The sequence below is a fragment of the Actinokineospora spheciospongiae genome (genome assembly GCF_000564855.1).
Lineage (GTDB): Bacteria > Actinomycetota > Actinomycetes > Mycobacteriales > Pseudonocardiaceae > Actinokineospora > Actinokineospora spheciospongiae.
This window is the reverse complement of record NZ_AYXG01000024.1, coordinates 1-56,453: the sequence shown is the minus strand read 5'-3', so window position 1 is coordinate 56,453 and position 56,453 is coordinate 1. Positions and strand designations below refer to the sequence as shown.

57 protein-coding genes (1 of these 57 running past the window's edge) are annotated in these 56,453 nt (G+C 73.1%); 30 read left to right on the top strand and 27 right to left on the bottom strand.

What is annotated here, in order from left to right:
• From UO65_RS03055 to UO65_RS03040, 4 genes are all read right to left on the bottom strand, one after another.
• A protein-coding gene (locus UO65_RS03055; protein ID WP_084175253.1) for a tetratricopeptide repeat protein crosses the window boundary here: on the bottom strand, positions 1–423 show its 5' end (the start). Its footprint begins 1,734 nt before the window's first position; the window shows 423 of its 2,157 coding nt (coding positions 1–423); its start codon is at positions 421–423; its stop codon lies off the left edge, out of view.
• A 16-nt stretch (positions 424–439) separates the two neighbouring features.
• Positions 440–3,475 (bottom strand): DEAD/DEAH box helicase, encoded by a 3,036-nt coding sequence (locus tag UO65_RS03050; RefSeq protein ID WP_035278488.1) that lies wholly within the window; start codon positions 3,473–3,475, stop codon positions 440–442.
• Entirely contained in the window at positions 3,472–4,641 is a 1,170-nt protein-coding gene (locus tag UO65_RS32960) for an SEFIR domain-containing protein (protein WP_052020579.1), read from the bottom strand. The genes UO65_RS03050 and UO65_RS32960 overlap by 4 nt, the downstream gene beginning before the upstream one ends.
• Before the next feature lie 82 nt (positions 4,642–4,723).
• Positions 4,724–5,449, bottom strand: a complete 726-nt coding sequence (locus tag UO65_RS03040; protein ID WP_035278486.1) for a hypothetical protein — start codon at positions 5,447–5,449, stop codon at positions 4,724–4,726.
• A 1,300-nt stretch (positions 5,450–6,749) separates the two neighbouring features.
• Here UO65_RS03040 and UO65_RS37850 point away from each other — a divergent pair.
• Complete coding sequence (locus UO65_RS37850) at positions 6,750–7,043, top strand: hypothetical protein (RefSeq protein ID WP_233427421.1); 294 nt, start codon at positions 6,750–6,752, stop codon at positions 7,041–7,043.
• A gap of 33 nt (positions 7,044–7,076) precedes the next feature.
• Positions 7,077–7,541 carry a hypothetical protein gene (locus tag UO65_RS37845; protein WP_233427420.1) on the top strand — a complete coding sequence of 155 codons (465 nt, stop codon included), beginning with the start codon at positions 7,077–7,079 and terminating at the stop codon, positions 7,539–7,541.
• A gap of 269 nt (positions 7,542–7,810) precedes the next feature.
• Here the strand turns inward: UO65_RS37845 and UO65_RS03025 are convergent, their stop codons facing one another.
• Positions 7,811–8,266 (bottom strand): GNAT family N-acetyltransferase, encoded by a 456-nt coding sequence (locus UO65_RS03025; protein WP_035278484.1) that lies wholly within the window; start codon positions 8,264–8,266, stop codon positions 7,811–7,813.
• Positions 8,267–8,361: 95 nt separating this feature from the next.
• On the opposite strand from UO65_RS03025, the gene UO65_RS36515 reads away from it, so the two are divergent.
• Genes UO65_RS36515 through UO65_RS03010 form a run of 3 tightly spaced genes read left to right on the top strand, consistent with a single transcriptional unit; the run spans position 8,362 to position 10,128 of the window.
• Positions 8,362–8,739: a hypothetical protein gene (locus UO65_RS36515; RefSeq protein WP_035278483.1), complete on the top strand. Its 378-nt coding sequence runs from the start codon at positions 8,362–8,364 to the stop codon at positions 8,737–8,739.
• A gap of 13 nt (positions 8,740–8,752) precedes the next feature.
• Positions 8,753–9,775: a hypothetical protein gene (locus UO65_RS03015; protein WP_035278482.1), complete on the top strand. Its 1,023-nt coding sequence runs from the start codon at positions 8,753–8,755 to the stop codon at positions 9,773–9,775.
• Positions 9,772–10,128 (top strand): hypothetical protein, encoded by a 357-nt coding sequence (locus UO65_RS03010; RefSeq protein ID WP_035278481.1) that lies wholly within the window; start codon positions 9,772–9,774, stop codon positions 10,126–10,128. The genes UO65_RS03015 and UO65_RS03010 overlap by 4 nt, the downstream gene beginning before the upstream one ends.
• A 3-nt stretch (positions 10,129–10,131) precedes the next feature.
• On the opposite strand, the gene UO65_RS03005 is transcribed toward UO65_RS03010, so the two are convergent.
• The 6 genes from UO65_RS03005 to UO65_RS02980 all read right to left on the bottom strand — a co-directional run bounded on the left by UO65_RS03005 (position 10,132) and on the right by UO65_RS02980 (position 14,321).
• Positions 10,132–10,758 (bottom strand): endonuclease V, encoded by a 627-nt coding sequence (locus UO65_RS03005; protein WP_084175252.1) that lies wholly within the window; start codon positions 10,756–10,758, stop codon positions 10,132–10,134.
• 22 nt (positions 10,759–10,780) lie between these two features.
• Entirely contained in the window at positions 10,781–11,140 is a 360-nt protein-coding gene (locus UO65_RS03000; RefSeq protein WP_052020578.1) for a toxin-antitoxin system YwqK family antitoxin, read from the bottom strand.
• Positions 11,137–13,074, bottom strand: coding sequence for a YwqJ-related putative deaminase (locus tag UO65_RS38525; RefSeq protein ID WP_052020577.1), 1,938 nt, complete (start codon positions 13,072–13,074; stop codon positions 11,137–11,139). The genes UO65_RS03000 and UO65_RS38525 overlap by 4 nt, the downstream gene beginning before the upstream one ends.
• A complete protein-coding gene (locus tag UO65_RS02990; protein ID WP_035278480.1) occupies positions 13,074–13,379 on the bottom strand; it encodes a type VII secretion target in 306 nt (101 codons plus the stop codon). The genes UO65_RS38525 and UO65_RS02990 overlap by 1 nt, the downstream gene beginning before the upstream one ends.
• Before the next feature lie 13 nt (positions 13,380–13,392).
• Complete coding sequence (locus UO65_RS02985; RefSeq protein ID WP_052020576.1) at positions 13,393–13,860, bottom strand: YbaB/EbfC family nucleoid-associated protein; 468 nt, start codon at positions 13,858–13,860, stop codon at positions 13,393–13,395.
• 83 nt (positions 13,861–13,943) lie between these two features.
• Positions 13,944–14,321, bottom strand: a complete 378-nt coding sequence (locus UO65_RS02980; RefSeq protein WP_035278479.1) for a YybH family protein — start codon at positions 14,319–14,321, stop codon at positions 13,944–13,946.
• A gap of 70 nt (positions 14,322–14,391) precedes the next feature.
• Here UO65_RS02980 and UO65_RS02975 point away from each other — a divergent pair, with 70 nt between their 5' ends.
• From UO65_RS02975 to UO65_RS02955, 5 genes are read left to right on the top strand one after another with little or no spacing between them, the layout of a single operon-like run.
• Positions 14,392–15,279: a LysR family transcriptional regulator gene (locus tag UO65_RS02975; RefSeq protein ID WP_035278477.1), complete on the top strand. Its 888-nt coding sequence runs from the start codon at positions 14,392–14,394 to the stop codon at positions 15,277–15,279.
• Positions 15,272–15,781: an NUDIX hydrolase gene (locus UO65_RS02970; RefSeq protein WP_035278475.1), complete on the top strand. Its 510-nt coding sequence runs from the start codon at positions 15,272–15,274 to the stop codon at positions 15,779–15,781. The genes UO65_RS02975 and UO65_RS02970 overlap by 8 nt, the downstream gene beginning before the upstream one ends.
• 15 nt (positions 15,782–15,796) lie before the next feature.
• On the top strand, positions 15,797–17,134 hold the full coding sequence (locus UO65_RS02965) for a hypothetical protein (protein WP_052020575.1): 1,338 nt from the start codon (positions 15,797–15,799) through the stop codon (positions 17,132–17,134).
• 58 nt (positions 17,135–17,192) lie between these two features.
• On the top strand, positions 17,193–17,765 hold the full coding sequence (locus UO65_RS02960) for a TetR/AcrR family transcriptional regulator (protein ID WP_052020573.1): 573 nt from the start codon (positions 17,193–17,195) through the stop codon (positions 17,763–17,765).
• Entirely contained in the window at positions 17,762–18,406 is a 645-nt protein-coding gene (locus tag UO65_RS02955; protein WP_035278473.1) for a biliverdin-producing heme oxygenase, read from the top strand. Before UO65_RS02960 ends, UO65_RS02955 begins: the two co-directional genes overlap by 4 nt.
• 16 nt (positions 18,407–18,422) lie before the next feature.
• On the opposite strand, the gene UO65_RS02950 is transcribed toward UO65_RS02955, so the two are convergent.
• A complete protein-coding gene (locus UO65_RS02950) occupies positions 18,423–19,211 on the bottom strand; it encodes a helix-turn-helix transcriptional regulator (protein WP_233427416.1) in 789 nt (262 codons plus the stop codon).
• 396 nt (positions 19,212–19,607) lie between these two features.
• Between UO65_RS02950 and UO65_RS02945 the strand changes: the two genes are divergently transcribed.
• Positions 19,608–20,855, top strand: a complete 1,248-nt coding sequence (locus tag UO65_RS02945; protein ID WP_052020571.1) for a lipase family protein — start codon at positions 19,608–19,610, stop codon at positions 20,853–20,855.
• 15 nt (positions 20,856–20,870) lie between these two features.
• Here the strand turns inward: UO65_RS02945 and UO65_RS02940 are convergent, their stop codons facing one another.
• From UO65_RS02940 to UO65_RS02920, 5 genes are all read right to left on the bottom strand, one after another.
• Positions 20,871–21,983: a type I restriction endonuclease gene (locus tag UO65_RS02940; RefSeq protein WP_035278471.1), complete on the bottom strand. Its 1,113-nt coding sequence runs from the start codon at positions 21,981–21,983 to the stop codon at positions 20,871–20,873.
• Positions 21,984–22,258: 275 nt separating this feature from the next.
• A complete protein-coding gene (locus UO65_RS32950) occupies positions 22,259–22,675 on the bottom strand; it encodes a hypothetical protein (protein WP_052020569.1) in 417 nt (138 codons plus the stop codon).
• Between the two features lie 98 nt (positions 22,676–22,773).
• Positions 22,774–23,049: a hypothetical protein gene (locus tag UO65_RS02930; protein ID WP_035278469.1), complete on the bottom strand. Its 276-nt coding sequence runs from the start codon at positions 23,047–23,049 to the stop codon at positions 22,774–22,776.
• A gap of 29 nt (positions 23,050–23,078) precedes the next feature.
• Positions 23,079–23,438, bottom strand: coding sequence for a hypothetical protein (locus UO65_RS02925; RefSeq protein WP_035278467.1), 360 nt, complete (start codon positions 23,436–23,438; stop codon positions 23,079–23,081).
• A 156-nt stretch (positions 23,439–23,594) separates the two neighbouring features.
• Positions 23,595–25,313, bottom strand: coding sequence for a DEDD exonuclease domain-containing protein (locus tag UO65_RS02920; protein WP_035278465.1), 1,719 nt, complete (start codon positions 25,311–25,313; stop codon positions 23,595–23,597).
• A 311-nt stretch (positions 25,314–25,624) separates the two neighbouring features.
• On the opposite strand from UO65_RS02920, the gene UO65_RS02915 reads away from it, so the two are divergent.
• The 6 genes from UO65_RS02915 to UO65_RS02890 all read left to right on the top strand — a co-directional run bounded on the left by UO65_RS02915 (position 25,625) and on the right by UO65_RS02890 (position 33,261).
• Positions 25,625–26,980 carry an NYN domain-containing protein gene (locus UO65_RS02915; protein ID WP_035278463.1) on the top strand — a complete coding sequence of 452 codons (1,356 nt, stop codon included), beginning with the start codon at positions 25,625–25,627 and terminating at the stop codon, positions 26,978–26,980.
• A 53-nt stretch (positions 26,981–27,033) separates the two neighbouring features.
• Positions 27,034–28,827, top strand: coding sequence for a D-alanyl-D-alanine carboxypeptidase family protein (locus UO65_RS02910; protein WP_233427415.1), 1,794 nt, complete (start codon positions 27,034–27,036; stop codon positions 28,825–28,827).
• 120 nt (positions 28,828–28,947) lie between these two features.
• Positions 28,948–29,136, top strand: a complete 189-nt coding sequence (locus UO65_RS02905) for a hypothetical protein (RefSeq protein WP_035278461.1) — start codon at positions 28,948–28,950, stop codon at positions 29,134–29,136.
• Positions 29,137–29,619: 483 nt separating this feature from the next.
• A complete protein-coding gene (locus UO65_RS02900; RefSeq protein WP_052020567.1) occupies positions 29,620–30,645 on the top strand; it encodes a C40 family peptidase in 1,026 nt (341 codons plus the stop codon).
• Positions 30,646–30,754: 109 nt separating this feature from the next.
• Positions 30,755–32,095, top strand: a complete 1,341-nt coding sequence (locus UO65_RS02895; protein ID WP_152551949.1) for a gluzincin family metallopeptidase — start codon at positions 30,755–30,757, stop codon at positions 32,093–32,095.
• Positions 32,096–32,112: 17 nt separating this feature from the next.
• Positions 32,113–33,261, top strand: coding sequence for a glycosyltransferase family 4 protein (locus UO65_RS02890; RefSeq protein ID WP_035278457.1), 1,149 nt, complete (start codon positions 32,113–32,115; stop codon positions 33,259–33,261).
• 316 nt (positions 33,262–33,577) lie between these two features.
• Here the strand turns inward: UO65_RS02890 and UO65_RS02885 are convergent, their stop codons facing one another.
• The 5 genes from UO65_RS02885 to UO65_RS02865 all read right to left on the bottom strand — a co-directional run bounded on the left by UO65_RS02885 (position 33,578) and on the right by UO65_RS02865 (position 37,750).
• Positions 33,578–34,012, bottom strand: a complete 435-nt coding sequence (locus UO65_RS02885; RefSeq protein WP_035278455.1) for a hypothetical protein — start codon at positions 34,010–34,012, stop codon at positions 33,578–33,580.
• Positions 34,009–34,296 (bottom strand): hypothetical protein, encoded by a 288-nt coding sequence (locus UO65_RS36510; protein WP_035278453.1) that lies wholly within the window; start codon positions 34,294–34,296, stop codon positions 34,009–34,011. Before UO65_RS36510 ends, UO65_RS02885 begins: the two co-directional genes overlap by 4 nt.
• Positions 34,293–35,357, bottom strand: a complete 1,065-nt coding sequence (locus UO65_RS02875; protein ID WP_035278452.1) for a C40 family peptidase — start codon at positions 35,355–35,357, stop codon at positions 34,293–34,295. The genes UO65_RS36510 and UO65_RS02875 overlap by 4 nt, the downstream gene beginning before the upstream one ends.
• Positions 35,358–35,385: 28 nt before the next feature.
• Positions 35,386–35,808, bottom strand: a complete 423-nt coding sequence (locus UO65_RS02870) for a type VII secretion target (RefSeq protein ID WP_052020565.1) — start codon at positions 35,806–35,808, stop codon at positions 35,386–35,388.
• A 121-nt stretch (positions 35,809–35,929) separates the two neighbouring features.
• Entirely contained in the window at positions 35,930–37,750 is a 1,821-nt protein-coding gene (locus UO65_RS02865; protein ID WP_035278450.1) for an AMP-dependent synthetase/ligase, read from the bottom strand.
• A 96-nt stretch (positions 37,751–37,846) separates the two neighbouring features.
• Between UO65_RS02865 and UO65_RS02860 the strand changes: the two genes are divergently transcribed.
• The 6 genes from UO65_RS02860 to UO65_RS02835 are packed head-to-tail and all read left to right on the top strand — an operon-like array spanning position 37,847 to position 42,025.
• Positions 37,847–38,227: a hypothetical protein gene (locus UO65_RS02860; protein WP_035278449.1), complete on the top strand. Its 381-nt coding sequence runs from the start codon at positions 37,847–37,849 to the stop codon at positions 38,225–38,227.
• Positions 38,228–38,236: 9 nt separating this feature from the next.
• Entirely contained in the window at positions 38,237–39,025 is a 789-nt protein-coding gene (locus UO65_RS02855) for a metallophosphoesterase family protein (RefSeq protein WP_035278448.1), read from the top strand.
• Positions 39,026–39,077: 52 nt separating this feature from the next.
• Complete coding sequence (locus UO65_RS02850; protein WP_035278446.1) at positions 39,078–39,515, top strand: SRPBCC family protein; 438 nt, start codon at positions 39,078–39,080, stop codon at positions 39,513–39,515.
• Between the two features lie 10 nt (positions 39,516–39,525).
• Complete coding sequence (locus UO65_RS02845; protein WP_035278445.1) at positions 39,526–40,710, top strand: ArsA family ATPase; 1,185 nt, start codon at positions 39,526–39,528, stop codon at positions 40,708–40,710.
• Complete coding sequence (locus tag UO65_RS02840) at positions 40,707–41,087, top strand: hypothetical protein (RefSeq protein WP_035278443.1); 381 nt, start codon at positions 40,707–40,709, stop codon at positions 41,085–41,087. The genes UO65_RS02845 and UO65_RS02840 overlap by 4 nt, the downstream gene beginning before the upstream one ends.
• Positions 41,084–42,025, top strand: a complete 942-nt coding sequence (locus tag UO65_RS02835) for an ROK family protein (protein WP_035278441.1) — start codon at positions 41,084–41,086, stop codon at positions 42,023–42,025. The genes UO65_RS02840 and UO65_RS02835 overlap by 4 nt, the downstream gene beginning before the upstream one ends.
• Positions 42,026–42,430: 405 nt before the next feature.
• On the opposite strand, the gene UO65_RS02830 is transcribed toward UO65_RS02835, so the two are convergent.
• Positions 42,431–42,904: a hypothetical protein gene (locus UO65_RS02830; RefSeq protein WP_035278439.1), complete on the bottom strand. Its 474-nt coding sequence runs from the start codon at positions 42,902–42,904 to the stop codon at positions 42,431–42,433.
• Complete coding sequence (locus tag UO65_RS02825) at positions 42,901–43,668, bottom strand: alpha/beta hydrolase (protein ID WP_035278438.1); 768 nt, start codon at positions 43,666–43,668, stop codon at positions 42,901–42,903. The genes UO65_RS02830 and UO65_RS02825 overlap by 4 nt, the downstream gene beginning before the upstream one ends.
• Positions 43,669–43,905: 237 nt before the next feature.
• Between UO65_RS02825 and UO65_RS02820 the strand changes: the two genes are divergently transcribed.
• The gene (locus tag UO65_RS02820; protein WP_035278437.1) at positions 43,906–44,649 is read left to right on the top strand and encodes a lysophospholipid acyltransferase family protein; all 744 of its coding nucleotides are present in this window, start codon (positions 43,906–43,908) and stop codon (positions 44,647–44,649) included.
• 13 nt (positions 44,650–44,662) lie between these two features.
• Entirely contained in the window at positions 44,663–45,163 is a 501-nt protein-coding gene (locus UO65_RS02815; protein WP_035278436.1) for a polyadenylate-specific 3'-exoribonuclease AS, read from the top strand.
• 57 nt (positions 45,164–45,220) lie between these two features.
• On the opposite strand, the gene UO65_RS02810 is transcribed toward UO65_RS02815, so the two are convergent.
• Together UO65_RS02810 and UO65_RS02805 are read right to left on the bottom strand one after the other, a co-directional pair.
• Positions 45,221–46,642 (bottom strand): PepSY-associated TM helix domain-containing protein, encoded by a 1,422-nt coding sequence (locus UO65_RS02810; protein WP_052020561.1) that lies wholly within the window; start codon positions 46,640–46,642, stop codon positions 45,221–45,223.
• A 161-nt stretch (positions 46,643–46,803) separates the two neighbouring features.
• Positions 46,804–47,931 (bottom strand): hypothetical protein, encoded by a 1,128-nt coding sequence (locus tag UO65_RS02805; protein WP_146241337.1) that lies wholly within the window; start codon positions 47,929–47,931, stop codon positions 46,804–46,806.
• Positions 47,932–48,305: 374 nt separating this feature from the next.
• Here UO65_RS02805 and UO65_RS02800 point away from each other — a divergent pair, with 374 nt between their 5' ends.
• The 4 genes from UO65_RS02800 (at position 48,306) to UO65_RS02785 (ending at position 53,545) form a co-directional block, all read left to right on the top strand.
• Positions 48,306–49,331, top strand: a complete 1,026-nt coding sequence (locus tag UO65_RS02800) for a 6-phosphofructokinase (protein WP_035278432.1) — start codon at positions 48,306–48,308, stop codon at positions 49,329–49,331.
• A 93-nt stretch (positions 49,332–49,424) separates the two neighbouring features.
• Positions 49,425–49,919: a TspO/MBR family protein gene (locus UO65_RS02795; RefSeq protein WP_035278431.1), complete on the top strand. Its 495-nt coding sequence runs from the start codon at positions 49,425–49,427 to the stop codon at positions 49,917–49,919.
• 154 nt (positions 49,920–50,073) lie between these two features.
• Positions 50,074–50,895, top strand: a complete 822-nt coding sequence (locus UO65_RS02790) for an aminoglycoside phosphotransferase family protein (RefSeq protein ID WP_052020559.1) — start codon at positions 50,074–50,076, stop codon at positions 50,893–50,895.
• A 34-nt stretch (positions 50,896–50,929) separates the two neighbouring features.
• Positions 50,930–53,545, top strand: a complete 2,616-nt coding sequence (locus UO65_RS02785) for an NACHT domain-containing protein (RefSeq protein ID WP_035278430.1) — start codon at positions 50,930–50,932, stop codon at positions 53,543–53,545.
• Here UO65_RS02785 and UO65_RS02780 read toward each other — a convergent pair whose 3' ends face one another.
• Positions 53,546–54,559 (bottom strand): DUF2891 domain-containing protein, encoded by a 1,014-nt coding sequence (locus UO65_RS02780; protein WP_035278429.1) that lies wholly within the window; start codon positions 54,557–54,559, stop codon positions 53,546–53,548.
• A gap of 142 nt (positions 54,560–54,701) precedes the next feature.
• Here UO65_RS02780 and UO65_RS02775 point away from each other — a divergent pair, with 142 nt between their 5' ends.
• Entirely contained in the window at positions 54,702–56,090 is a 1,389-nt protein-coding gene (locus UO65_RS02775; RefSeq protein ID WP_035278428.1) for a class II 3-deoxy-7-phosphoheptulonate synthase, read from the top strand.
• The last annotated feature ends 363 nt before the right edge of the window (positions 56,091–56,453 follow it).

Here is a 56,453-nt window from a genome sequence, read left to right as displayed (position 1 = left end):
TACCACGGCCCCATGCGGGTAGTCCTTCGCCACGTCGGTCCACACCGTGTTGACGAGCGCGGACTTCCCGATCCCACCAAGGCCACCGACCGAGATCACACCGGGTCTGCCGCTCCGGAGTCGGTTGACCAACCGTGTGCGGATCTCGTCCCGCCCCACGAAGTGCTGAGGACCGGAGAGCAGGCCCTGCGGGACCAGACCGTGCCCGGGCAGGCCCACGGGGCCGAGCAGATTGCGCAAATGGCCGCTTTTCGTCTCGTAGTAGGCCTCGGCACGCCGCACCGCCGCTTCGCTGGGGAGTTTCTTCCCGGTCTCCAGCTTGGACAGCTGACTCGGACTCATGGCCAGCGCTCGGGCAGCGTCCTTCTGTTGGATTTCCCGGTTTCGTCGAAGTGCTCTCAGTTCGTCGCCGAATGCCGTCACCGCGTGCTTCCTCCGATCAGGGATGGTCGTTCGATGGCTCTGCCAGCAGCGCCGCGAGGTCGGGCTGTTCCTGCTTTTCTCGAACCGCTGCGGCCCGCAGTTCCCCGAGTTGCCCCTGATCGCCGCCCGTGCAACTCAGGAGCAGAGCATCCGATGCGGCCACGATCGCCGCAGGCGAGTTCACACCCGCCGCAGTGAGCGCGCAGAACGTGCCGCGTCCCACCTCGGCAGAGGTACGGCTCGCCACAGCGACCAAACCGTCCACCACGCCCAGTCGCAGTTGCCGGGGCAGGAGTGCGCCGAGCGCCGCCAACTTCGGTACCGGGTGCAGCAGTCGGGCGACGCCGACCACAGCAGGCAGTACGTCGGCTGTGCGGTCCGCAGCGCGGCGCACCGGAACGGGATCGTGCCGGACTGATCCCCCGAGCGCCTGTTCGACGGTACTGAGTGGGGCTCCACGCGACCAGGCCAGGCAGGCCACCACCCGTTTGGCTCGCCCCGCGCGTGCTCTACCGCTTCCAAACCGGTCCAGCACGACGGGCGCGAGCCGCTGCCGCTTCAGGGCCTGGGACAACGCGACGTCCTCAGTCGCGTCCGCGACGAACCGCACCTGGTCCAGTTCTGCCGTCAACTGAGCCACACCGATGAGGGTCGCCCCGTTGATGTCGTCGTTGCCCATCTCCGCCAGCACATCTGCGATCATGGCCACAGATTCGGGATCGAGGTGGTGTTCGACCGCGACTTCACCCAGTGGTGTCAGGGTGTGGCCCGATGCGACCGGACGCACCATGTCGTAGGCCGTCAAGTCGGTGAGCGCCTGCTCCACCACTTCTGGTGGGAACGGGTCCGGTTCGTCGGTCATCCGGCATTGGTGCGCCGCAAAGCTCCACCGGAGGAAGCCGGTCACGTCCGCGCCCGTGGGCCTGTGCCCGCTGACCAGCCTGCCTGCGCAGGCGTGCAGCACCCACCGCCGGATGTCGGCCCCCGGCAAGCGGAGCGCGGAGCGCAGCGGCGGTCCGGTGCCTCGTACGTAGGTGGCCCACTTCATCCGCGCGTCCGCCGCACTGCGCGCGAGAATCACGGACCGGCCGCGCTCGGCGAGACCTGTGCGGCCCGCTCGGCCCGCGATGTTCTTGTACTCGATGACCGAGTACGGCGTCCCGTCCGGGTGTTCCAGTCCATCGACCACGACGGTGCCCGCAGGCAGGTTGACCCCCTGGGCCAGGGTCGTCGTGGTGACCAGCACCCGGACATCGCGGTGGTCCCGAAACCCGATCTCCACCGCGCGGCGTTCATCCTGGGACAGTTCGGCTGTGTGGAACGCAACGCCTTGACGCAGGCGGGCGCGAAGCTGCTCGCCCACGTATCCCAGGTCGTCGTCGGGGAGGTCGGCGAGAGTCCGGTTGGCGGGCGGCAGGTCGAGCGCGGCTCCGACCGTTGCCGCGCACGACCGCGTCGCCCGCTTGGTCGAGCAGAAGACCAGGATCTGGCCTGCGTCCGCAATCAGATGTCGAAGCAGTGCGACCATGCGGGTGTCCTGTCCCGCCGCCCCGGGCAGGTGGTCGACGGTCTCGATGCGATCCGGACCAAGGTGGCGGAACTCCCCGTCCGGCGTCAACACGCCCTCCAGCAGCGGAACGGGCCGAAGATCCGACACCACCGGTGTCGCGCGCAGCCAGGTTTCCAGGTCGCCGAAGCCGCCCGGTGCCGCCGACAGCCCGATGACCTGCGGTCCGCCGTGGTCGATCTGGTGCAGCCGGACCAGCATCAGCGCCAACTCGAGCCCCGGTCCGCGGGTTGCGGAGGCGATGTTGTGGATCTCATCCACCACCAGAAGTCGGGTCGCAGTGAGCAGTCGCGGGTGCTTGAGCAGCAGGCCGGTGAACATCTCGTAGGTGAGCACCGCGATGTCGTGTTCGCCGGTCACCAGGTCGGCGAGTTGGTCGGTGTGCTCACCGGTCACCCGGATGATCCGGGTGCCCAGTGGCGTCCGGGTGCGGGTGAGGTGCTCGTACAACTCCGCCACCAGTGCGCGCGTGGGAAGCAGGAACACGGCCCGCCCGCCGTCGGCGACCACTCGGTCCGCGACGATTCTCCCGATGGCGGTCTTGCCCGAGGCTGTTGGTGCCGACACTGCCGCACTTCCGCCCGCCAACACCTGTGCTTCGTTGATCGCTCGTAGTTGCAGCCTGTTGAGGTGTCCGACCTCTCTGGCCCACATCGCTGCCACCGGTTCGGGAACGCCGTGGCGCACCAGGCTCGACGGCGCTGCGGTCGCCGCGATCGGTTGATGCGCTCCGTGTGCGGCGCGGTATCGGGCGCCGGGTCTCAGAACCGGTAAGGTGGGGTTGCCCTCGATGCCGGTCCGCGCGGTGGTGTCCTGCCTGCGGGCGTCGGTTGCCGACCGCGTTCCGCCCACCTGCCGTCGGACGTAGTCCACCAGGCGCGTCAGGCCGATCCGGTCACCATCCAGCACCTCTGGTGCCCCGCTGAGGCCGGCAAGCAGGTGGTAGGTGAGCAGACCGTGGCCGTGCTCGACCGGTGCCCGCGCTTCCTGCTCCGCGGTAGCAGCCGTCAACACGACCCACCCGCGACCGCTCTTGTCCGGCTGGGTTCCGCGTCTTGAGGGGGCAGGCACGCTGAGGTCCCGCGCGGATGGCATGCCGGAGAAGCAGCAGTCGAGCGCGACCAGCAGCACGCGGGCGGGTACTGCTCTGAGCGCTTCCACCACGTCGTCGATCGGCAGCCCGGCGTACGCCTCGCCGGTGTCATGCGTGACCAACCGCCGATCTCGCGTGCCGTGCCCGGAGAAGGTGAACACGACTGTGTCATCGGGGCCACTGATCCTGGTCAACCGTGCCAGGTGCTCGGTGACCGCTTCCGAGGTGGCATCCCGGTCGCACAGCAGAGCCGCCTGGTCACCGATGGTGTCCGCGAACAGTGCGTGCAAAGCGATGGCGTCGGCCGCGGCGTGGCGCGCCGGTGGCGCACCGGGCACGCAAACCTCGCCGGCACCGATGAACAGGCCGTGGACACCGGGGTTCCCCGTCACGCCGCGACACCCTGGACGCGCGGATCGTGCCGCAGGGCCGCGAGCAGGTCAGCCGCACCGGCCTTGGTGAAGGCGTGGACCGGGTAGTGGTCCACCGTCCTGGGCTGCAGGAACAGGGGGATTTCATCCGGAGTCCCGCCCGGGAGGACCACCGGGAGCAATCGCTTTGTCCACTGTGCTCGATCAGTGTGCAGCAGTTCGCGCAGTATGCCCATTTCCGACTGCAGACCGCGGTGCAGCTTGGCGGGCATTTGCCCATCCCCCACGACGCAGCAGGCCGGTGACGCGATGATTAGCGTGAAGTCGGCAGTGGTGATCTGTTCGTGGGCCCACACGTACCAGTCCTGGCGCGTGCTGTCGTAGAGGTGGTCGATGTGCACGTCGAAGCCCTGCCGCTGCAGGAACCGGGCGAGGGCTCGACACTGCTGGATGTGATGGGGGGTGTCGTGGGCATAGCAGATGAAGATGCGGGGTGGCTGCGGCTCAGCGGTTCGGCGGGTGCCTGCGGTCGGGAAAAGCGGCGTCTGCGCCGACGCTGCTCCCGATCCAGCGAGGGCGACCGCGAGGTGCATGGGCAGGTCGACCGGGAGCAGATCCACATCTTCTCCGGCATGGTCGAACCGCACCGACAGTTTGACCGGCAGGGTCGTTGTCCCGGCGGGTGCTGCCAGGACGACCCAGGCCACCTGGCTACCCGAGGTGAAGCCGGTTACCCGCCGATATTGCCAGCGCACTACCGAGGTGCCCACCCCCAAGGTGCTCACGGCCGCGTCCCGTACGGGCAGGTACGCGTCGCCGGGGTGGTCTCCACATGGCACCAGGTTCGCGTAGTGGTTGACCACGTATGAGTGGGCGCCTACGGGGTGGGGTGCGGTGTGTGGGGCAGCGTCCACCACGGTGCTGGTCTCCGGGAATGACAGGGTCACCTCGTACCAGTCGAATGGCGGGGCCGAGCTGTTCACGTCCAGTTCGAGGTTGAACCGGACCAGGTGGTGGTCGTGGCCCGTGGAAGCGTCGTCCGACAGTGCGACCCGCTGCGCCTGGCAGCCTGCCAAGCGCAGCACGCCCAGGTCGAGCGGTCCGGGCGGGCGAGTCAGCAGTCGGGAGCCCTGATCCCGCAGGCGCAGGGGAACAGCCAGGTGCTGTTCGCGGATCTCTGTCTTCATCGGACGGTTCTCCTTCTTTCGGATGTGTGGATGCGGATCACTCCCGGTGGGGGTATTCCGCGGGTCTGGCTGTGGTGGGTGCTCAGGCGGCTGAGCGAAGGACGTCGACGATCGCCCGCTCGCCGCACTTGCGCTGCTGGTGGCACTCTGCGAGGGAGATACCGAGGAGATCGGCCACCAGCCTGGGGTGCATTCCGTCGAACCTGGTGGCGGCGATAATGTCGGCCTCCAGTTGGGTCACCGCGCCATCTCGCACCAATCTCGCCAGCAGCAGATCCGGATGCCCCGCCGGGCTTGTGAAGGGCAGGAGTCGGACCTTGGACCCCGAGTCCGCGGGTGAACCTTCCCAGCCGCCGGTTTCCGGCCTGCCGCCGTACCGGGCTCGCTGGAAGGCAACCTCGGCCAGGTGGCGCACCAGCCTCGGCATGGTGTTATCGCAGCACATCACTGCTTCGATAAAGCCGACCAGCACGGTGCTCTCGACGTCCTCGCGCTCGCCGCCGTGGAGAGTCAACGCGCGCTGGGTGGCCCACTTGAGCTTCGGCAGGCTTCCCGCGACCGCGAACAGCAGCCATGGCTGGGCGTCCGCCTTGGCACGCCGAATGGTCTCGGTCCACAACTGGGAGTGGGCCGATTGCCCTGTTGCCCGGTCGCGCAGCATGGCCACCACCTCACCGGCCGTCAGGTTCCGGTCGGCGATGTCGATCCCCACCTCCCAGCAGTCGATCACGGGCGTTCGGTTGGCCGCGGCCAACTCGGCGAATGCGCGTTCGACGATCGCCAACGGGGATTTCGAGATTGCAGGCATGGGTGCGACCTCACTTGTCCATTCGGTGGGGCGGTGCTCGCGGTCATACCCTGAACGCTGGTCGGCGTTATTTCAAGTCGAATTTTTCTATTTCCTGATTTCTGATCGCATGGAAAACCTTGGAATCTTCCATCGACTGCGGAGTGGCTGCTCGGAGGCGATTCGATCAGCTGCGGTGGAGGTCAAATTCCTGCGAGGAAAGAACGGGAAATTATTGATGTCTGCCCGGGTTGGGCTTCAACCGCGCTGGAGTCGGCGTGTCGACACGGTCTTCGCGCCTGCTCGCGGACGGGGCTGCGGAGCGACGACATCGGTGACGGTTCAGGTGGAGGGGCGATTCGGGCGGGGCGGCTCCGCCGCTCCCGATGTCGTGCTGTCTTGGCTGAGCGGATCAGCCTGTTCGGGTGGTACGCGCTGATCCGACCTCAGGTTGAGGATGTCGTGCTTTTGAATGGTCCCGACGCTGAGAAGGGGGCCGAACGGTTATGACGTCATCACTGGGGAGATCCGGCGTGCTGCCGGGGCCGCAGCGGATGCGGCCGATGTCGCGGGTGGAGTCAGTCCCGACACGGCGATCCGGGGTGTGGGCGCGGCGCTGCCGGGTTCTCGGACCGCACGGGGTGCGGTCGGCGCGGGGGACCCCTGGCGGACGCGGCTGGCCGCGTAGGTGGTGGAGACGCCGGGGTATGCGCGAAAGCTCACGGCATCAGCCGAGTCGTACGAGGCCGAGGCCACCGCCGCGTTCCGCGGTGGGGTGATGGTCGGTTTCGGGGATGTTCGGCAGTGGCGGGCAGCTCCGCTGGACGCAGCTGTTGGGGCGCTCAACAGCGATGGGCGTTGTTCGTCGGGACCGGTGACGAACGGGCAGCCGCGGGGGCGCCCGACGCGTGGCAGGGGAAGCCGCGCGGGCCACGCATGCGGAGCGCGATCGGTTGGAGCGCATCGTCGCCGAGATCGCGGCGGCTCGGCGGGCTGTGGGGATGCGGCGGATTCGGTGGTGGTGATCGAGAAGTTGGTGCGGGAGGTCGATGGGGTCGCCGGCGCCCACGGGTTGGTCGTCAACGACGATGGCCAGGTTGTGCGGGCTGCGGGGTCGGTGCCGGAGGCACCGACGAGGAAGCGGTGGTGGCCGATCTTCGCGAGCGGGTCCGGGTGGTCCTGCGGTTGGCCGATGAGATTGAGGGGTTCCTGTCCGATGTGCTGGACAAGGTGGCTGCGGACGGTGTGACCGACGGGGTGCCACCTCGCTCGCCGACGCCGCCTCGACGGGGAGCGGCAGGGCGGCCTTCACGACAAGTTGTTGAGGAAGTACAACGTCACCGTCGACCCTGGTGGGATGGTCAGGTATCCGGACGGGGTTCTGGGGTGGGCGCTGGAGCAGATGGGGGTCAAACCCCAGAACATGACCGCGGGAGAGGCCGTGATGCTCAATGACATCGGGCTGGCGGGAGCCAAGGACGCCTACGATATCTACAAGACCGCCATCCACGACGCCGAGAACGTGTTTGGGGGTGCGGGGCTCACCGACGGGCGCTCTGGTGCCCTTCGTCACGTCTACTGGAACGCGATGTTGGCGAATCGGTTCGGGCCGTAGTGGGCGGCGCAGTACACCACCGCCCACGAACGCGTGGACACCAACAGCGTCACCGCGGAGGCGATGGACCTGCACAACAAGGAAGTCGGACGGAGGATTGCGGCGGAGCACCCGGACGCGGGGCCCGAGAAGCTAAAGGGGTACATCGACAAGGCGGTCCATGACGGTGAGATGGTCGTTGTCGGCTCGGACGGCAGGTTGGTGCCGAGCAACGAGGTGGCCATCGGTGAGACCGGGCGTGCCCAGGATGATCCGGCGACCGGTGGGAATGAACCCGGGGCGCAGGACGAATACGAGAATGACACATCAGGGGGCTGCAACCCCGGTGGCGGCGCGACAGCTACGGCACCTGTGACAACTAGAAGGCTCGTTGCCCTGCTCGTCGCTTTCGCCGTCCTGCTGACGGGGTGCTCGAATGGAGGTCATCGGTTGACTGAGGACGAACAGCTCTCCGCCGCCTGTGCGAGTTGCGGCAGAACGGTGGGGAGGTGCTGCTGAGTGATCTCGCAGGCGGCGACTGGGACACCGTCTACGTCTCCCCGGAGCCGGTCAGCTAGAAGCAGGTCGGTGTTCCCGTTCCCATGGAGGACGAGTTCACCCAGCGCGGTCACGTGTTGGTCTTCCTGAAGACGGTGCCGTCCAGCGGGCGACGTTCACAACTCCGAACCTGCTGCGCGACGGCACTTATGCCGCGCCGGTTCGGTTGCGGGCAGGCGGTTATCCGGCGCTGATCGACATCGAGTCCTGACCGGGGCGCGAACGCGTCGTCAGAGGGTTTTGGTCAGGAAGACGCTGTGCGGGTCAGGGCGGTAGTCGGCGAAGGGTTCGCAGTAGGTGAAGCCTGCGCGTTCATAGAGGGTTCTTGCCGGGGTGAAGAAGTCGGCTGAGCCGGTTTCCAGGCTCAGGCGGGTGAAGCCCATTCGTCGGGATTCGGTGAGGATGTGGTTGAGCAGTCGGGCGGCGATGCCGCGGCCGCGGTGGGTTGCCGCGGTGCGCATCGACTTGAGTTCGGCGTGGGTGTCGTCCAGGCGTTTGATTGCGCCGCAGGCGACCGGGGTGTTGGCGTCGAGGACTGACCAGAAGGTGATGTCGGGGGTGCGGAGACCGTCTAGGTCCAGGGCGTGCTTGCTCTCCAGTGGGGTGATCGCGCGCATGTCGTCGAGGTGTTCGGTGAGCAGGTGGGCGATTTCCGGGCCGCTCAGGTCGTCGACGATGATGCGCATGGGGGCCTCCTCCGGTTGCGGGAGGAAAATACCGGTGGTGGGGAACCCGGTGGTGGCGGTGGGCGTCGGAGGTGTCGGTGGGGAGAGGAGTCGGGGTGGTTGAGCGGGAGGACGGGCCGTTCTTCGAGGCTGCGTACCGGGCGGCCGGTGAGGTGGACGACTCCGTGGGGGAGGAGCGGCGGCGGGCGTGGTGGCGGGCGGTGCCGCGGTTCGCGGTTGCGCTGGTCGAGGGGGTCCTGCGTGACTGGCTGGTGATCGGCGCCGTGTTGTTCTCGCTGGTCGTTGCCGTTGTGGGGGGTACGTCCGGTGTGGTGGGGTGGGCGGTTGCGGGGGTGGTGGCCGGGGTTGTGGGGGTGGTGCTGGTGGGTGTGGCGGTGCGGCGGAAGTGGTCGTTCGGGGCGCAGTGGGCGGTCATCCTCGGGGTGGTCGTGGCGCAGGCGGCTTACCTGGTGCTCTTCTGGAAAACACGATGACGGGGGAACCGGCGTGACCGATGTGACCGTGGAACTGGCCGACCTGGGCGGGTGGGCCGCCCAGACCGGGCGGGCGTCGGCCGACTGCGGGGCCGCTCAGGCGTACGCGACGGGCAACATCGCCGACGCCGACTTCGGTGCCATCCTGGAGCTGATCACCGGCGACTACGCGGGCCTGCTGACGAAGGTGCACGACATCCTCGGTGAGGACGGCAGCGGTCTCGGCCTGGAGCAGGGTGCGCTCACCTCCTGCGCCGAGGCCTACCGCGACGCCGACGCGCAGGGGCGGGACCGGTTCGTCGAGCTCGGTGGCACGGGGGTCCTGCACTCCTCCGACGACGGCGTGGCGAACGGGTTCGACGACGTCGGTTCGGCGCAGGGGAAGCTGACCGCGCCCAGCGCTTCGGGTGCCACCCTGCCCGAGGTGTCCTTCGGGTGGATTCTGGACAAGGTGTGCGACCTGATCGTCTGGGTCGGCGGGCCGGACCCGCGCGAGTACGTCACCAAGTGGATCGCCGGTGACGTGCGGAAGGCCTCGATGCAGGCCGCCGCCTGGGACTGCGTCGCGGCGTGCGTGGAGGCCGTCGAGGCGAACCTGCGCTCCGGGGCGGCGGCGATCGCCGCCACCTGGACCGGGGCGGCGGCCTCGGCGTCCGCGGGGCAGATGGGCAAGTGGGGCACCGCGCTGGCCGACCAGGCCGCCAAGATGCGGGTGATGTCGGACCACCTCACCGACATGGTCGACCAGGCCGTGAAGATGGCCCAGTGCGTCGTCGACATCATCAAGACCGTGATCTCCGTGGTGTCCGCGGGCCTGAGCAACGCCTCCATCCCCCTCTACGGGCAGTGGAAGCTGATCGAGTCGGTCAAGGAGGCCATCACGATGGTGAACAACGCCCGCAAGGTGATCACCGTGTTCTGGAACTTCCTCACCCTCGTCATCGACTCGATCAAGCTCTGCGCCGCCACCTTCACCGCCGAGTCCCTGCCGCCCGCCCCCGCGGGCGCGCCCGTCCCGGCCGGGGCGGGCCGGTGACCACCCCCGAGGACCGCATCCGCGCCGCCAAGGCCGAGTTGGACAGCGTGATCGACCGCGCCCAGCAGGACCTCTACCGGTTCCAACGCCGCAACGAGCCTTCGCCCGAGGCCCTCCGGGCGCTCCAGGAGGCGGCCGCCCGCGGTGACCTGGGGGAGGACATGCGCGAGTTGGCCCGCCGCATCGAGTCCGGGAGGGACAGTTGGCAGGCGGTCTTCGCGGGTGACTCGCCCAACGCGGCTCTGCTGCGGGGGCACCTGGAGCGGATGGCCGAGGAGAACCGGGAAGCCATCGCCACCGCCGTGGAGGAGGACGAGTCCTTCGACCCGTTCGCCACGAGCAGCGACCTGTGAGCCTCAGCCGCCCTTGAGGGCTTCGCGGCACAGGTGGTCGGCGGCCCTGGTGGTTTCCGGCTGACGGTACTTCCGGCACAGGGTGAGCACCAGGTTCGTCGCCGTGTCCAGGTCGATCCTGTGGCCGACGGAGACGAAGAGGGGCTTCACGCCGTCCTGCGTACGCAGGGTGCGGCCGATGACCTCGCCGTCGTCGGTGAGGGGGGTCCAGGAGCCGCGTTCGGGGGCGGGGGTGGTGAACTCGCCCAGGGCGTTCTTGCCCACGCCGATGGAGGGGATGCCGGTTTCCAGGCCCGCGTGGGAGGCGAGGCCGAAGCGGCGGGGGTGGGCCCGGCCCTGCCCGTCGCAGACGAGGAGGTCCGGTGTGGTGGTGAGCGCTGCCAGGGCCTTGAGGAGCGAGGGCAGTTCCCGGTAGGCGAAAAGGCCTGGGATGTAGGGGAAATCCGTCTGGTCGAGGATGACGGCCTGGTCGACCACCTCGCCGGTGGCGATGTCGACGCAGACCGCGGCGGCGGCGAGGCGGCCGGTGTTGCCCTCGTAGGCGACGTCGAGGCCCGCGGCGGTGGTGGGGGCGAAGCCGGGTGGGGCGTGGCCGATCACGCGGGGGGCCAGCGCGAGCTGCTGGGCCACCGCTTCCTCGGGGGTGAGCCGGTTATCCGTGGTGGGTCCTGTCCTCGAGCACGGCCCCGTTCTCGTCCCAGCGGCGGCGGACGAGGAGTTTGCCCTTGGGGTCGAACTCGTCGTGGGTGGCCAGGGTGCCGTTGCGGTGCCAGGTCTGGTGGACGCCGATCGCGGTCCCGTAGCTGACCGCGCCCTCCGCCTTGCGCTCGCCGGTGGGGTACCACTCCGCGGCCGGGCCGTCCTCCATGCCCTCGAAGTACGTGGTGAGGGCGACGACCTGGCCGCCGGGGGCGCGTTCGACGACCTCGCCGGTGAAGGGCTTGCCCTGGTGGGTGACCCGGAGGTCGTCCTCGGTCTCGACGTCGTCGTACTCGACTCGCATGGTGGTCACTCCGGGAGGAACTCGCTGTTGGGGTGGCCGCGGTCGAAGGTGAGGCGGCCCGCGTTGCTGGGTGTGCCTGCCAGCATCCTATTGCAGTTGGCGCAGCACGGGGCGGTGCCCGGGCCCTCCTTGCCGAACGGGAAGCGGTTGTCCACCCGGAACTCCGACATGACGCTCGCGTCGACGTCCTCGCCGCGCTTCCACAGCATGTCGTTGACCGCCTTGACCTCGGCGTGCCGCAGCGGGTTGTCACCGTGCGGAAACTCGGTCATCACCGGTTGGCCGTCGCGCATCAGCGGCTGACCGGTGTCGCGGTCGTACTGCTGGTAGGGGCCGTTCTGGCGCATCTCCTCCAGCCGTTCGCGCAGCACCGGGTGCAGGTCCGCCTCGGGGATGACGTCGCGCGGGCGGCCGTTGACGCCCTCGAAGACCTCGCCGGTGCGGGTGTCGACGGCGACGGAGTTGACCGGGCCCGCCTCCTTGGCGGAGATCTCGCCGTTGTCGCGCATCCGGCGGATCTCGTCGGTGCGCTGGGTCGCCAGGTCGCGCAGGTGCTCGTCGAGGGGCTTGCCGTTGACGTGGGTGATCAGGCCGTCGGAGTTGCGGGTGAGGTCGCCCTGGAGGTGGCCGAGGCTCTGCGAGCCGGTGCGGTTCGGCGGGATGGGCCTGGGTGGGGGCGGTGGGTCGGTGGGCGCGCCGGGCGGGGGTTGGCCGCCACCGCTGTTGCCGCCGGAGCCGCCACCGGTCTGGGTGGTGGGGGCGCTCGACGGGGTGGTGCCGCCGGGGGCGTGGGTGCCCGGAGCGCTGGGAGGCGCGGTCGGGGTGGCGGCTGACGGGGTGGTGACGCCGGAGGGGACCGTGCTGCCCGAGGGGGTGTGCGAGGTCGGTGGGGCGCTGCCGGTGGGGGTGTCGACGTGGGACGGGGTGGTGGTGCCCGACGGGGTCGGGGAGGGGGTCCTGGGGGTGCCGCCGGTGGGGTCCGTGGTGCTCGACGGGGTGCTCGCGCCGGAGGGGGTCGTGGTCGTGGGGGCGCTCGAACCCGGGGCGTCGGTGGTGGTCGACGGGGCGTCCGGGGTGGCGGGGGTGGAGCGGGTGGCGTCGGGGGCGCCGTCGAGGACGTCGGAGACCGAGGTGGGGGTGCGGACCGCGTCGGGGGTGTTCGGGGTGGTGTCGGGGGTGCCGGGGGTCTTGCGCAGGGCGTCGCGCAGGGAGTCCCAGAGTTCGCCGAGCCTGCCCATGAGGGGGCGCAGCTTGTCCAGGGAGCGGGTCAGCTTGGTGATGAAGTCCTTGATCCGGTTGACCCACTTGCTGATCAGCGCCACCGCCGAGGCCACCACGTGCGGGGTGGCGACGCCCAGCGTGCCGCCGATCTCGGCCATCCACTGCGGGATGCGGGCGATCAGCGTGGCCACGCACTCGGCGACCAGGTCGCGCACGATCTCGCGGACCGCGCCGACCAGCATCCCGACGACCTCGACGACGGTGCCGATGGTGCCTGCGCCGGTGCCCGCTGCGGCGATCTTGTCCTGCTTGTCCTTGGCGAACGCCCGGTAGGCGTCGGCGGCCGGGCCCTCCCAGCCCGCGGTGCCGTTGACCACCTCGGTGGCGAAGTCGGCGGCGATGGCGGCGGTCTCGGTGCCGACGTTCTTCCAGGTGGCCGCGTACGCCGCGATCTGGTCGCCGTCACCGGCCAGCCAGTCCAACGCGTCCGAGAGCGGTTTGACGTGCTCCATCAGCCAGGACACCGCGTACTGCAGCAGCGTGCCGACCGGGTCCAGCGCCAGCGACAGCATCTCCAGGCCGGTGCCGACGACCCCGAGGCCGCCCTCGACCCAGGAGCCGCCCTCCACGCCGTGGTAGATGTCCATCGCGGATTCGGCGAGGCCGATGCCGCTGTAGGCGGTGGTGGAGTCCTGGCGCTCGGCGATCAGCGGGTTCGTCATCACCGGCCCCCGGTGAACGGCTGCGTGTTGGCCTGCTCGGTGGTGTCGTAGGAGGCCGCGTTGGCGCGGACGCCGTTCGCGGTGCTGTCCATCGACCCCGCGGCCTCGGCGAGCGCGTCGACCCCGGGTTGGCTGACCGCCTGCACGACGGGCACGAAGAACTGGCAGATCACCCCGTAGGCCTGGGTGCCCAGGGTGACCTGGTTCGCCGCGTCCACCGCGGTGCCGAGCCGTTCGCCGAGGGCGGCGAGCTTGCCCGCGTGGTTGCGCAGTTCGTCCGGCAGGACGTCGTAGCCGTCTGGCATGTCGAGGGTCCTCTCAGCGCCGGAACGGGTTGTCGCCGAAGTCGTCGTCGTCGTTTAGATCCTCGCGAGACCGCCGTCGCGGGTCGCGCTGGTCCGGCTCAGGTTCGGGGAAGCGCTGGCGGTAGTTGGAGACCACCGCCTCCACCGTCGCCGGGTCGTCGCCGACGGTGGTGCGCATGATCTCCGCGACCTGGTCGGTGATGCGGGACTGGGCGGTGCGCATGGTCTCCGACACCAGGCGCGACAGCGCGTCGCCGGTGTGGTTGCGGATGCCGTCGGTGAAGCGGATGTCGGTCACCGCGCCCCCGGAGTCGACCACGACGGTGACCACGCCGTCGCGCGAGACCGCCGTCCCGGTGACGCCGGTGACCTGGCGCTGCATCTCCTGGTAGCGCTCGGCCTTGGCGGTCACGCCCGCCGCCCAGCGCTCCAGCTCCTGCTCGGTCCGCGCCCCGTCGAACCCGAAGGTCGGTTCTGCCACGACTGCTCCTGCCTCGTCCGGTCTCCCCCCCGTCCGACGCATCGTCCGCGGCGGTGGTTCCGTGTCGGGGCGCGTCCCGGCGGTCAGATGTCGTGCGGCGCCTCGGGGCGGTCGAGGACGCGCAGCCAGCGGCCGTCGGGCTGGCGGCGGACGAGCTGGACGCGGCCGGGGGTGTCGTCGGCGGAGCGGGTGGAGGTGAGCGCGAGGTCGCCGTTGCGGACCGCGGGCAGGCCGTCGAGCAGGGTCAGCTCCGGGATGTGGGCCATCATCTCGGCGCAGACGGCCCGGATCGCGGCGCGGCCCTCGGTGCGGGCGCCGGGCGGGTAGGCCATCACCGCGTCGGGCTCGTAAAGCTCGGCCAGGCCCTCGGCGTCACCGGCGTTGAACCGCTCGACGAAGAGGCGGGCCACCTGCTCCGGCTCGGTGGCGATGACGCGGGTCTCGGCGTTGTTCTGTGTCATGCCTCCACCCTGCGGCGAATCTGCCCAGAAGTCCAAGAGATGATTATTCTGGGTTCTATAATCAGTGCTTATGGAGCTTCGGCAGCTTGAGTACTTCGTCGCGGTGGTGGAGGCGGGTGGTTTCACCCGGGCCGCCGAGCGCGTGCGCGTGGCGCAGCCGGGGATCAGCGCGCAGATCCGCAAGCTGGAGCGGGAGTTCGGCCAACCGCTGCTGGACCGGTCGGCCCGCGTGGTGCGGCTGACCGAGGCGGGGGAGGCGGTGCTGCCGCACGCGCGGGCCGCCCTGGGCGCGGTCGAGGACGCGCGGCTGGCGGTCGACGAGCTGGTCGGGCTGGTGCGCGGGCACGTGGCGGTGGGCGCGGTGACCTCGCACGCGGTGGACCTGCCGTCGCTGCTCGCCGCCTTCCACGACGCGCACCCCGGCGTGGAGATGACCCTGGTGGAGGGTTCCTCGGACGTGCTGGTCGAGCGGCTGCGGGCGGGCACCCTGGACGCGGCGATCGTCTCGCTCGGCCCGAACCCGCCCGCCGACCTGGACACCCTCGTCGTCGCCGACGAGGCGATCGCCGCCGCGGTGGGCCACGGGCACCCGCTGGCGGCGCGGTCGTCGGTGCGGCTGGCCGAGTTGGGCGGGCTGCCGCTGATCAGCCTCCCGCCGGGCACGGGCATCCGCTCGCACCTCGACGCGGCGTGCGCGGCGGCGGGGTTCACCCCCGCGGTGGCCTTCGAGGCGGGCGACCCGGTGCTGCTGGCGCAACTGGCCGCGCGGGGGCTGGGCGTGGCGATCCTGCCGGACTCGCTGGCCCGGTCGCGGCCGGACCTGCACCCGCTGGCGATCACCTCGCCCGCGCTGGGCGGGCGGCTGGCGTTCGCGTGGCGGGCGACCGGGCCGGGCAGCCCGGCGGGTCGGGCGCTGCTGGCGCTGGCGCGGCGGGCGCTGGAGGTCGTCGGTGGATGAGCTGGTCGACCTGTACGCGCGGGGGGACCTGGGCGGGCGGGTGGTCGGGACGGCGCCGCGCAGCCGCGTCCGGGCGGAGAACCTGCCGCACGCGGCGACGCAGGTGCTGCTGCGGGACCGGGCGGGGCGGGTGTACGTGCACCGGCGGACGCTGACGAAGGACGTGTACCCGGGGATGCACGACGTGTGGGCCGGTGGGGTGGTGACCGCGGGGGAGGCGCCCGACGTGGCCGCCGCGCGGGAGCTGGCGGAGGAACTGGGCGTGCGAACCGTTGTCCGCCCGTGCTTCCGGTACTGGTACGCCGACGACTCCGCGAACTACCTGGCGTGCGTCTACGAGGCGGACCACCCCGGCGGGGAGATCCGGCACCAGGCGTCGGAGGTGGCCGCGGGCTGGTGGGTGCCGTGGGCGGAGCTGCTGGCGCGGTTGGCGGACCCGGCGTGGCCGTTCACCCCCGACGGGCGCGAGTCCGTGGCGCGCTATGCCCGGTACGCCGCGTGATCGACAATTGTCGGTGTGACCCACGGTGAGAACGACCTCGTGCAGGCCATGTCCGACGGTGAGTGGTTCGAGGGTTCGGCCGACGACCCGGTGGTGGTGCGCGCGGGCCTGATCCGGGAGCTGCTGCTCGGCAGGCACGGCGAACTCGACCCGCGCGGGGTGCGGGTGCGCGGCGCGCGGGTCGTCGGGGTGCTCGACCTCGACCAGGTCCGGGCGGTCGTCGGCCTGCACCTGGCGGACTGCGTGGTCGAGGAACCCATCCGCGCCACCCGCGCGGTGCTGCCGTACCTGACCCTCGACGGCAGCCGGATCGCCGGGCTGGTCGCCGACGGCGCCAGGGTCGAGGGTGGGCTGTTCCTGCGCCGCGTCCGCGCCGAGGGGGAGGTGCGGCTGCTCGACGCGCACGTCGGGGGGCAGTTCGACGCCGACGACGCGGAGTTCACCAGCACCTCCGGCACCGCGCTGTACGCCACCCGGATGCGGCTGGACGGCGGCTTCTTCCTGCGGCGGGCCCGCATCCGCGGCGTGGGGGAGCGCGGGGCGGCGCGGTTCGTGGGGTCGCGGTTCGGCGGGCAGGTGGTGTTCGCGGGCGCCCGCCTGGAGAACCCGACGGGACCGGTGCTCGACCTGCACGAGAGCACGGTGGACGGGACGGTCTTCCTGCCCGCGGAGGTGGTCTGCCCGGACGGTTCGCGCGAGGACCACTGCGACCACCCGGCCCGGGTCGAGCTGGACGACTTCGGCTTCAGCTCGATCGGCTACCTCGACTGGCGGCAGTGGCTGCACCTGATCCGCTGCCACACCACGGCCTACCACGCTTCGCCGTACCAGCGGCTGGCGGCGGTGGAGCGGGCGGCGGGGCACGACGGCAACGCCCGGCGCATCCTCATCGCCCAGCAGGGCGACCTGCTGCGGCGCTCGCCCGCGGCCGTGGGCGGTCCGGTGACCCGGTTCTCCCACCGGCTCTGGGGCGCCCTCGCCGGGTACGGGTACCGGACCCGGCGCACGGCGGCGGCGCTGCTGCTGGCGGTGACCGCGGCCGGGCTGCTCGGCTACGCCGCCGGACAGGTCGACACCCGGCCGGGGCACCACGCCGCCGAGCGGACCGTGCAGCCCGGGTCGCCCTCGCCCGCGGTGGGGGTGGCGTGCTCGTCGGTGGAGCTGGTCGGGTTGGGGCTCGACCGGGGGCTGCCGCTGGGGCCGACCGGGCTGCGCAGCCGGTGCGACCTGGACACCGGGACCCGGTGGGGGCAGGCGTTCACAGTGGCGATCTGGGTCATCCAGGCTGCGCTGTGGGGGCTGGCCACCTTGGCGCTCGCCGGGTACACGAACCTGGTGCGCAAGTCCGCTTAGGACAGCCGGTCGACGGTGGCCGGGGCAAGCGGACCGGGCGGTCCGCTAGGGTGGGGGCATGGCTCGCACCCCCGCGCCGGACACCCGGGACCGCATCCTCGGTGCCGCCGCCAGGCTCTTCTACGAGCACGGTGTGCGCGCGGTCGGGATGAACCGGATCATCCAGGAGGCGGGCACCGGGAAGAACCTGCTGTACCAGCACTTCCCGGAGAAGGCGGACCTGGTCGCCGCCTACCTGGCCGTGGCCCGCGACGTGCGCGACAGCGCCGCCCGGCTGGCCCTGGTGGACGCGCGCACCCCCGCGGACACGCTGGTGGCGCTGGTGGCCGAGGTCGCCGCGAAGGTGGCCGAGCCGGGGTTCCGCGGCTGCGCCTTCCGCAACTACCTCGCCGAGTTCCCCGACGACGCCGACGCCGCACCCACCCGGGTCGCCCGGGACTACCTGGGGGCGAGCCGGGCCGCGATCGATGCCGCGGCGGGGGAGGTGGACCCGTCCGGCGAACTGGCCGAGCGGGTGTGGCTGCTCGTCGACGGCCTCTACTCCCAGGCGGCCTACCGGAACCGGCTCGACGGCGACGTCGCGCGGGCCGGTGCGGCGGCGGTCCGGCTGGTCGAGGCACTCGTCCGGTGACGGTGGTGGGCGGCGGCTTCGCGGCGCGGCTGCGGGCGGCGACCCGGGACGCGCACGAGCGGGCCGAGCGGTCGCCGTTCGTCGAGGCGCTGCTCGGCGGCGACCTGGGGCGCGAGGCGTACGCGGCACTGCTCGCGCAGAGCCACCTGTTCCACTCCGCGCTGGAGGAGGCGGGCGAGGTCTGGCGCGGCGACCCGGTGGTCGGCCGGTTCGTGCTGGACCCGCTGCGGCGCAGCCCGGCGCTGGAGGCCGACCTGGCCTGGCTGCTCGGCCCGGGCTGGCGCGGGCACCTGCGCCCGCTGGACGCCACATCGTCCTATGTGGAGCGGTTGCGCGCGGTCTGCCCCACCGACCGAGCCGCTTTCGTGGCGCACCACTACACCCGCTACCTCGGTGACCTCTTCGGCGGGCAGATCATCCGGCACAGGCTGCGCGACACCTACGGCCTGGAGGTCGACGGCGTCCGCCACTGCCTCTTCGACGGCATCGGCAAGCCCAAGCCGTTCCGCGACCGCTACCGCGCCCTGCTCGACGAGACGCCGTGGCGGCCGGGGGAGCGCGACGCCCTGATCGCCGAGGCGGACCTGGCTTTCCGGCTCAACCGCGCCGTTTTCGACGACCTGGCCGCCGTCCACTGCTGAACCCGGCACCGGGGGATCAGTCCCCGGGCAGCCAGCCCCGCTCGGCGGCCTTGGCGCCCGCCTGGAACCGGCTGCGCGCGCCCAGCCGCCGCATGAGGTCCGAGACCATCCGGCGCACCGTCCGCACCGACACGCCCAGCCGGACCGCGGCCACCTCGTCGGTGCACCCGTCGGTCAGCATGGTCAGCAGTTCGCGCTCCCGCGCACCCGGCTTCGCCGGGCCGGACAGCGGCGGACCCGGCAGCGGCGCCGCCCCGGCCCACACCCGCTCGAACAACGCGGTCAGCGCCGTGACCACACCCGGCAGCCGGACCACGGCCGCACCCGCGCCGCCCTCGGCGGGCACGACCACCACCGACCCGTCGACGACCAGCGCCACCGCGGGCACCTCGGCCACCGTGCGGGTGTCGGCGCCCGCCGCGACCAGCGCGCCCAGCCGGGGGTCCAGGCCCGGCGCGGTGCGCGCGCTGTCCGGGGCCACGACCCGGTAGCGCACGCCGCGCCGCAGGTTCCAGTGGTCGATCCGGCGCACCGGCCCGAACGGGCCCGCCGCGGTGGCCTGGTCGCTGAGCACCAGCACCTCGTGGGCGGCGCAGGCGAGGAGCCCGTCCACCCCGGTGCTCACGGCGGTCAACCGGGGCGCCGGGTCCACCGGCGCCTCGGGGAAGACGGCGGTCATCGGGGCGGCCCCTCCGAGCGGGGCGGTGGCGGCCCGCGCCAGGTCGGGCCGCGTGGCCGGTTCCGGCCGAATCCACGCCGAGCGCCCGCCCACCGCCCGTGCGGCGGTAGCGTCGGTCTGCGACATCGGTGCCGGTGACATCGTGTCCCTCCCGTCCCGGTGCGGCCGGGTGCCGCTCCACGTCCACCTTGGCGCGGGATGTATGAGGAATTGATGACACGGGTGCGCGGCGCTTCGGGACAAGATGACGCAAACACAACATGTGGTGGCGACGAGTCGCTGAAACTCCAGGTGTTGTGCTGAGCCGGTGGGACTTGCCCGCCATCGGAAGGGGTTGCGGCAAGGGGTGTCGGCACGTGGTGGGGTCGACTGCCCGAGCGGGGTGATCCGCTCGCCGTGGTGACGCTGCGCTGCGAGTGGTACGACCATTGGTGTTCCGCTGTCACCCGAAGACCTCCATGCGCCCGGCTGCCCGCGTCGCTAATGTCGACGCCCGGAACCGGTGGGGGGAACAGGGTGGCGATGACGGGTGCCCGGGTCGACGTGGAACTCGTCGCCCCGGCCGAGCCCGGCGCGGGCGACATCGCGGTGGTCGGCCGGGCGGTCGCACCCGGTGCCTGGTTCGACGTCGGAGCGGCCCGCCCGCGCCCGCGCACCCCGGACGCGGTGTGGGAACTGGTCGACGGGCGCGGCTACAACGGCGTCCACGCCCGCGGGCGCGCCCTGGTGCACCTCGGCCGGGGCAACCGGACCCCGCGCAAACCCGTCATCCTGGCCGACGCGCACGGCCACGGCCCCAGCGCGGACCCGGTGACCCGCCTGACCGGCGACGCGCTCGTCGACGACCTGCTGGCCTCCGGGTACGACGTGGTCCTGGTGGGCTTCGCCGAGCGGCAGACCTACCTGCAGGCCAACGCGGGCGCCCTCGCCGAGTGCGTGCGCCGGGCCGCCGCCGAGCGCACCGGGACCGCCCCGCTCACCGTCGGCGGCATCGGCTCCGGCGGCCTGATCGCCCGCTACGCCCTCGCCCTCCTCGAAACCGACGGCCACGACCACGAAACCGACGTCTACCTGTCCTGCGACACCCCGCACGACGGCGCCTGGATTCCCCTGATCCTCCAGCAACTGGCCCACTTCTTCGGCCGGTTCCCCGGCGCGGGGGACAGGGCGGAACTCCTCCGCGCCCCGGCCGCGCAACAACTGCTCGGGGCCTGGGTCCGGGACGCGAAGTACTCGGGGCCGGTGCAATCCCCGCTGCGCAAGCAGTTCCTCGACGACCTGCGCCGCATCGGGGACTTCCCCCGGCGGGTGCGCATGGTCGGGCTGTCCTGCGGCACCGGCACCGGGGTGGGCCCACCCCTGCCCGCGGGCGCCACCGCCTTCGACTGGAACCTCGGCGCCCTGGCCGCCGCGACCGCCCGCTTCCAACCCGACCGGGGAACCGACGCGGCGATCGGGACGATGAGCGCCCTGCTGGAAGTCCGCCACCCGACCACGACCGACGTCCCGGCCCTGGACGGCGCACCGGGCGGAACGGCCGAGTTCTTCGGCCAGGTCGCGGACGCCCTGGGCGCGACGATCCCCCGGGAACACCGCTCCGGCTGCTTCGTCCCCACGACCAGCGCGGCCGCCCTCTCCCTGGACAACCCCCAAACCCCGGTCGACGGGCTCCCCGGGCCGTTCCACGAGTTCCGGTGCGCGGAGGAGAACCTGCCGCACGGCCTGCTGACCGAACCGCTGGTCCGGTGGGTGCTCGACCGGCTGCCCTGAGGCGCCGCGACCCGCCTACGCCACCGGTGCGATTGGCTCGCGCACACCGGCGTAGCGGGCAGCGGTGGCGCGCAGGTGCGCGGCGTGCCCGTAGATGTCCTCCACCGTGGTGATGGGCACGCGGGTCTCGTTCTTGTTCTCGTCGAAGACGCCCAGGTACTTCTGACTGCGGTTGAACCACAAGCGGGCGATGGGCTTGCGGTTGTTGTCGTCGAACAGCACCCCGAAGTAGGTCTTGGTGTCCCGCGCGACCACCCGGTCGCTCGGCACCTCGCTGCACACGATGGCCCGCACCACCCGGAAGCCCTCCAGTTCCTCCTCGGTGGTGACGACGTCCCCGCCCACCTCGTTCGCCTGCCCGTCCTCGACCACCGGCGCGACCGGGGTCGTGGGAACGGGGAGGATGATGTCCGGGCTTCCCAGCGCGTTCTTGAGCCGGTCGTTGACCTGCTCGTTGAGGAACTGCCGGGTGGCCTTCTCCACCAGCGGCAGGAACTGCTCGCGCACCCGCTGGGTGAACGCGCCCTCGTAGACGCGGGTGGTCAGGAAGCGCACCCACTCGTCCTCCGGCTCCTTGAACTGGGTGGCCAGGATGCGCTTGATCTGCCCGATGTACTTGAGCTCGCCCGCGGCGCTGAGCACCGAGTCGAGGTCGAAGGTCTCCTTGGTGAGCTTCGCCAGCTCCGGCAGCAGGGTGGCGTCGATGTCGGCGAAGTCGAGCACGAGGAACGGTTTCGCGTCCATGCGGTTCGGCGCGTCCAGGTCGGTGTAGACGTGGTAGACCTCGCCGTTGGTCAGGATCGCGATGCGGGCGTTGGTGGCGGCGAAGTACCGGTAGAGCTGGGAGGCGTGCTCGATGCGCAGCGGGTCGTTGACCTTCTTCGCCTCGATGAGGATTTGCACCTGGCCGCCGTGGGCGATGGCGTAGTCGATCTTCTCGCCCTTCTTCGTCCCGACGTCGGCGGTGAACTCGGGGATGACCTCGGCCGGGTCGAACACGTCGTAGCCGAGCACCGTGCTGATGAACGGCATCACGAAGGCGTTCTTGGTCGCCTCCTCGGTCTCGATGCCCGCCTTGTGCTGCTTGATCCGCTGCGCCAGTGCCTGCGCGCGCTCCGCGATGTCCATCCCATGCGCCCTTTCCGTCCGGCGGGAGCCCTGTGTGGACCCTGGCTCGCCCGCGCCGGGTAGATCGACGGGGAAGGCGAGGGTGTTACCGCGTTACCTGATCGTGTCCGGTGTGGCCCGGGGCTTGTCCGGTGCCGCGCAGGCCGTTCGTCGGTTGCGTTTCCCCGTTCGAGACCCAGGGGTTCCGAGTGTCCCTTATGGACTAGGTGGTGTTGGGATCTCCACCCGCCTCGCGGTGGGTGTCGTGTCGGGGCCGGGTGGTGGTCACCGGGGGTTCACAGTGGACGGTCGTCGGGTGGGGGTGGGTTCTGGGGGTGGAGGAGGGCTCGGTCGCGGACCATGCCCCACTGGCTGACCGGCACGTCGGCGGCGACCAGGAGTTCGTCCAGGTCTCGGGAGGTGGCGCGGGTGGTGACGATGCGGTCGGCCTCGGTGCGGGTGAGGCCGCAGATGCGGGCGATGGTGGCGGCGGGGGCTCCGCCGAGTTCGACCAGGCCGCCGTCGTCGTAGTCGAGGCCCAGGTCGGGGCGGCCGATGCCGAGGCGCCGGGCGAGGTGGGGGTCGCGGGTGGCGAGGGCCCTGGCGTGGTGGCGGCGGCACCGGGCGGCGGACGCGGCGGGCGGTGGGGGCTTGATGGGGCAGGTGTGGGCGGGCGGCCCGGGTGACCCGATCGTGGCGGTTGGGGGTGCCAAGATGAGAACTCGGTGTAGCGACTTCACCAGCGTCCTCTCCCCGATAGACCCGAATGATCCCTCAGGTCTATCGGGGAAGGTGACGGTGTGTTACCGATTTAGCAGAACCAGCCGCCCTGGACCCAGCCGCGCTGGTTGACGTGGCCCATGGCGTAGCCCTCGGCCCAGCCCTTCTCGGAGTAGCGGGACAGCTCGAAGTGCTCGCCGCGGAACAGGGTGCCGATGATGACCCCGGCGGGCTGGGTGCGGACGTAGAGGGAGTCGGCGCAGATCTCGTGGACCGTGCCCGCGGAGGCGGTGGGGGCGGTGGTGATCGCGGCGGCGACGCTCAGCGCGCCCGCGACGAGTGCGGTGGTGGTGCGGCGGAAGGACACGGGAACTCCTCGACGTGGGGTGGGTGGGGTCAGTTGAGGGAGAAGCAACTGCGCAGCAGGAAGCCCCACTGGCTGGTGCCGTGCCAGAAGACGTCGGCGGAGTAGTTGTTCGAGGTGATGTAGCGGACGCCGATGTAGTTGCCCTGCGACAGCGTCGCGATGGGGTCGCGGTGGCCCGCGCTCGGGGAGTAGTTCGCGAAGAGGGTCGCCGAGTTGCACGTGATGTGCGCGGCGTGCGTGGGGTTCCACGGGTCGCTGATCGTGCCGCTGCCGCTGAGCGCGCCCACGGTGTCGGCCTGGGCGGTGGTGGCCGCGAGGCCGCCGAGCGCGGTGGCTGCGGCCAAGGCGACCGCGGCGGTCCGCAGGGTGCGGCGGGACGGGAGTGCCATCGATGTTTCCTTCCGACTTGAAACAGATCAGGTCGGTTGAGAATTACCGGAGACCGGTGGTGGCCGGAAGGCGCGGGTGTGACCGCGCGTGCAGACTCTGTGGCCGTCCGTGCAGCCGGGCGGTGTGTCGCCCGGGACTCGCGGGCGGGCGGCCGGTCAGTCGCGGTCGAACTCGCTGTCGCGGGCGGCGTCGGCGCGGTCCAGCCAGCCGCGCCAGGTGGCGGCCGAGTGCGCGGGTTCGGACCACGGGCTGCTGCACCGGACCATCCTGGTGCCCGGTTTGTCCAGCCAGCGCAGCACGATCGCCACCTCCTCGGCCATCGCGCCGCGCAGCGGGCCCGCGCCGGGCAGCACCGTCTCCGCCGAGACCACCAGCGCCTCCACCACCGGCATCGGCCGCACCCCGCGCCGGGCCACCCCGGCCGAGGCGAGCCTGCCGTGCCGGACCACCGCGAACTCCCAGCCGCCCAGGGAGTCCGGGCGGGCGGCGACCAGCTCGGCGATCCCGGCCAGCGCGGCCATCCGCTGGCCCCGGTCCAGGCCGCGGACCAGGGTGCGCATCCGGTCGCGGTCGGCGCGGGCCTGCTCGAACCGGCGGGCCTCGGCCAGCTCCGACAGCCGCAGGGCCAGGCGGTGCAGCGGGTGGGTGTCGTGGCCCGCCACCAGCGAGTCGACGGCCCGGAGCGCGGGGGCGTACTCCTCGGCGGTCTGGTTGCCCGCGCACGGCGCCGCGCACCGCTCCAGCTCGGCCAGGGCGCACGGGCTGGCGTTCGGCGACTTCGCCGGGATGCGGACCGTGCACGGGCGCACCCCCGTGGCCTGCTGCAGCGCCAGCATCGCCTCCTCGGCCCGCGCCCGGCCGCGGAACGGCCCCAGGGCGCCGTCGCGGGCGGTGCGGACCAGCGACAGCCGGGGGAACGGCTCGTCGGTGAGCACGACCCACCAGGAGTCGCGCGGGTTCTTGGAGCGGCGGTTGTAGGCGGGCTTGTGCGCGGAGATCAGCCGCAGCTCGCGCACCTCCGCCTCCATCGGGTGCGAGCAGGTCACCGAGTCGACCCGGATGGCCAGGGCGACCATCTCGCGCAGCCTGCTGCGGGTCTCCGAGGCGGTGAAGTACTGCCGGACGCGCCTGCGCAGGTCCGAGGCCGTGCCGACGTAGAGGACCTCCTCGGACGGGCCGCGGAACAGGTAGACCCCGGGCTCGTGCGGCAGGTCCTCGGCGAGCGTGCGCTTGCGGCGCTGCTCGGCGGTGACCTCGGGGATGTAGTCGAGCAGTTCCTCCAGCGACTGCACGCCCAGCGAGCCGACCCGCTCCAGCAGCCCGTGCAGCACGTCGACCGTGGCCTTCGCGTCGTCGAGCGCGCGGTGGACCGGGGTGGTCTCGGCCCGGAAGAACGCGGCCAGGGCGGAGAGCTTGCAGCTCGGCGCCTCCTCCCGGCTCAGCACCCGTCGCCCGAGGCGGACCGTGCAGACCACGGCGGGCTTGGGCCAGGCGTAGCCGAGTTCGCGGCAGGCGGCCTTGAGGAAACCCACGTCGAAGCCCGAGTTGTGCGCGACCAGCACCGCCCCGGCGGCGAACTCCAGGAACGCGGGCAGCACCACCTCGATGCCCGGGGCGGAGCTGACCATGAAGTCGGTGATGCCGGTCAGCGTCACGATCTCCGGCGGGATGCCCCGGCCGGGGTCGACCAGGGTGGCGAACTCGCCGAGCACCTCACCGCCGCGCACCTTGACCGCGCCGAACTCGGTGATCGCGTCCTGCTCGTGGCTGCCGCCGGTGGTCTCCAGGTCGAACACCACGAACGTCGTGTCGCGCAGCGGGGTGCCCAGCTCGTCGAAGGCGAGCTGGGGGCGGGGGTCGGCTGACTTGCTCATCGCCGCTGACGCTAGAACAGCCCCCCGACAGTTCCCGCGCCCGCCCGCGCGGTCCGCCCCGGCGGGGCGGGTGCCGAGGCGTCGCGGCGGTCGCGGATCGGCCGCCACCGCGCCGGGGCGGGGTGGGCCCCGCGCCTGCCCGGTGCCCCGCGGGCCTCCCGGAGGGGCTTCGGCGCGTCGCCCAGGGGGCCCGCGACTAATCTTAGGGAGTGCAACCTTCGTCGGAGCCGGTCGGACCGGTCGGACCGGGATCGTCCACACCGGACGTCCCGGACCCCGTCGCGCCCGGAGCCGCCGAGGGGGGTTCCACTGTGGAACTCGTGGAGCCGGTGCCGGGCGCGGAGATCGGGTCCGGCGCGGAGTGCGCGGTGGCCGAGCCGCCGGTGTGGCCGGAGGCCCTGCCCGACCCGGTCCGGCTGCGCCTGGCCGAGCTGGGCGCGGACGCGGTGGGCGCCCTGCCGCCGGTGGACGTCCCGGCGTCGCTGCGGCAGGTGGCCCGGTTCGCCCCGGCCAAGCGGGCCCGGTTGGGCGGCCCCACGATCGTCGCCGCGCTGCGCGCCCACGTGGGCTTCCGGACCGCGGTGGTGCAGTGGGCCCGCGAGCACCGGGTCGAGGCGGTCGAACCCCCGCCGGACGACCCGGTGGCGGTGGCGACCGCCGCGCTGCTCCTCGGGGAGCCAGCCGCGCCTGCGCACCTGGAACTGGTGGCCAAGCGGGCCGACGACAGCGCGCTGCGCGCGGAGCGGGACGCCGCCCTGGCCAGGGTGGGCAGGTTGGAGGCCGAACTGGCCGCGGCCAGGGCCAGGGTCGCCGAGTCCGAGGGCGCCGCCGACCGGGCCCGCGCCGAGGGCGAGGCCGAGCTGGAACGGTTGCGCAAGCGCTTGCGCGAGCAGGGTGTGCGGCTGCGCGAAGCCAAGGACGCCGCCGCCGCCGCCCAGGTCAGCGCCGAGCGGGCGGGGGCGGACGTGGCCGCGGAGGTCGCCGCGCTCACCGAGCGGGTGCAGCGCGAGCAGGAGCGCGCCGAGTCCGAGCGCGCCCGCGCCGCCCGCGCCGAGGCGGGCGCCGCGCTGGCCCGCCAGGCCGCCCGCGAGGCCCGCCAGGCCGACGAGGTGCGGCTGGCGCTGCTGGTCGACACCGTCGACGACGCGGTCGCCGGGCTGCGCCGCGAGCTGATGCTCGGCGACGGCCGCGGCCCCCGGCCCGCCGACCTGGTGGCGGGGGCGACCACCGCCTCGGGCGGGGCCCGCCGGGTCGACGACCCGGTGCACCTGGAGCGGCTGCTGGCGCTGCGCGCGGTCCACCTGATCGTCGACGGCTACAACGTCACCAAGACCGGCTACTCCGACCTCTCCCTCGCCGACCAGCGCGAACGGCTCATCCGGCAGCTCTCGGCGCTCGCCGCGCGCACCTCAGCGGAGGTCACGCTCGTTTTCGACGGGGCGGGGGTCGTCGTCGTCCCGGTGGCGAAGCCGCGCGGGGTCCGGGTCATGTTCAGCGACCCGGGGGTCCTCGCCGACGACGTCATCCGGTCGCTGGTGGCCGACGAGCCGCGGGGCAGACCGCTGGTCGTGGCCACCTCGGACAAGGCCGTCGCGGACGCGGTGCGCGACCGGGGCGCCTACACGGTGCCCTCGGCCGTGCTGCTGATGCGGCTCGGCCGGGTCTGACAGCGCCGCCGGGCGCGCGGGAGCCGGGCGGCTGGACAGGGAGGGTCGGGGGAGTGCGCAGCAGGGTGTTCGGCCGGGGTCCCGGAGCGGTCGGGCTCGGGGTGCTGTTGGCGGCGGCGGTGCTGGTGCGCCCGGTCGCGGCCGAGCAGCCGCCGGTGCCGTCGGACCCGCCGCAGGTGGAGGCCGGGGTCGGCCCCGGCGCGCCGGTGCCCGACCCCAGGCCCGGCGAGGCGTTCGCCGACCCCCGGGTCGCGGAGTTGCAGCGCACCGCCACCGACGTGCAGCGCGAGCTGGCCGACCTGTCCGACCGGCTGCACGGCGCCGAGCGGGACCTGGCCGCCGCCACCGAGCGGGTGACCGCGGCCCGCGCCGAGCGCGCCGAGGCCGACCGGGTCGTCGCCGCCCAGCAGGGCGAGGTCGACGAGTACTCCAGGGCGCTCTACGCCGCGCTGGCGCAGCCCAGCGCGGTGCAACTGCTGCTCACCGCCGCCACCCCGGAGGACTACCTGCGCGGCAACGACCTGATCGGCCGCGTCCGGGCCGACCAGGACTCCCGGTTGGCGGCCTCGGTCCGCAGGCAGCAGGCGGCGCGGCGCGCGGAGGAGTCCGCCGTGGGCGCCGAGCGCTCGGCGGCCGACCGCAAGGCCGACCTGGACCGCAGCAGCGACGACGCGTCGAACCGGGCCGCCGCGGTGTCCTCGGAGCTGCGCGGGCAGGTCGACGACACCAACGCCGCCGTGGTCGCCCAGCAGAAGGCGCAGAAGGAGCGCAACGACAAGACCGCGGCCAACTGGAAGGCCTACACCGACCGGCTCGCCGCCGCCGGGATCACGCTCCCCGGGGCCGCGGCCCTGCGCGACCCGGCGCGGCTGCCCGCGGGCCTGACCCCGTTGGTCGGGTCGACCGGCGCGCCGCAGGCCGGGGTCGCCCAGGCGGTGCTGCCGTCGGGGGAGCGGCTGCTCGTGCTGCCCGCCGAGGCCGTCGGCGCGGTGGACGCCGCGGTGGCCGCACTGGGCAAGCCGTACGTGCCCGGCAAGGGCGGGGAGGGGCCCACGGCGTACTCCTGCGACGGGCTGGTGCGCTCGGCGTTCGCCGCGGGCGGGATCACCCTGCCCGGGTCGGCGGGGGAGCAGATGGGCGTGCTCGCGCCGGTCGCCCCCGCCGACGCCCAGCCCGGCGACGTGGTGTTCCTCGGACCCGCCCGGCTCGGGGTGCAGGGCGTGGGGATCGTGCTCGACAACCGGACCGTGCTCACCGCCGACGCCCGGCTCGCCGGGGTGGTGGTGGAAGACCTGCCCGGCGGCGACACCGTGCTCGGCGTCGGCAGGCCGACCCTGCTCCAGCGGCCCGCGCAGCCGGTGCCGCAGGCCATCGACGGCGGCCTGACCTGGCGCTGCGGTGGCGTGCAGGTCCCGGCGCGGGGCGCGGGCGAGGCTGCGGGCGCCTGGGGCGGCTACCCCAACGGACTGATCCCGCCCGCCGCGCTGTGCCTGATCGGGTCCGCGTCGCACCTGCTGCGCTGCGACGCCGCGCAGGCCTACCAGGCGCTGTCCTCGGCCTACGCGGCGAGGTTCGGCGGCCCGGTGTGCATCACCGACTCCTACCGCTCCTTCGCCGCCCAGGTGCGCCTCTACCAGGTGAAACCCGCCCTGGCGGCGGTCCCGGGCACCAGCAACCACGGTTGGGGGCTGGCGGTCGACCTGTGCGGCGGCATCCAGTCCTTCGGGTCGGCGCAGTACGCGTGGATGGTGGCCAACGCACCGCTGTTCGGGTGGTCGAACCCGCAGTGGGCGCAACCGGGCCGGGGCCGTGAGGAACCCTGGCACTGGGAATTCACCGGGGCCTGAAAGCCGCCGTCACCCCCTGTTCGCCCGCAGGTCGGAAGAGTTTTTCGAACGGGTGAGCGAAAAGTGTCGTACCCCTTCCCTACTGTCGTCGACAGGAGATCAAAAGCACCGGAAGGGGCGATGATGCTCATCGACTGCGACAGCTGCGAGGTCCGCGGCGACGCGTGCAAGGAATGTGTGGTCAGCGTGCTGCTGGGGCCGCCGCCCGGGCTGGAGTTGGACGCCGCGGAACAGCTCGCGATCGACGCCCTGGCGGAGGCGGGCCTGGTGCCGAGGCTGCGCCTGATCCCGATCGAGAAATCGGCCTGAACCGGTCGCGTACACCTCGGACCGGGGCCCGGACGCCGCGCGGGAAACGCGCACGCGCCGAGTGGTCGGTTCTGTCGCCGAACGGTCCACGCTTACGGGTGGTGCAGGTGTAGGCGTCGTCACAGCGTGCAGTCCTCACTGCTCCGTTGGTGTTTTCGGGCCACCCACACCTGTTTTTCCGGCGAGCTGGTGGACGGCCGGTCCTACTTTTCGTAACCTGTCCGAGATCTCGTGGCGGCAAGCCACCCACCCCGAGGGTGGCACGCGAGATCGCCGCCGATCCGACCCGCTCGTGGGCCGGACCGGATTCCCCCACGGTGGGGTCGTCGAGTGATTCGGAAGTGAGCGGCAATCCCGCTCGCCCCCGACAGGACTGGGTGCGATCTCCAGGCCCGGCACCGGCGGCCCGTCGGCGGTAAAACGGACGAAGGAGTACGCGCGACCGTGTCGTCGCATCGACTCAAACGTGCAGTGCGTGGCGCCATGAGCGTCGCGGCGGTCGTAGCCGTCGTGACCTTCTCCCCGACCCCCGCTCTGGCCCAACCCGCGCAGCCCCCCGCCCCGCCGACCACGGCCTCGGAGGCGCTGCAGCAGTACAACGACGTCGCCAAGCGCGCGGAGCAGGTTAACGAGGACCTGCTCAAGGCCCAGACGGACCTGCAGGCCCGCAACGCCGACTTCGACAAGGCCAACGCCGACGTGGCCATGGCCGCGGAGACGGAGAAGCAGGCCAAGGCGCTCGAGGAGCAGTTCCGCGGCCAGGTCGACGCGCTGGCCAGCGCCTCCTTCCAGGGCGCCCGGTTCAACAAGATCTCCGCGCTGCTCACCGGCTCCTCGGCCGACGACTTCCTGGAGCGGGCCTCCGCGCTCAACGTGCTGGCCAGCGACAACCAGGACGCCCTGGACAAGTACACCAGGGCCGTCGCCACCGCCACCGACGCGCGCAAGCTCGCCGAGGACGGCCAGCGCCGCGCCGCGGAGGCCAAGGCCGCCGCGGAGAAGCTCACCGCGGACATCACCAAGACCCAGCAGGACCTCAAGGCCCAGCTCACCACGCTGGACCAGGCCCGCAGCAGGCTCTCGGCCAAGGACAAGTCCGACCTGGTCGGCCCGGTCGACGACGGCGTGTACCTGGCGCCCTCCGGCTCGGCGGGCAAGGCCATGGACGTGGCGCTCGCGCAGCGCGGCAAGCCGTACGTGTGGGGTGCCGAGGGCCCGGGCAGCTTCGACTGCTCCGGCCTGGTCCTCTACGCCTACCGGGCGGCGGGCGTGAGCCTGCCGCACTCCAGCCGCGCGCAGTACGGCTACGGCAAGTCGGTCTCGCGCAGCGAGCTGCAGCCCGGTGACCTGCTGTTCTACGGCGGCAGCGTCGGCTCGATCCACCACGTCGCGATGTACATCGGCGGCGGCAAGATCGTGCACGCGTCCACCTCCGGGGTGCCGGTGAAGACCGACAGCATCGACGGTGGCGGCCGCGACTACCTCGGTGCCAAGCGCATCGTGGGGTGACCCCACCGCTGATCGACCCCCGGCTGTTTCACCCGGCCGGATGAGCACCGACCGGGACCGGAGCCTGTTGGCTCCGGTCCCGGTTCCGTTCTCCCCTACGATCGGCCCCGTGCGCAGGGAGCGGGTGCGGGGCTGGCTGGCCGCGGCGGTGGCCGCGACCGCCCTGTTCGGCGTCGCCGTCGTCGCACTGCCCGAACACCCCGCCGACCAGCGCGGACAGGCGGGCCAGGGCAGGCCCATGGGGGCCGTGCAGCCCGCCGCGGGCGCCGCCGACGCCCGCCGCGCCGACGCCGTCGCCGAACTGCTGGGCAGGCGGGCCGACGCGCTGCTGCGCCGCGACCAGGCCGCCTTCACCGCCACCCTCGACCCCGCCGCCGAACCCGCGTTCCTGGCCGCGCAGCAGGAGTACTTCACCAACCTGGCCACCGTGCCGCTGGACGCCTGGTCGTACACGGTGCGCGCCGAGGACTCGCTGGACCTGGGCAGCCTGACCGCGCCCGCCGCCGACCCCGCCGCGACCGAGCAGTGGGCGCCCGCCGTGGAACTGCACTACGCGCTGCGCGGCATCGACCCCACCCCGACCGACCGGTCCCTGGGCTACCTGTTCGTCCGCCGCGGCGAGCAGTGGTTCCTGCGCTCGGACACCGCGCTCGGCGAGCTGGGCAGGCGCACCTGGCGCGGCCCGTGGGACTTCGGCCCGGTCGTGGTCGCCCCGGCGGCCAACGGGCTGGTCCTGGCCCACCCCGGCAACCAGGCGATGGTCGACCGGCTCGTCCGCGAGCTGGACCCGGCGGTCGAGGCGGTCGGCCGGGTCTGGGGCGACCGGTGGCCGCGCCGGGTGGCGCTGCTGCTGCCGGACAGCCCCGCGGAGATGCGCGCCCTGGTCGGCCCGGACTTCCCGGTGGAATCGGTGGTGGCGGTGGCCGTCGCCGACCGGGTCGACACCGCGCGCCGCACCGCCACCGGGCAGCGGGTCGTGCTGAGCCCCACCGGGTCGCGGGCGCTGTCGATCGCCTCGCTGCGGGTGGTGCTGCGGCACGAGATCACCCACGTCGCGGCCCGGGTGGACACCGTCGACGGGTCGCCGATGTGGCTGCTGGAGGGCTTCGCGGACTACGTCGGCTACCGGGAGAGCGGCCTCGGCCTCGCCCAGGGCGCCCCCGACCTGGCCCGCTCGGTGCGCGCGGGCGGGCCGCCGCGCGCGCTGCCGCAGGACCGCGACTTCCGCGAGCGGGACCTGGACCTGGCCTACCAGCGGTCCTGGTCGATCGCCCGGTTCGTCGCCGATCGCTTCGGCGAGCGCGAGCTGGTGCAGCTCTACCGCAGCCTCGCGGGCGCGGGCCCGGTGTCGGCGGGTGAGACCGACGAACTGCTGCGCGGGGCGATCGGGCTGGACCGGGGCGGGCTGCTGCGCGCCTGGCAGGACTACCTGCGCGAGGCGTTGCGCTGAACCCCTAGATTGGGTCGGTGCGCAGGACCCTGCTGGTGACCAATGACTTCCCGCCCAGGCCGGGCGGCATCCAGACCTACCTCCACTCGTTCGCCTCCCGGCTGCCCGGCCGCGAACTGGTGGTCTACGCCCCGGCGTGGCGCGGGCACGAGGAGTTCGACGCCGCCCAGCCGTTCACCGTGGTCCGCCACCCCGGCGGCCTGGTGCTGCCCACCCCCGCCGTCGCCCGCCGGGCCCGGCAGGTGCTGCGCGCGGAGGGCTGCGACACGGTGTGGTTCGGCGCCGCCGCCCCGCTGGCGCTGCTCGCCCCGGCGCTGCGCGCGGCCGGGGCGCGCCGGGTGGTGGCCAGCACCCACGGCCACGAGGTGGGCTGGTCGATGCTGCCCGCCGCGCGGCAGGCGCTGCGCCGCATCGGGTCCACCACCGACGTGGTCACCTACGTCAGCCGCTACACCCGCGACCGGTTCGCCGCCGCGTTCGGCCGCGCCGCGGCCCTGGAGCTGCTGCCCTCCGGGGTCGACACCGACCTGTACCGCCCCGATCCCGCCGCCCGCGCCGAGATCCGCGCCCGGCACGGCCTCGGCGACCGGCCCACCGTGGTGTGCGTGTCCCGGCTGATGCCGCGCAAGGGCCAGGACTCGCTGATCCGCGCCCTGCCCGCCATCCGCCGCCGGGTGCCCGACGCGGTGCTGCTGCTGGTCGGCGGCGGCCCGTACCGCGCCCGGCTGGCGGCGCTGGCCGAGCAGGTGGGCGTGTCCGGGCACGTCGTGTTCACCGGGTCGGTGTCCTGGGCGGAGCTGCCCGCGCACTACACCGCGGGCGACGTGTTCGCGATGCCCTGCCGCACCCACGGCCGCGGCCTGGACGTGGAGGCGCTGGGCATCGTGTTCCTGGAGGCCGCCGCCACCGGGCTCCCCGTCGTCGCGGGCGACTCCGGCGGCGCCCCCGAGGCGGTCCTGGAGGGCGAGACCGGCCACGTCGTCGACGGCCGCGCGGTCGAGCGGCTCGCCGACCGGGTCGCCGCACTGCTCGCCGACCCGGACCGCGCCGCCGCCATGGGCGCGGCGGGTCGGGCGTGGATGGAGAAGGAGTGGAGCTGGGACACCAGGACCCGCCGCCTCACCCGCCTGCTGGACGGCGAGACGACCTACCGATTCGGCGCCTGAGCACTGTTTTCAAGCCCGGGTTCTGCGCCGTGTCTTCAAGCCCGTGAGTTTGGTGGGTGTGCCCGGCTGGGTGGATGTGCTTGGCCGGGGCCCCTACGGCGATCATGTGCTCCAGCGTGTCAGGTGGGGCTGAAGGGATGCCCCACCGCCCAGAGAGGCTGTCACATGATCGCCACCCCCGGCCAAGCACATCCACCCACCCGGGCATTCACGTAGCCGGCCGCCGGTTTCGGGGTTGGCTGGCTGGGTGTTGCTGCGCCGGTGGGGTTCGAGGTGGCCGGGACGGTTGTTCTCGGGGTGTGTGACTTGAGGCAGGCTAGTCGCGCAGGGCGAAGGTCTGTGCGGAGAAGTCTTCCTCCGGTTCCGCCGCTCGACTGTCCACAACGTTCTCTTGGGGATCGTCTGCTGTGGACGGTTCTCGGTGGGGTGGTGCGGTCAGCCGCTGGAGTTCCGTGGTCAGCTCCGGGCCTGCGATGGGGGAGACGATGTCCACGCCTGCTGCCAGGGCGGTGTCGGTCGCCTGGTGTATCAGGGATTCCAGCTCGCGGGTCAGTTCGGGTGCGGTCAGGTGGCGGCAGGCTTCGCCGAGGTCCAGGGCGGTGAGCATGCCGGACATGGTCACCGTCACCTCGATGCCGTGCCTGCCGGTGGCCCGACCGGTGACGGCGGCGAGGCGGGCCGGGAGGTCGCGGGTGCGGGCGTCGAGGTCTTCGGCCAGGGCGAGCAGGTCGTCGGTCGACAGGTCGTTCACCGCAGCCTCCACGAGTCGGGGGTGGTGGCCTCGGCGGTCTCGGTCAGGTCGGTGTCGCCGGTGAGGCCGAGGGCGTTCGCGGCGGTGGGGTCCAAGGCGAACGCGTGCCGGGCCCGTTGGTCGGCCTCGGCGGTGGCGCGGCGGACGAGGCCGAGGAGGGTTTCGGCGAGGGCGGGGCCGCCCTGGCGCAGGGCGGGGGCGTCGATCCTCAATGCGGCCAGCGCGCCGCCGGGGAAGACCGTGACCTCGACGTCGCGCGTGTGCGCGGAACCGGTGGTGGTCACCTCGGGTGCACCCCGCCGTAGAAGGTGGACGAGGACAGGGTGTGGGTGCGGCGGGCGACCTGGTCGCCGGAGTTGCCCTCGATCGTGGTGACGGTGTTGCCCTCGACCTTCTCCACGATGCCGATGTGGGTGCTGGTCGACGGGCTCTGCGGGCCGGTGCCGAACAGCAGCACGTCGCCCGGCCGCGCCTGGTCCAGCGAGTCCTTGCCGTAGGCGGTGCCGTGTTGCTGACCCCACCTGTAGACGTCGCCGGTGAAGGGCAGCAGGGGGATGTCGACCCCGGCCTTGCGCCAGGCCCAGGTGGCGAAGGAGGAGCACCAGGCCGCGCTGGGGCCGTACTTGTTCGCGTTGCCCGCGCCCTCGCGGTAGCCCAACTGCGACCTGGCGATGCCGGTGATCTCCTGGCCCTTGCCGCCGGCCTTGGTGGAGCCGCGGTCGGGCTTCCTGTCCGCCGCGGGCTTCCCGGTCGCGGCGGGGGTGGTCCTGTGCTTGGCCTTCGGGTCCGCGTAGCCGTCGTGCTCGACGGACTTCTCCAGGGCCTTGAGCTTCTTGGCCGCGTCGGTCATCTGCGTCTTCACGGCGGCGAGTTGCTTGGCCGACTCGCCGGTGTAGGCGCGGACCAGGTCGGCGACCTCGCCGACGGCCTTGATGATCGCCGCGCGCTGCCCGGCGCCGGTGACCGCGAGCCCGGCGTCGAGGGTGCGCGCGGCCCTGGTCGTGTACTCGTCGAGCAGCCGCACCACCGCGCCGTGCCCGCCGTCGAGGGCCTGTGCGGTGGAGGCGACGATCGTGGCGCCCGCCGCGGCGGCGGAGCCGGTGGCGCCGAGGGACCTGGTGACCCGGTGGGCGCGCTTGTCGAAGCCGTCGGCGGTCTTGCCCGACCACTGCGCGGACGCGGTCCCGGCGGCGGTCTTGTGCCCGCCGTGGTGCTCGACCAGCAGCTTGTGCGTGGCGTCGAGGGCGGCGTGGGCGCGCTGGGCGTCCTCGGCCTTGCCCGCGAGCCGGTTGCGGTGCTCGACCATCTGCTCGGCGAACTGCCGGGCGATCCTGGTGGTGTCCATCGTGTTCTCCTGGCGCCTGGTGGTGGGGTCAGCCCAGCAGCCTGGTGAAGTCGGCCGCGATCCCGTCGTCCTCGTGCTGGTAGGCGTCCGCGGTCCTGCCGGTCGCCCGGCCCAGTTCCGCCGCGTTGTCGGCCACGCCGTCGACCTGGGCGCGCAGCGCGGCGGCGAAGCCGGTGAGCGCGGTGGCGAACCCGGAGTCCCTGCCGATCCGGCCGAAGCTGTCGTCGGCGATGCCCCGGATGGAGCCCACCTCCGCGCGGGCGGCCTTGCGCAGCTCCCCGGCCAGGGCGGCGGTGTCGCGGGCGTACTTGTCGAGCGCGACCGCGTCGACCTCGAAGCCCCCGGTCGGGCGGGAGCCGCCGGGCTTGCCGTCGCGGCCCTCGTCCCGGGGCTTCTTGTCACCCTTGTCCAGCTCCCGGCTGATCAGCTCGGCCAGTTCGCGCTCGTCCATCCCCGCCTCCGCTCCGGCCCCTCCGGGCCCGGGCACACCATCGCGCCCGCGCCGGGGTGGCGACCAGGGGCGTTGCACGCCCGGTCACACGCACTGCACGGATGGACGGGGGCCCGCGGCCTCAGTGCCGGTGCAGCGCCGCCAGGTCGTCGGCGCGGGTCTTGGCGATCACGTCCCGGCGCGGGGTGCCCGTCGGGGTCAGCTCGCCCGCCGCCTCGGTGAAGTCCCCGGCCAGCACGGCGAACGCGGTGATGGACGCCGCCCGGGACACGGTCCGGTTGGCCGCCTCCACGGTGCGCCGCAGCGCCGCCCGCAGGTCCGGGTCGGTCGCCACGTCGACCTCCGCCCGGCCCGCGCGCGCCGCCCAGTCGGCCAGCCCGGCCTCGGCGACGGTGATCAACGCGACCACGTGCGGCAGCCGGTCGCCGAGCACCACGCAGTGCGAGACCAGCGGGTCGCGCCGCACCCGGTCCTCCAGGGCGCTCGGGGCCAGCGCGCGGCCGTCTGCGGTGGTGATCGTGTCCCGGCGCCTGCCGCTGATCCGCAGGTAGCCGTCCGCGTCCAACGAGCCCAGGTCACCGGTGTGCAACCAGCCGTCGACCAGAGCCTCCGCGGTGGCGGCCGCGTCGCGCCAGTAGCCGCGGAACAGGGCGTCGCCGCGCAGCAGCACCTCGCCCACCCCGTCCACCGGGTCCCCGATGCGGACGTCGACCCCGGGCAGCGGCGTGCCCACCGTGCCCGCGCGGAACCGGGACTCCGTGTTCACGCACACCAGGCCCGCCGACTCGGTCAGCCCGTAGCCGGAGTGCACCGGGATGCCCGCGCCGCGGAAGAAGTGGGCCAGCCGGGCGTCCAGCGCGCCGCCGTGGCACAGCGCCGCCACGCACCGCCCGCCCAGCTCCGCGTGCAGCTCCCGGCCCAGCACCCGCGCCGCCAGCAGCCGCCGCACCCGCAGCGCCGTGGACGCCCCGCCCGTGGACAGCGCCACCGAGTACCGCACGGCGACGCCCTCGGCCAGGTCGAACAGGCCCGCCCGGTCGTGCGCCGCCGCCCGCCGCCTGGCCGTGGCGCGCACCCGCTCGAACACCCTGGGCGTGGCCGCGACGAACGTCGGCCGGAAGGTGGCCAGGTCCGAGGCGTGGTCGCCGCTGTCGGGCAGGTGCCCGAGCGTGGTCCGGGTGTAGACGCAGGCCAGCGTCACCACCCGGGCGGGCACCGCGGCCTGCGACAGCGACTGGAGCATCGAGTTGCCCGGGCGCAGCAGCGCGGGGAAGGCGCCGACCAGGGCGCGCACCTGCGTCAGCAGCGCCCGGTGGGTCAGCTCCACACCCTTGGGGCGACCGGTGGTGCCCGCCGTGTAGGCCACGGTCGCCAGGTCCGCCGAGCCCACCGCGAGCCTGCGCCGGTGCACCTCCGCGTCCGGCACCCCGGCCCCGAGCGCGACCAGCTCGTCCAGCGCGGGCGCCGACTCCGCGGGCACCTCGTCCGGGTCGGGGTCGACCCGCCACACCCGGGTCAGCTCGGGGAGCCGGTCGACGACGCCCTCCACGACCCGCCGGTGCGCGTCGTCCTCGACCACCACGGCCCTGGCGCCGCTGTCGCGCAGCAGCCAGGCCACCTGCTCGGCCGAGGAGGTCTCCGGCACCGGCACGGCCACGCAGCCCGCCGCCCACACCGCCAGGTCGACCAGCGTCCACTCGTAGCGCACCCGCGACAGCAGCGCGACCCGGTCGCCGGGGGCCAGCCCGGCCCCGACCAGGCCCTTGGCCAGCGCGAGCACCTGCGCGGCGAAGTCCCTGGTGGTGACGTCGACCCAGGAACCGTCGACGCGGCGCCGGAACCCGATCACGTCGGCGAAGCGCTCGGCGTTGGCCCACACCATGTCGGTGAGGCTCTCCTGCTCGGCGACCACCTCGGTCGCGGGAACACCCGACTCCCGCACGCGGACCTCCCCTGAGCCCTGGCCTGGGAAACTGCGCACCCAAACCTAGACCCGCCCCGGGTGGGGGCACACCCGGGGCCGTGCGAAGCTGGCCGGGTGCCCCAAGTCGACGTCGTGGACGAGACCTTCATCGTGGCGCCGCCGCGGACCGTGGCCGCCGCCTTCGCCGACCCGGCCGCCTGGCGCCGGTTCTGGCCCGACCTGGTGCTGGCCGCCTACGCCGACCGCGGCGCCGAGGGCCTGCGCTGGACCGTGCGCGGGGCGCTGACCGGCACCATGGAGGTCTGGCTGGAGCCGGTCCTCGACGGCACCGTCGTGCACTACTTCCTGCGCGCCGACCTGCCCGAGCCCGCCACCCCCCGCGCCGAGCAGAAGGAGCGGCACGCCCGCCAGTTGGCCGCCAAGTCGGTCGCCCTCGGGCTCAAGGCCGCCCTGGAGGACGGTCGCGCGCCGGGGACCGCCCCGGTCCCCGCGTAGGGTTGGCCTGTGCGTGTTCATGTGGTGTCCGACGTGCACGGCAACGCCGAGGCGCTGGCCCGCGCCTGCGACGGCGCCGACGCGCTGGTCGTGCTCGGTGACCTGATCGACTTCGTCGACTACCACGACCACGGCGGCGGGATCATGGGCCGCGTCTTCGGCGCGGAGAAGGTCGGCGTCTACGCGGACCTGCGCCGCGAGCGCTCGCACCTCGCCGCCTCCGCCTACGCCAGGGAGCTGTGGGCGGGGCTGGCCGACCCGGGTTCCCGCGTCGACGAGGCGATCCGCGAGCAGTACGCGGAGCTGTTCGCGGCGATGACCGCGCCCACCTACGCCACCCCCGGCAACGTCGACACCCCGGACCTGTGGCCGGAGTTCGCCCGCGACGGCCTGCGGATGCTCGACGGCGAGGTGGCCGAGCTGGGCGGGCTGCGGTTCGGCTTCGTCGGCGGGACCGTGCTGCCCGAGGGCGTCGAGCCCCGCCGCGGCAGCGCGTTCCGGGCGTACCTGCGCAGCCAGGAGGACTTCGGCGCCTCGGTGGCCAAGCTCGACGAGGTCGACGTGCTGTGCACGCACGTGCCGCCGGACCTGCCCGAGCTGACCTACGACGTGGTGGCCCGGCGCGCGGAGCTGGGGTCGGCGGCGCTGGTGGGGCTGATCCGCGAGCAGCGGCCGCGGCTGGCGCTGTTCGGGCACGTGCACCAGCCGCTGGCGCCGCGGCTGCGGTTCGGGCGCACGGAATGTGTGAACGTGGGCCACTTCCAGCGGACCGGTCGCCCGTACGTGTTGCGCTGGTGAGTGTTGTGGACAGCCCCCGGCCGGGGCCGGGCTGACCGGGTAGCCTCCCAGCATGGCCGATGAGTCCACCCAGTCCATCACCGTCGACGCGCCCGCGGAGGCGATCATGGCGGTGATCGCGGACTTCGCGGCTTACCCGCGGTGGGCCAACGCGGTCAAGAGCGCCGAGGTCCGGTCCACCGACGCCCGGGGCCGGGGCGCGGAGGTGGCGTTCACCCTCGACGCGGGCCCGTTCAAGGACGAGTACACCCTGGGCTACGAGTGGGCCGACGACGGCCTGAGCGTGAGCTGGTCGCTGGTCGAGGGGCAGATGCAGCGCGCGCAGAAGGGCAGCTACGTGCTCCGCCCGCACGGCGGGTCCACCGAGGTGGTCTACACCCTGTCGGTGCAGCTCGCGGTGCCGATGATCGGCCTGTTCCGGCGCAAGGCGGAAAAAATGATCATGGACACCGCGCTCAAGGAGCTCAAGCGCCGCGTCGAGCGGGGCTGAGCGGCGGCCAGTGCGGATACTCCTGTTCACCGGCAAGGGCGGCGTCGGCAAGACGACCCTCGCCGCCGCCACCGCGGCCAGGCTCGCCGCCCGCGGCACCAAGACCCTGGTCGTGTCCACCGACCCGGCGCACTCGCTGGCGGACGCCTACGCCACCCCGCTGGGCCCGGAACCCTCCGAAGTGGACGCGGCGCTGTTCGCCGCGCACGTCGACGCCAGGGTGCTCGCCGACCGCTCCTGGCCCGAACTGCGCGTCGCCCTGCGCACCCTGCTCGACCGCACCGGCCTCGACGCCCTCGACGCCGAGGAGCTGACGGTCCTGCCCGGGGTCGACGAACTGCTCGCCCTGACCGAGGTCGCCCGCCTCGCCCGGGCGGGCCCGTGGGAGGTCGTGGTCGTCGACTGCGGCCCCACCGCCGAGACGCTGCGCCTGCTGTCGCTGCCCGAGGCGGTCGCCGGGTACCTCGACCGCGCCTTCGGCGGCGCCAAGGGCCTGCTCGCGGGCGGCCTGCTCGGCGGCGAGGCCCGCGCGGCCACCGACTCCATCCGCGCCCTGGCCCGGCACCTGTCCGGCCTGCGCGCCCTGCTGACCGACCCGACGACGACGTCCGTGCGCCTGGTGCTGACCCCGGAGCGCCTGGTCGTGGCCGAGACCAGGCGCACCCTCGGCGCCCTGGCCCTGCGCGGCGTGCACGTCGACGCCCTGGTCGCCAACCGCCTGGTGCCCCGGGCCAGCCGCTGGCGCGGCCCGGCGGCGTCCTGGCTGCGGGTGCGCCGCGGCGAGCAGGACGGCGTGCTCGCCGAACTGGAGGCGTCCTGCACCCTGACCGTGCACCGGGTCGAGCACCGCGCGGCCGAACCCGTCGGCCCCGCCGCCCTCCTGGCCCTGGCCGACGACCTCTACGGGGAAGGTGACCCGCTCGCGATCGGTGCCCCACCCGGCACCCCGCTGCTCGACATCACCGCGGACGGCGACGACCTGGTGCTGACGATCGCCCTGCCGCTCACCGACCACGCCGCCCTCGACCTGGCCCGGGTCGGCGACGACCTCGCCGTCACCGTGGACGGCACCCGCAGGCTCGTCGCCCTCCCGCCGCTGCTGCGCCGCCGCTCGGTCGTCGACGCCGAGGCGGGTGCCACCGGCCTGGTCCTGAGGTTCGCCCAGACCACCGAGTCCGGGGAGGAACACCCGTGACCACCGCCCAGGACCCCGGCAGCAGACTGGCCGACGAGGTCACCCTGCTGCTCGCCGCCGTCGCCGACCGCGCGGGCCCGTGGCTCGACCGGGTGTCCACCAGCACCCACGACGAGCACGAGCCGCCGACCGGGGCGTGCGCGTCGTGCCCGGTCTGCGCCTTCCTGGCCCTGGTCCGCGGCGAACCGAACGCCCTGGCCGCCGCCACCCTGGACCGCCTGGCCGACGTGGTCGCCCTGCTCCGGGCGGTCCTCGCCGACCGCTGGGAACCCGGCGCCCCGCACATGCCCGGCTTCCGCCCGGACCCGCCACCGCGCCCGACCTCGACCAGGGTCCAGCACATCCCGGTCCGCCGGAAGGCCCCCGCCCCGAGGTGAGGACCATCGGCGTCGACGTCGGCGGCACCAGCGTCCGCGCCGGGGTGGTCGACGAGCACGGGACGGTCCTGGACACCGCCCGCGGCACCACCCCACCCGGTGAGGCGGCGCTGGAGGACGCCATCTGCGCGGTCGTGTCGGAACTGCTGGGCAGGCACCGGGTGGGTGCCGTGGGCCTGGCGGTGGCGGGTTTCATCGCCAACGACCGCCGCACCGTGCTGTTCGCCCCTCACCTGGCCTGGCGCTCGGCCCCCGTCGCCGACCGCATCGCCGCCCGCCTGGGCCTGCCGGTCGTCCTCGAACACGACGCCAACGCGGCGGGCCTGGCCGAGCACCGCTTCGGCGCCCTGCGCGGCGTCGGGGTCGGCCTCCTGCTGGCCCTCGGCACCGGCATCGGCGCGGCCCTGCTGGTGGACGGCGAGCTGTACCGGGGCGCCCACGGCGTGGCCCCCGAACTGGGCCACCTGTGCCTGGTCCCCGGCGGCCGCCCCTGCGAGTGCGGCAAGTCGGGCTGCTGGGAGCGCTACTGCAGCGGGACCGCCCTCGCCGCCACCGCGACGGACCTGCTGGCCAGGGCGGGCACCCACTCGCCCATCCTGTCGCGGGAAGCCGCCCGCGACCCCGGCGCCATCACCGGCCGCGCGGTCGCCGCCGCCGCCCGCGAGGGCGACCCGGTCGCCACCGCCGCCATGTCCGACCTGGCTGGCTGGCTGGCCACCGGCCTCTCCCTGATCGCCGACGTCTACGACCCGGAACTGGTCGTCCTGGGCGGCGGCCTCTCCGAATCGGCCCCCCTCTTCCTGGACGAGGCGCGGGACCGCTACCACCACCTGATCACCGGAACGGGCCACCGCCCCCCACTGCGCCTGCGCACCGCCCACCACGCCGACGACGCGGGCCTGATCGGCGCGGCGACCCTGGCTGCCACCCATTCGTGAACCCCTGAGCCATCCACAGCCCGCCGGGTTGTCCACAGGCAAGATCCACATCTCTCCGCCGGACACCCTCCGCCGGTAGAATGGACCTGGGCACGGCCCCCTGGGTGCGGTGGGGTTTGGGTGCGGTGGGGTTTGGGTGCGGTGGGGTTTGGGTGCGGTGGGGTTTGGGTGCGGTGGGGTTTGGGTGCGGTGGGGTTTGGGTGCGGTGGGGTTTGGGTGCGGTGGGGCCGAAGAGCGAGGAACGCCGGGCCCACCTGAAAGCGGCAGCCTCCCCAGCAGGTCCGGCGCCCACGGCCGCACTGGGCCTGGGGCACCGCCACCACGCCACGAACCGCGGCCCGCCCGAGCCCGAGCACCCCGCAGCGGGCCGATGCCCGAACCCGGCCACGAACGGGCAACAGCCCCTCAGACCTGCGCGCCGCTGTCCTCGTCGTCCCGGGGCGTCTTCCGCGCCCGCATCAGCAGCGTCCCCACGCCCAGCGCCACGCACGCCAACCCCACCGGCGTCCACGCCGTCGACAGCACGGTGGCCGCCAGCACCAGCAGCGCCACCCCGGCCGCGATCGCCACGAACGCCGCGATGGTCAGCCCGTGCGGCCGGGGCAGCGGCGGTGGTTCGGGGGGTTCGTAGTGCTCGTCGGCGTTGTCGTCCGCCCAGTCGATGTCCGTCTCGTGGTTGCGCCACGTCGAGGCCACCGGTGGTGACGACGGTGCGGGCGGCGGGGCGGCGGCGGGTTCGTCGCCCGCGTCGGACCGGTCGCGCTTGACCTCGGCCTCGGAGGGCAGGGACAGGCCCACGCCCTCGCGCCGCAGGTCGGCGACGATCTCCGCGAAGGCGGCGTCCACGTCCTCGGGACCGTCGCCGGGCCGTCCCTTCACACCCGATCCCCCGCCCGCTCGGCACGCACCCGCCGGATGAACTCGACGCTCCGGGCGAAGATGACCGGCGCGTCGTGGTCCAGCGTGGCCACGTGGTGGCTGTTGTCCAGCACGACCTCGGTGACGTCGGTGCTGGAGACCTCGGCGAGCACGATGGCCGAGTTCTCCGGCTCGACCACGTGGTCGACCGCCGAGTGCAGCACCAGCACCGGTTGGGTGACCTTCGGCAGGTCCCGGCGCACCGTCCCCCATAGCTTGGCGAGGCTGGCGAGCGCGCGCAATGGGGTCCGCCCGTAGGCGTGCTCACTCACGCCCGGCTTGGCGATGTCGTCGCTGATGGGCGCCACGGACCGCACGACCCGCGACAGCAGCGGGACGAACCTCACCTCCTTGCGCAGCGTCATCACCGACGGGTTCACCAGGGCCAGGCCTGCGACGTCGGGGTGCTCCTGGGCCAGCCGCAGGGCCAGCGCGCCGCCCATGGACAGGCCGAACACGAACACGGTGTCGCACCGCGCGCGCAGGTCCGCCAGCGCGGACTCCAGCTCCCCGTACCACTGCGGCCACCCGGTGCGGTTCATCTCGCGCCAGTCGGTGCCGTGGCCGGGCAGCAGCGGCAACCGCACGCTGTACCCCTCGGCGACCAGGTGGTCGGCCCAGGGGCGCATGCTGAACGGTGATCCGGTGAAGCCGTGGCTGAGCAGCACGCCGACGTCCGTGGAACCATCGTGGGTGAAGCTCTCCGCACCTGCGATCGCGGGCACCCCGCCTCCTAAGATCAGCCTGGCGAGCATGGGCTGTGGCCATCGTCGCACGAACACGGGCGGGTGTGCTCACGGCCACGTCGGGTACCCCGCTGTCGTGTGCTCCGATGACCTGGGCATCTCGTCGGCGGTGTTCGGCGTTACGTGGTGCACGTGTCGTTGTGCGCGTCAGGGCGCGTTCGTACGCTCGTGATGGGGGATCGATCGGTCGGGGATTGACGGAGAACGGGAGAACTGGTGCTGTACTGGTGGATGAAGCACGTCTTTCTGGGACCGGTGCTGCACCTGTTCTTCCGGCCCAGGATCGAGGGGGCGGAGAACATCCCCGCCCGGGGTGGGGCGTTGCTGGCCAGCAACCACCTCGCCGTGTCCGATTCGTTCTTCCTGCCGCTGATGGTGGACCGGCGGGTGACGTTCCCGGCGAAGATGGAGTACTTCACCGAGGGCGGGCTCAAGGGCCGGTTCAAGCGCTGGTTCTTCACCGGCATGGGCCAGATCCCCATCGACCGCTCCGGCGGTTCCGCCGCGCAGGCCGCCCTGGACACGGGGGTGCGGCTGCTGCGCGAGGGGCACCTGATGGGGATCTACCCCGAGGGCACCCGGTCGCCGGACGGGCGCCTGTACAAGGGCAAGACCGGCATCGCCCGGATCGCGTTGCAGGCGGGCGTGCCGGTGATCCCGGTCATCATGATCGGCACCGACAAGGCCAACCCGATCGGGTCGAAGATGTGGAAGCCCACCCCCATCCGGATCAAGGTCGGCAAGCCGCTGGACTTCTCCCGCTACGAGGGCCTGGAGGGCGACCGGTTCGTCGAGCGCTCGATCACCGACGAGGTCATGTACGCCCTGATGGAGCTGTCCGGGCAGGAGTACGTGGACGTCTACGCCGCCAAGGCCAAGGAGCGCCCCGCGGCGGTGGAGATCCCCGAGCAGGGGTCCGCGCGGACGGTCGACCGCGTGCCGGAGACCGAGGCGGGCTGACTAGGCTGGGCGGATGCGTTTCTTCTACGACACCGAGTTCATCGAGGACGGGCTGACCATCGACCTGGTGTCGATCGGTGTCGTGGACGAGGACGGCCGCGAGTACTACGCGGTGTCCACCGAGTTCGACCCGGCCAAGGCCGGGCCGTGGGTGCGGGCGAACGTGCTGGACAAGCTGCCCTCGCCCGCGGACAAGGCGTGGCGGGGCCGGGAGGAGATCCGGCGGACGCTGCTGGAGTTCCTCACCCCGCCGCACGCGCGGGACAAGGTCGAGCTGTGGGCCTGGTTCGCCGCCTACGACCACGTGGCGCTGGGGCAACTGTGGGGCGCGATGCCCGCGCTGCCCAGGGTGCTGCCGCGGTTCACCCGCGACCTCCGGCAGCGGTGGGAGGACGTGGGCAAGCCCCCGCTGCCCACCGCCCCGGCCGACGCGCACGACGCGCTGGCCGACGCCCGGCACAACCTGGCGCGGTGGCGCGTGATCGACGAGGTCTGGCGCAAGAAGCTGGCGTGATCTCCCGCCGGGCGTTCCCGGGAGCGCTCTTCCCGTGCCGAAGCCCCCGGCGTCCTCTCACGCGGGTGTGCTCACCCGGCGGTCCTGCTTCTTGTCCTGGCGTTCCGGGTGCGGCGTTGCCGGGGTACGGCGGCGGGTTCCGGTGACCACGGGCAGGGAGGGGCTGCTCCGCTGCCCCTTCGGCAGCGCGTGGGCCGCTCTCCTGCGCTTGGGCTTGTGGGTGCGGCTCTTGCGCCCCGCTTCCCGCAGCGCGTCCCACAGGAGGAACGCGACCAGGGTGACGCCGAAGACCGGCAGCAGCCACCCCAGCAGGGCGCACACCAGCACCAGCGGCACCAGGACGTGCCTGGGCAGCTTCGCCAGCGCCCGCGGTGGCGCGGGGGCGGGCTTGCGCTGGCGCCACATCCGGTAGCCCATGGCCAGCACGGCCAGGATCGCCAGCGCCAGGAAGATCAGCAGCAGCTGGTTGGCCACCCCGAACAGCAGACCGTGGTGGGCGGCCACCGCCAGGAGCCGAAGCTGACCGGCGAGTGAGTAGTCCGCGAAGTGCTGGACCCCCACCGCCACGCCCCGGTACTGGTCGATGAGGACGACGCCCTTGCGCATGGGGAGCCCTGGCGAGGATTCGGCCACTTTGAACGGTTCGTCGTAGGCGCGCGGCGGGGTGAGGGTCAGGTCGCCGGTGAGACCGGAGTCGTGGGCGACGCGCACGATGGTGTCGAGGTCCACGGGGCCCGGGGAGCCGGGGACGACGTCCTGGTGGACCACCGCTCCCGGCTTGGTGCCCAGGGCGGTCTGGACGCGCTCGCCCGCGGTCATGGTCCGGGTCAGGCCGGAGAAGTTGATGACCAGCAGGCCGACCACGACCACCACGCCCAGCAGCCCGTGCCAGGCGCGGATGCGGATCTTGGGGTTGGTGGCCTTCAACCGCTGCCTGCGCTTCTTGGGGCCCAGCGCCCACAGCAGGACGCCGAACAGCATCACCGCGGGCAGCCAGCTCACGGCGAACTCGGCGTACAGCCTGCCGGGTTCGCCCAGGTGCAGGTTGGTGTGCAACTGCCCCAGCCACGCCTGGACCGGGGCGCGGCCGTCGACGGTGGGGTAGTCGCCGGTGACGACCGCCGTGTACGGGTCCACGTGCACCGCCAGCGCCCGGGGCTCCGGGATGCCGGGGTCGGCCAGGACCACCTGCGTGGTGCGCTCGGGGTCCTCGAAGACGGTCACCTGCCGGACCGAGTCCTGCGGGTGCGCGGCCAGCGCCGCGCGCACCTGGGTGCTCACCGGGACGGGTTCGCGGGAGGCGTCGTGGACGAACAGTTGGTTCGCGTACAGGGTGTCGCTGAGCTGGGGGGCGCAGGCGTAGCAGAGGCCGGTGAGCGCCAGGAGGAACAGGAAGGGGGCGATGGCCAGACCCGCGAGGTAGTGCACTCTGCGGGAGAGCAGGAGGACCGCGGTCCGCGTGGAGCGCGCACGGGTCATCGCCGGACCCTTTCTCGTGGAGAGTTGAGCCGAAGGGCCCTGATGAGCCGAAAGGACGGCCCGGCGGCGGGTGTGGCGGGCCGCCGGGCCGTGGGACGGTGACCGTCAGGGACGGTCAGGTGGTGCTCGGTGCGTGGTGCTCAGTGTTCGCGGACCGGGGATCAGGCCTTCTCGTCGACGAACGCGACCATGATCGACATGGCGTGGTCGTCGGCCATGTGGGTGTGGTAGATGCTGTCGAGGTGCAGCGTCTCGCCCTTTTCGACCCGACCCAGGTTCTCCCCCAGGCACTTGCTCATCGTGTCGATGTGGCCGAGGTAGGAGGGGTCGTTGTCGTAGCCCGCGGTCGAGGTGCAGATCTGCTGGTTGGTGGTGGCGTTGCTCAGGGTGATGCTTTCACCGCCGTCGTGCTGGTGGCCGCCCGCGCCGACGAAGGTGCCCTTGATCGTCGACTTCCAGTCCCAGGTGGTGGTGGAGGGACCCTCGGGGACCGCGTGCTCGGACAGGCCGCAGTTGTCCGCGTCCAGCCAGACCGGGGTGGCCTCCTTCATGCCCGGGGTGTTGTCCGGGACGGTCTCGAGGTCGACCGTGATGATGACGTCCTTCTGCTGGTGCGACATGCTCATCAGCTCGATCATCATGTAGGTCAGCGGCAGGAAGCCGAGCTTCACGCCGTAGCCCTCGGGCAGGGTGCCGCCGGTGCGCTCGTTGCCGGAGGCGAAGATGCGCCGACCGGCCATGCCCGGCCAGCCGCCGGGGCAGGTGACGTCCGACCGGGAGCGGTCGAAGAACACCGTGTGGTGCAGCATGACGTCGGAGTCGTAGTTGGCGTTGCTGCCGTCCGGGAACTTCATGTCCGGCTTGATGCCCCGGATGTAGCAGTTGTTGCACGGCGGCAGCATGATCGCCAGGCTGCGGGTCATCGCCCCGTGGTGGCCCATCGGGTCGTCCGGGCCGTGCATGGTGCCCACGTCACCGGCGGTGCCGGGGTGCTCGTGGTCGTCGCCGTCCTCGGGCATCGGTGCCAGGCTGATCGGACCGATCTTGACGGTGGTGGTCTTCGTGCCGTCCGCCGCGGTCTTCACGCCCAGGACCTTCGTGGGCGAGTTGACCTCCTTGGCCAGCGGCTGGCCGTTGGAGCCCAGCGCGGTGAACGCCTTGGGCGCGGCGGCGGGGGCGGCCTGGCCCGCGCCTGCGCTGCCCGAGGCGACGATGAGTGACGCGCCGACCGCGACGGCGGCCAGCACCGCCAGCGCGCCCTTCCGTCGCCCGAATTTTCTCTGGCGCACCAGAGTCTCCTTTCCCCGGAATAACCCTTACTTTTTCGAAAATTACAGAGTAATCCCCGTGTCACACAAGGAGGGCGGTGGAAACTCGTCAAAGATCTGGTCAGGCTGATAAAACGGCCGTGCGAGGTTGTTGTGGGGTACGAACGAGTACCGCGAGTACCGGCATGTACCAATGTGCGTCCGAAAACTATTTCACGCACTTGCGGATGTATTTGCCCGAGCCGTTCCATAACGCTGCGAGCACGGACACGTTCGGCTCAGCGGCCGCCGGGCGGGTGGCCCAGCGGTTGCTACACCGATTCAGTCCCTGGCAGGGTGACCGGGAGGGGCGGTGACGCCGATCACTGCCACGACGGCGGAAGGATGGGCTGCCCATGCGAGTCGGCGTACTCACCGGCGGTGGCGACTGCCCCGGGCTCAACGCGGTGATCCGGGCCGTGGTCCGCAAGGGTGTGGAGACCCTGGGCTGGGAGGTGGTGGGCTTCCGCGACGGGTGGCAGGGTCCGCTGGAGGGCCGGTCCCGCCCGATCACCCTCGACGACGTCGAGGACATCCTGACCAGGGGCGGCACCATCCTCGGCTCCTCGCGCACCAACCCCTACCAGGTCGAGGGCGGGGTCGACCGGATTCGCGCCGTGCTCGCCGAGCAGGGGGTGGACGCGCTCATCGCCATCGGCGGCGAGGACACCCTCGGGGTGGCCAAGCGGCTCACCGACGACGGAATCGGCGTGGTCGGCGTGCCGAAGACCATCGACAACGACCTCAACGCCACCGACTACACCTTCGGCTTCGACACCGCCGTGCACATCGCCACCGAGGCCATCGACCGGCTGCGCACCACCGCCGAGTCGCACCACCGGGCGTTGGTGGTGGAGGTGATGGGCAGGCACGCGGGCTGGATCGCGCTGCACTCCGGGCTGGCGGGCGGCGCGAACGTCATCCTGGTCCCGGAGCGGCACTTCAGCGTGGACAAGGTGATCGAGTGGGTGCGGCGCCGGTTCGAGCGCGAGTACGCCCCGATCATCGTGGTGGCCGAGGGCGCGTTGCCCGAGGGCGGCGACGAGGTGCTGCTGACCGGGGAGAAGGACGCCTTCGGGCACGTCCGGCTCGGCGGGATCGGCACCTGGCTGGCCGAGGAGATCGCCGAGCGGACCGGCGAGGAGTCGCGCGCGGTGGTCCTCGGGCACACCCAGCGCGGCGGCGTGCCCACCGCCTACGACCGGGTGTTGGCCACCCGGTTCGGCCTGCACGCGGTCGACGCGGTGGCCGACCGCGACTTCGGGGTGATGGTGGCGCTGCGCGGCACCGACATCGTCCGGGTCAGGCTGGCCGAGGCCACCGCCGAGCTGAAGACGGTCCCGGTGGAGCGCTACGCCGAGGCGGAGGTGTTCTTCGGCTGAGCCCGGTGGGCCGCCCGGGTGCCGGGCCGCCGAATTGTTCAGCGTGCTGAGTTTCGAGGTGCGGGTCGGCCCCCGGTGCTGTGCACTGGGGGCATGACCACGTTCTCCTCCGGTTCCCCGCGCACCACCACCGGCCGCGACTGGCTGGTGCTCCTCGGGTTCCTCGTGCTCTGCTACGCCGTCGCGGGCCTGGGGTCGCTGGCGACCCTGGGCAACGTCGACGGCTGGTACGCCACCGCCGAGAAGCCGCCGTTCAACCCGCCCAACTGGCTGTTCGGTCCGGTGTGGACGGTGCTGTACGGCATGATCGCCGTCTCCGGCTGGCTGCTCTGGCTGCGCCGCGCAAAGCCCGCCCTGCTCGCCTGGTCGGTGCAGCTCGTGCTCAACCTGCTCTGGACACCCGCGTTCTTCGGGCTGGAACTGCTCTGGCCCGCGTTCGCGACCATCCTCGCGCTCGACGCCGCCGTCGTCTGGACGATCGTCCGGGCCAGGGCCGTGCGCCCGGTCGCGGCGTGGCTGCTGGTCCCCTACCTCGGCTGGATTCTGTTCGCCTCGGTCCTCAACGCCTCGCTGGCCGTCCTGAACTAGGCAGCCACCAGCCACCCAAGAACCGCAGCCCCGGCCGGGCACCCACAACGAAATGACCGGGGCCTCGAGCAGGACACCCAATAGCGCGCGCGCCGAGCGGAGCGGTGTGGTGGACTGCCCCGGTCAGCATCGGTGGACGGACGGGGGAGGCCCGGTGGACGTCGCGGAACGGATGCGCAAGCGCTTCGGCGAGGGAGTCCTGTCCTGGACGGCCGCGCTGCCCGCGCGGCTGGCCCGGCTCGCCGCGGCCTGGGACCTCACCCTCGGCGACGTCTTCCCCGACGGCGCGTCCGCGGTCACCCTGCGCGTCACCCGGGCCGGTGAACCCGCGGTGCTGAAGGTGTCGCCGGACCTGGTCTTCGCCGCCGAGCAGGTCGAGGTGCTGCGGGCGTTCGCCCCCAGCGGCCGGGTGCCCGCGGTGCTGGCCGCCGACCCGGACGAGGGCGCGGTGCTGCTGGAGCACGTCCGCGGCACCAACACCTGGCCGGAGCCCGCCGCGTTCGGCGCCCTGCTGCGCGACCTGCACGCCGCCGTCGCCGACCCGGCCGCGATCGCCCGCCGCGACCTGGGCGGGTGGACCGGCGAGTTCCTGCCCCGGTTCACCCCCACCGGCCCGGTCACCGCCGCGCACCTGGTCACCGCGCGGGACCGCTGCGCCGAGCTGGTCACCACCCAGGGTGCGCCCGTCCTGCTGCACGGCGACCTGCACGTGGACAACCTGCTCGACGCCGGTCCGCGCGGCCCGGTCGTGCTCGACCCCAAGGCCTGCCTCGGCGAACCCGAGTTCGACGCGGTCGACTTCGTGCTGGCAGGCCCGGACCACCCGGCCAGGGTGGCCGCCCTCGCCGCGGCGAGCAGCCTCGACGCCGGGCGCCTCGACGCCTGGGCGCGGGCGCTGGCCCCGGTAGTCGCGGTCGGGCAACTGCGCCGCGGGCTGCCGGTCGGCGCTCTGCTGGAGTACGCCACAGGGGCATAGCGGCGCGGGCCCCGGCGCGCTTGACTGGGGCACGATGAACCCCGAGACCCTGGGCCGCCTCGGCGCCTGGACGCACCTGCTGGCCGCCGTCGCCCTCCTCGTGCTGTGGGAGGGCGGCAGGCGGTGGCTCCCCGCCCTGCTCGGCGCGCTCGGCCGCCGGGTCGGCGCGGCGCTGGCGGGCACCCGCCCGGTGTGGACCCGGTCGCTGCGGTCCTACCGCGACCGGGTCGCCGAGCGCCACGCCCGCCTGCCCGGCCTGGGCCGCCGCCCGGGCCCCGACACCGCCACGATCCGCGTCCCGCTGCACCGCGAACCCGCCGACCCGACCGAGGCCGCGCACCCGGTGCGGCTCGGTGACCTCGACCGGGCGGTGGTCCTGGGCGGGCCCGGCACCGGGAAGTCCGCGCTGCTGCGCCAGTGCCTGCTGACCTGGGCGCTCGACCCGCGGTGGCGGCGCGAGCGGGTGCCGGTCCTGGTGGAGCTGCACCGGGTCGCCGGGGACGCGCGCCCGCTGGAGGAGCACCTGGTCGACCGGTTCGGCGAGGACGGGTTCCCGGGGGCGGGCGGGTTCGTCCGCCGCGCCCTGGCCGCCGGCGGCCTGACCGTCCTGTTCGACGGCCTCGACGAGGTCGCCTCGACCGAGCGCGGGCGCGTCTGCCTGGCGCTGCGGTCGTTCGCCGTGCGCCACCCGAGCTGCCGGGTCGTGGTCACCTGCCGCACCGCGGTCCACGACAGCGCGCTGGCCCCGGAGTTCGACACGACCCTCCACATCGGCGAACTGGACGACCGCCGCGTCCGGCGCCACCTGGCCGAGGACGACCCGGCCGCCGCCGGACGGCTGCTGGCCGCGCTGCGCGAGCAGCCGGGCGCCCTGCGGCTGGCCAGGAACCCGCTGCTGCTCGGCATGATCGCGTACCTGCACGCGGCGAAGGGCGACGTGGAGACCGCCCCGCCGCGCTCGCGCGTGGAGTGCCACGAGCGCGCCGTCACCGCCCTGCTCGACGACGGGGGCGACCGGTCCGCCGCGACGGCGAAGCGCACCGTCCTCACCGGACTCGCGCTGGAGGTCATGCGCGCCGGGGGCCGGTCCGAGCGGCGCACCGTCGACCACGCCGCGGCGCTCGGCGCGGTGACCGCGCTCGGGCTGCCCGCGGCGGTGCTCGACGAGCTCGCCGACCGCGACGGGCTGCTGCCGCGGGTGCCGGGCGGGTTCGCCTTCCCGCACGTCGGCGTGCAGGAGTACCTGGTGGCGGTGTCCGCCCGCACCGACCCGGACGGCCTGCTGGCGCACTACCGCGCCGACCCGGACACCTGGCGGGAGGTGGTGCGGCTGTGGTGCGGCCTCGTCCCCACCCAGACCGGGCCGGTGGTGGCGGCGGTGTCCGAGGTGGACCCGCTGCTGGCCTTCGAGTGCCTGGCCGAGGTCAGGGTCCTCGACACCGCCGTGGCCGACCGGGTCACCGACCACGCCCGCGCCGCGCTCGGCGACGACCCCGGGACCGTGCGCGCGTTCGGGCTGGTCGCCGCCGACCCCCGGCCGCGCGGGCAGGTGGTGCTGGCGTTCCTCATCTCCGCCGTGCAGGCCGGGGTGCCCGCCGCGCACCGCGCCCTCGCCGCCACCGGCCTGCCGCGGGCCGCGGCGGTGCTGGCCAACCACCTCGACGCCGCACCGGCGGCGGCGGCGCTGGCGAGCATGGGCGAGGTGGCCGTGCCCGCCCTCGCGGCCCGGCTCGACCGCCCCGACCCGACCCCGGTCGTCGACGCCCTCGCCGCCACCGGCGCCCCGGCCGCGGCGGTCGCCCTGGTGCCGCTGCTGGACTCCGAGGGGCCGGTCCGGTTCCTGGCCGCGTGGCGGCTGGCCGGTCTGCTGGCCGACCCCGAGGTCGAGGCGGCGCTCACCGGGTCGGCGCCCGCGCGACCGTACGGCTGGGTCTGGGAGCCGTTCGGCGGGTCCGCCGTCGCCGCGCGGGTGGTGGAGCTGTGCGCGGAAGCCGACGACGTGCCCGACGGGCGGGTCGACAACCGGATCGGTGTGGCCCTGCTGGTCTTCCCGTTCGGCGAGGAGGTCCGCGCGGCCGTGGCGCGCGCACCGGGCGCCGCGGCCTTCGACGCCGCCGTGCGGCGCGGTGCGAGCGGGCTGGGGCCGGTGCCGACGCGGGTCCACCTCGCGCTGGACCGGGCCGTGCGGCTCGACCTGGTGCGCAGGCTGCGCGCGGCGCCCCGGCCCGTCACCGAGTCGGACTGGCCCGCCGTGGCCGAGCCGCCCGGGCGGGACGACCGGCCGCGGCGCCGGTTCCGCGGCAGCGCCGCGCACCGGGTGCTGCTGGCGGTCATGGCGGTGCTGACCCTCGGGCAGGCCGCGGGCGGGGTGGCGCTGCTCGGCGGCCGCACCACCCCGGCCGGGTACGCGCTGCTCGCGGCGGTGGTGGCCGCCTCGCTCGTCGAGGTGGCGGCGGTGTGGGCGTGGGAGCGCGGCGCGGTCGCGTACCTGGCCGCCTTCACGGGTGCGCTGGTGCTGGGGGCGGCCGCCGCGGGGCCGTGGTTCGCGCTCGGTGCCTGCGCCCTGGTCCCGGTGGTCGCCGCTGTGCTCGCGGTCCTGCGGCGGCGCCGGGCGCCGGGCAACCCGCTGCGGGGGCTGCTGCCCGGCTGATCAGGTGAGCGCGCCGACGTCGAGGTAGGCGGCGAAGGTGCCCAGCCAGTGCTCGGCGGCGTAGCCGTGGCCGAAGACGTACTGCCACCCCACGTCCCGGTGCGCCTTCTCCGCCGCCCGCGCCAGCTCGGTGTAGCGGTGCCCCGGCGGCAGCGCCGAGGCGATGCCGCCCCAGCACCAGGCCCGCGACAGCGCCAGACCCGCCAGGTGCGAGCCGTGCGGGTCGGCCGGTTCGTCCACCTCCACCGGGTTGCGCAGCCCGTCCCAGCGGGCCTGGGTGAGGTCGGTGAAGAAGTCGTCCAGCCAGGTGGCGAACTCCGGGCCGGGCAGCACCCGGCGCATCAGGTCGGCCTCGACCAGGGACGGGGACAGGAAGTCGGCGGCGTCGGGCTCGAAGCCGCCGTAGTCGCTGTCGAGCAGGTGGAAGCGGTGCGCGGCGGTGGTGCAGGCCGAGGCGAGCGCGGTGTCGCCGACCGCGCGGGCGGCGTCGAGGGTCAGGCCCAGGGCGAAGGCGGTGTTGGTGTGCGTGCCCACCCGCACCGGGCGCCGGGCCGTCGCCAGCCACCGCGACCACCGGTCGCGCACCACCGACACCAGCGGCCGCAGCAGCCGCGCCCACCGGGCGCCGTCGGGCCAGGTGCGCAGCTCGGAGTCGAGCACCAGCAGCCAGGCCCAGCCGTACGGCCGCTCCCAGGAGGCGCCCTCGGGGGAGGTGAAGAACTCGGCCTCGGTGCGCACCCCGTCGGCGGTGATCAGCTCGTCGAGGGTGGCGCGGGCGGCTGCCGCGCCGGGTAAGTCGGGGAACAGGCGCAGCAGGCGGACGGTCAGCCAGGTCTGGTGCACGCAGGAGTGCCAGTCGAACGACCCCGCGAAGACGGGGTGGCGGGCGCGCTGCGGCACCAGGTCGGCCGGGGAGTGCACCAGGTGAATCCAGTGCACCGGGTAATCGCGCCGCAGGTTGGCCACCGCGGTGGCCAGCAATCGGTCGGCGGTCGGGGCGTCCAGTTCGGTCATCGGCGCATCCTGCCCTATGCAATGTGCATGTGGTTGTCGGGTGTTCCCGGTCGAACGCCCGGCTCGCGGTGTGCAACAGCTCACAGTGTGGAACAGGTGTCCCGGTTTCGGGCCGGTTACGCGCACCTCTTAGTCTTGGAGGGTGAACTGGACCGTGGATGTGCCGGTGGAAACGCTGCCCGAGCTGCCACCGCTGCCTCCTGAGCTGCGTACCCGACTCGACGACGCCCTCTCCCGCCCGGCGGCCCAGCAGCCGGAGTGGCCCGACGCCGAACACGTGCGCAAGGTGCGCACCCTGCTCGAGAGCGTCCCCCCGATCACCGTCCCCGCCGAGATCGACAAGCTCCAGGGCCGGTTGGCCGAGGTCGCCAGGGGCGAGGCCTTCCTGCTGCAGGGCGGCGACTGCGCCGAGACCTTCGTCGACAACACCGAGCCGCACATCCGCGGCAACATCCGCACCCTGCTGCAGATGGCCGTCGTGCTCACCTACGGCGCGAGCCTGCCGGTGGTCAAGGTCGGCCGGATCGCGGGCCAGTACGCCAAGCCGCGCTCGGCCAAGACCGACGCGCTCGGCCTCCCGGTCTACCGCGGCGACATCGTCAACTCGCTCATCGCCACCCCCGAGGCCCGCGTGCCGGACCCGGGCCGGATGCTGCGCGCCTACGCGAACGCGGGCGCGGCGATGAACCTGCTCCGCGCCCTCACCGGCGCGGGCATGGCCGACCTGACCAAGGTGCACGACTGGAACCGCGACTTCGTCAAGAACTCGCCCGCCGGTGAGCGCTACGAGGCCCTGGCCACCGAGATCGACCGCGGCCTGCGGTTCATGCAGGCCTGCGGCGTCGAGGACAGCTCCCTGCACACGGTGGAGTTCTTCGCCAGCCACGAGGCGCTGCTGCTCGACTACGAGCGCGCCCTGCTGCGCCTGGACACCAACGGCCCCGAACCGCGGCTGTACAACCTGTCCTCGCACTTCCTGTGGATCGGCGAGCGCACCCGCCAGCTCGACGGCGCGCACATCGCCTTCGCCGAGCTGCTGTCCAACCCGATCGGCCTCAAGATCGGCCCGACGACCACCCCCGAGATGGCCGTCGAGTACGTCGAGCGGCTCGACCCGCGCAACGAGCACGGCCGCCTCACGCTGATCTCCCGGATGGGCAACGGCAAGGTCCGCGACGTCCTCCCGGCCATCGTGGAGAAGGTCGAGGCCTCCGGGCACAAGGTCATCTGGCAGTGCGACCCGATGCACGGCAACACCCACGAGTCCTCCACCGGCTACAAGACCCGCCACTTCGACCGCATCGTCGACGAGGTCCAGGGCTTCTTCGAGGTCCACCGCCGCCTGGGCACCCACCCCGGCGGCATCCACGTCGAACTGACCGGCGAAGACGTCACCGAGTGCCTCGGCGGCGCCCAGGAAATCTCCGACGCCGACCTCTCCGGCCGCTACGAGACCGCCTGCGACCCCCGGCTCAACACCCAGCAGTCGCTGGAACTGGCCTTCCTGGTCGCGGAGATGCTCCGCTCGTAGGACCCGCACGACGACAACGGCAGCGGCGCCCTCCCGGACCCGGGAGGGCGCCGCTGCCGTCGTCGCTCTGCCCAGGCCCAGACCCCGTCCGCAAGCCGATCAACCCCCCCATCGAACCGCCTGCCCGGCGAGCAACTGCCCGGCGGGTGGATGTCCTGAACGCAGGCCGACCACCCCGAGAACCGCCGGTCCGGCGAGCGACTGCCCGGGTGGGTGGATGCGCTTGCCTAGCTGGCCACCCCGAGAACCGCCGGCCTGGCGACCGAATGCCCGGGTGGGTGGATGCGCTCGGCCAGCCGACCACCCAACGAACCGCCGGCCCGGCGAGCGAACTGCCCGGGTGGGTGGATGTGTTTGGCCGGG

What these genes read in the sequence shown, in the direction of transcription:
- UO65_RS32960 (WP_052020579.1), bottom strand. Translation starts at nt 4,641, where the DNA reads ATGAAGACAGAGATCCGCGAACAGCACCTGGCTGTTCCCCTGCGCCTG.
- UO65_RS02945 (WP_052020571.1), top strand. Translation starts at nt 19,608, where the DNA reads ATGACGGGTGCCCGGGTCGACGTGGAACTCGTCGCCCCGGCCGAGCCC.
- UO65_RS02950 (WP_233427416.1), bottom strand. Translation starts at nt 19,211, where the DNA reads ATGTCGCAGACCGACGCTACCGCCGCACGGGCGGTGGGCGGGCGCTCG.
- UO65_RS03025 (WP_035278484.1), bottom strand. Translation starts at nt 8,266, where the DNA reads ATGCGCATCATCGTCGACGACCTGAGCGGCCCGGAAATCGCCCACCTG.
- UO65_RS02975 (WP_035278477.1), top strand. Translation starts at nt 14,392, where the DNA reads ATGGAGCTTCGGCAGCTTGAGTACTTCGTCGCGGTGGTGGAGGCGGGT.
- UO65_RS02990 (WP_035278480.1), bottom strand. Translation starts at nt 13,379, where the DNA reads ATGCCAGACGGCTACGACGTCCTGCCGGACGAACTGCGCAACCACGCG.
- UO65_RS02875 (WP_035278452.1), bottom strand. Translation starts at nt 35,357, where the DNA reads ATGGACACCACCAGGATCGCCCGGCAGTTCGCCGAGCAGATGGTCGAG.
- UO65_RS02925 (WP_035278467.1), bottom strand. Translation starts at nt 23,438, where the DNA reads ATGGCACTCCCGTCCCGCCGCACCCTGCGGACCGCCGCGGTCGCCTTG.
- UO65_RS02900 (WP_052020567.1), top strand. Translation starts at nt 29,620, where the DNA reads ATGAGCGTCGCGGCGGTCGTAGCCGTCGTGACCTTCTCCCCGACCCCC.
- UO65_RS02980 (WP_035278479.1), bottom strand. Translation starts at nt 14,321, where the DNA reads ATGACACAGAACAACGCCGAGACCCGCGTCATCGCCACCGAGCCGGAG.
- UO65_RS02940 (WP_035278471.1), bottom strand. Translation starts at nt 21,983, where the DNA reads ATGGACATCGCGGAGCGCGCGCAGGCACTGGCGCAGCGGATCAAGCAG.
- UO65_RS02850 (WP_035278446.1), top strand. Translation starts at nt 39,078, where the DNA reads ATGGCCGATGAGTCCACCCAGTCCATCACCGTCGACGCGCCCGCGGAG.
- UO65_RS02795 (WP_035278431.1), top strand. Translation starts at nt 49,425, where the DNA reads ATGACCACGTTCTCCTCCGGTTCCCCGCGCACCACCACCGGCCGCGAC.
- UO65_RS02780 (WP_035278429.1), bottom strand. Translation starts at nt 54,559, where the DNA reads ATGACCGAACTGGACGCCCCGACCGCCGACCGATTGCTGGCCACCGCG.
- UO65_RS02810 (WP_052020561.1), bottom strand. Translation starts at nt 46,642, where the DNA reads ATGACCCGTGCGCGCTCCACGCGGACCGCGGTCCTCCTGCTCTCCCGC.
- UO65_RS38525 (WP_052020577.1), bottom strand. Translation starts at nt 13,074, where the DNA reads ATGACGAACCCGCTGATCGCCGAGCGCCAGGACTCCACCACCGCCTAC.
- UO65_RS02785 (WP_035278430.1), top strand. Translation starts at nt 50,930, where the DNA reads ATGAACCCCGAGACCCTGGGCCGCCTCGGCGCCTGGACGCACCTGCTG.
- UO65_RS02815 (WP_035278436.1), top strand. Translation starts at nt 44,663, where the DNA reads ATGCGTTTCTTCTACGACACCGAGTTCATCGAGGACGGGCTGACCATC.
- UO65_RS02870 (WP_052020565.1), bottom strand. Translation starts at nt 35,808, where the DNA reads ATGGACGAGCGCGAACTGGCCGAGCTGATCAGCCGGGAGCTGGACAAG.
- UO65_RS03040 (WP_035278486.1), bottom strand. Translation starts at nt 5,449, where the DNA reads ATGCCTGCAATCTCGAAATCCCCGTTGGCGATCGTCGAACGCGCATTC.
- UO65_RS02905 (WP_035278461.1), top strand. Translation starts at nt 28,948, where the DNA reads ATGATGCTCATCGACTGCGACAGCTGCGAGGTCCGCGGCGACGCGTGC.
- UO65_RS02920 (WP_035278465.1), bottom strand. Translation starts at nt 25,313, where the DNA reads ATGAGCAAGTCAGCCGACCCCCGCCCCCAGCTCGCCTTCGACGAGCTG.
- UO65_RS02960 (WP_052020573.1), top strand. Translation starts at nt 17,193, where the DNA reads ATGGCTCGCACCCCCGCGCCGGACACCCGGGACCGCATCCTCGGTGCC.
- UO65_RS02800 (WP_035278432.1), top strand. Translation starts at nt 48,306, where the DNA reads ATGCGAGTCGGCGTACTCACCGGCGGTGGCGACTGCCCCGGGCTCAAC.